The sequence below is a fragment of the Mesobacillus sp. QJM3NY_10 genome (genome assembly GCF_056173465.1).
The window spans coordinates 4012004-4068586 of the sequence record NZ_CM149675.1; the positions used below are offsets into that span (position 1 = coordinate 4012004).

Genomic DNA, 56583 nt, shown 5'->3' on the forward strand with positions numbered 1-56583 from the left:
GTATGATGGTATGCAGCTCATACTCGGTAATTTTCCCTGCCGGAACCGGAGTACCGTACCTCCACCCATGTGAGAATGCCAGATCACTATCGTAAGCATGAATGTAGGCATCTGTGATTAATTGATCCATCGGTGCTTCATTCAAGGTCATTCTGTGTAAAATCGACTCCGTCTTACCAACGATATTGCCCCGTTCCTTACCGTAGGGCTCTAATATATCAGAAATGATTCCCGCCATTTCCTCATCCTCAGGGAAGCTTTCGTCAATCGCCACTAGTTCGTATCGATAGTCCTCCATCCTTCCGCCTTCAAGGGTAATATCCAGTTTTCCAAGGAATGATGCACTTGAACCAGCCTGAACGACGAGCGTATCATTTACGGTGATCGGCTCTTCTACCCTGTCATGGCTGTGTCCCGACAAGACGATATCAATACCATCTACAAGGGTTGCCAGCTCCACATCAAGAGGGAGTCCCATATGACTTAATAACACAACAAGGTCTACCTGGCCCTTTAACTCTTCCACACAATCACGCGTCTCTTCCACGCCTCTTGAGAACGCAAGGCCTTTTGAGAAGCTTTCAGGCATGGTCTCATCGACATATGGATAGGTCAGTCCAATGACACCCACCTTAACGTCCTCAAGCTCCTTAATGATATAAGGCTCCATGAACGTATCCTTTGTTTCCTGGTCCTTCACGTTGCAAGCGACAGAAGGAAACGGCAATCCCTTTACTAGAGAAGACAATTGCTCTTTTCCGTAGGCGAAATCCCAGTTTCCAGGGACCCAGCCATCCAGACCCATTTTTTCCAATGCTGGTAAAATCGCTTCGCCTTTCGACGCCACTAAAGGGAGTGTCCCATGAAACAGGTCTCCTCCATCTAGGAATAAAACATTTTCTGCTTGTGATTTAAGATCTTTGATATATCTCGCAATCCTTGGAAAGCCTCCTGTATTACGTAGTTCAGGTTTGTTGTCTATCCAAAAAAGTTCAGTATGGAGTTCCAGGCTCCCATGCGTATCGTTTTGCTGTATAATCGTCAACTTTGTCATAGTATCCTCTCCTCCACTTCTTTAAAGCTATTTCCATAAACGTCCTGATTGGCATGAAGCTTATGGAAAAAGCCTTTTACCTTATATTCAAAAGGAGTACCTTCCATAAGGTACTCCTTTATGATTGGCCAGCTCCAGCGCCTAGCCCCTCGATCGTTTCGGTCCGCCCTTTGAAGTCAAAGAACGACTTCACTGGTCGGCCCTCCAACGAGTGTCGGGGCTGACCAAGGCGCTTCCGCTTTTCTTTTTATCTTACTGCACAACGGTTTGGTCCGATTTCCATTTCTCGCTGTTCTTCGATATCCGGGTCGATTTTACCCATATTCATCTGCCTGATTTCCTGGTAGGAATTAGGCTGCGGAGGAAGATTCTCGGTTACTGTCTTCCTGAACGTATCTTCACTGTCGATTTGCAAACCGTGGTTCTCGGCATACAGGACGCCAAGTTTTTCTGAAACGCTGCCGTCATCATTCATTTCATTGATTCCCATATAATGAGCTGGCAGAACAAGCAGTTCATCCGCAAGTTCTTTATATCGTTTGTATAAAGTGTTCCTCAAGTCTCCTACCCAGTCCTGAGCCAAGCCAGCCAGGTCAGGGCGTCCAATTGAGTCGATGAACAGAATGTCACCAGTCAATAAATATTGGTCATCAATGATGAAAGAAGTACTTCCGATTGTATGACCCGGAGAGTACACTGAACGGATTACGGCGTTTCCAACCTTGATTTCATCGCCATCTTGAAGAGGCTCATATTGGAATGTTACTTCATCAGCATCTTTAGGAGGGAGGTAATATTTAGCTCCCTCTTTTTCAGCTAGCTTTCTTCCACCAGAAATATGGTCAGCATGAAGGTGTGTATCGAGCAGGGCAACTAACTTGTAGTCCTTGCCTGACATGAACTCTTCATACTGTTCAATCATCCGGTTTGTATCGATAATTGCAGCCTCGCCATTTGATTCAACGAGGTAGGAAAGGCATCCTTTGCCGATACGGACAAACTGGTAAAGGGAACCGCCTTCTTTTAGGTCACCGATTTTCACAGGCTCTAAATGTTCACTCCAGGCTTTCATGCCACCTTCAATAGAGTAGACATTACTGTAGCCAGCCTCTTCGATTTGCTCAGCAACAAACTCGGACGATCCACCTTTTGCACATACGACATAAATCTCCTGATCTTTAGGCAAAACATCCTTTACTGGATCGACACCTTCAAGCAGGTCGAAATACGGTGTATTATGGACTTTCACATTGCGGCCTTCGATTTTCCAATCATCGAAGTCGTCAGTATTTCTTGTATCAAGGATAAACAGGTCTTCATGGTTGATGACTTTTCGCGCTAATTCTTTTGCTGAGATTGTCTTTACCATTTGACTCCTCCTGTTTTGCTTTGATTTCCTAGAATGTCAAAGTAATGTCAGCATCGCTTGCGAAGTGAAGGAATGAAGCGGCTCCACCTACATCGATTCCTTCAACAAACTGGTCTTTCTGAAGTGACATTACATCCATTGTCATCTGGCAAGCGATCATTTTCACGCCCATTTCAGCTGCCATTTCAACAAGCTGTTCTACAGGAGGAACGTTTTCTCTTGCGAAACCTTCCTGGAAGTGTTCACTTCCTGCAGGCATAGGAAGTTGCTTGTGAGCTTCCTTATGGATCAGGTTCAACCCTTCAAACGTGAAGAAAATTCCTACTTCTGCGTCTGTTGCTGCCGCCGCAGTCGCAATATTGAATACTTTGTATGCATCAAACATTCCGCCGTTAGAGGCGATGATAGCTACTTTCATTTTTTGGTTCCTCCTTATTTTTCAACTGTAGTTTCGGTAGGGCCTGTCCAGTCCTTCATTCCCGAAACGACATTAATTGTTTTTTTGAATCCCTTTTCAGACAGCTTCTTGGCTGCCATGTCACTTCTTGAGCCAGAGCGGCAAATGATATATACATCCTCTTCAGGATCCAGTTCATTGAAACGCTGCTCCAACTCCCCAAGTGGAATGGATTTTGCATTCGGAATGTGTCCAAAAGCGTATTCAGCTGATTCCCTGACATCCAGAATCGTTATTTTTTCATTTCCCTCAAGCTTCGCCACCACGTCTTCAAGTGAAGCTGTGTGTGGATGAGGTGACTCATTGTTTAGTTCTTCTTCACTAGCCTTACGAAGATAGTGTTTAAGCACATCCCCTTCAGTTATTGTACCGAGGTATTGATTGCCTGTACTTTCAGCCCATGCTTTTAGATCTGTCGTAGATCCTTTGTCAGTAGCCTGCACTTCGATGACTTGACCTGGCTCTAACTCATTCATGGTTTTCTTTGTTTTGACAATCGGCATTGGGCACGCAAGTCCTTTTGCGTCCAGTACTTTATCCGCAGAAATTGACATAGTAATCCCCCTTCCTACCATTATTATTTATGAATTCGCGGAATCCATACTGCAAAAATTCTCCCTAGTTTATATACCCTATACGGTAAAAACTATGCGTATATTGTAAAAAAAATAAAAAAAAACAGCAACCATTTTGCCTTGGCTGCTGTTTCCTGCTTATTCCTTGCTAAAATAGGTATTTGGATAAGACAGGTATGGATTGGTATACCCGCTCCTGCTCATCCATGGAATATAGCTCACCGGGTTCACACTGACTGTATACTTGAACATATTGTTCATCATGCTGTCCATCCCCATTAAGCTCATGTCCATCACCATATACATTGCTTTAATCGTATTGAATTGCGAAAGCTCGACTACATATACGATCCTGTCTGCCATAACTCCAATTTGGCCTTCTGTCCATAAAATCCTGTCCGCCATGAATCCGATTTGGTCTTCTGTATACAAAACTCCATTTAAGGCCTGTGTAAACGTCTCTGCACCCATTTGCCCCACATACACAATAGCATTGCTGTAAGCCATTGCGTTCACCTCCCATTAGTCAGGATATGTACCCCCGGGAGGATGGTGTCTGGCTAATTGTAAACGTCATTGCAAGTGCGAAAGAGGCTAAGAACCTCAGGAAACATAATGCTGTGGTAAATCCTATTCTATTCTTCCGTTCACCAGAAGCTGATTCCATGTCTTGCCTCCATCCTCGGATTCGAATAGATCGTTCAGGATGGTGATGAATGCAATCCTGCCTTCCTGCTCTGGGTCAGCGGCTATATAGGTTATCGGATTGTCATAATTAAGAATGGGGATTGGAAGCTCCTCCCCTGCATTTTCCTGCTCTAGTGAAAGTCTGACTAGCTTAATCTTTTCATGGATTACTGGTGTGATATACAAGGATTGCCTGGAATAGGCTGCAGCGGTTACCATTTGATAATCTCCAGCTCTCGTCATCGTTTTCCCAAAATCGCCCGATACAAAAACGCCTTCCCTTGTAGACATCGCCAAGGTTCCGCCGTTTTCAGGATGAACCGCGATCATACCAAAGGAATTTGCATCCAGTCCATTAAGTTCTACAGGCTCCCATGCTCCACCTCTATCTTTGGAGACATATACGCCCCGGTCTAGCTCGGAATTGGACTCTTCGTTAATCAAGTATAAGACGGTATCCCGATAGCTTGCAGAGAGGAAATGAAAATCGCTCTCTCCGTAAAAAGCTATTTTATCAAGTGTTTTTCCCTTGTCTGTACTTTTTACAAGGCCAAGCGGATTTTTCAGGTCTGAGCCCTCTGCTGGATGGCCACTTGCAAAAAAGCCATCTTCAACAGCCTGAAACCCCATGTAGTCATGGTTTTCATCCGTCGTTTCCAGCCATTCACCATTTTTGTATATCTTCAAACCATGGTGGGAAGCCACATATAATCCCTCATCATTTCCCGGGTAACCAATTCCATGTATATGTTCAATTTTTTGTGGCTCTGCCTTAATAATAAAATCAGTATCTGATTCCGCCTGAGGTTCCTTTTGCTCCTCATTTTCTGCTTTATTTCCATCAGAAGCAGAATTACCCTGTTCCTGATCTACTTGACCTGAACATCCGGTAAACACGAACATGACTGCTGTAAGGATAGTGATCAACACTAATCTAAATTTAAACATTTTCTACTTCCTCCGTTTTTTTCTCGTTGTAGTCAAATAATAGTAGCAAATCCCAGCCACCACCGCAAAAATTGCTGCAGCAAGCTGATATTCGGTTTCCCAGCCAAGAACAGTATGAACTGAATATGCCTCGATAAAGAGGGCAGGAATTTTGCCTATTGTACTTGAAATAGCAAAATTCCATGTCCCCATCGTGCTGTATGATGCGGCAAGGGTGACGAGTCCGGATGGGGCGAATGGAAAAAGCCTTAATACAAGGACTAGAAAGAACGCCTCCCTGCCCTCTGTCTCCTTTAGCCTTTCCAGGACTTTAATCGTTCTTGCTGAATCGATCTTGTCACTCAGTTTTTTAAGTCCTTTCCGATACAGAATAAAACTTATAACAGCCCCTAATGCTTCTCCGAGAATGGAGAGAAAGAGTCCCCAGGAAAATCCGAAGTAAACGATGTTAGCAGCTGTCACAAAAGCACTTGGAATAATTCCTGCTACGGCAATCAGTATGCTGACTGCAAGGCTAATGAAAACGGCAAGCCAAACCGGCTGGCTAGATAAAGTTTCTATTAATGACATTTTCAGCCTCCAGTTAAATTTCAAAACTTTGTCACTGCTTCTGCTTAGTTTTTGCAAATTGTCTCGGTAAGATTTATGTATACCTGAAAGGAGCTGACCAAGACATGAAAAAACTAACGTTAAGTTTTTTAGGCGCAGCATTGATATTTGGAGCAAGCACTGCTGCCTTTGCAGAAGAAGGGACAGAAGGTAAAGGTACTTTTAATTTTGGCCAGATGAAGCCGTTAATCGAAAAGATGCACCCAGGCTTGTCCGATGAAGAAGTCAAGCAAATGTACAATGACTGCCACGGTACAAACGGTGCCATGCCGAGCAAGAACTTTAATATGATGGATGGCAGCCATATGGATATCATCGACTGAAACCGGATATTCTCTATCACTAAATAAGGTTCTGGAAAAAGTCCAGAGCCTTTTTCCTATTTTAGCTTAAGATTTTGCAGAAAACATGAAAGAAAGAGAAATTGACATAAACTTTTTCCCATTAAAAAACAACCCGACAAAAACTGTCAAGGCTGCTTCAAGGAGTTCCTTAAACTATACTTCATTATAATCATGCTGGGACGGCAGGTCGGCTATAGTTGTGCCGCTTTGTGAGTGCTGGGACGGAAGATCGGCAATGATTGTACCGCTTTGCGAGTGCTGTGATGGCAAGTCAGCTATAGTTGTGCCGCTTTGTTGTGAGTGCTGTGACGGCAGATCGGCAATGATTGTACCGCTTTGCGAGTGCTGTGATGGCAAGTCAGCTATGGTTGTACCGCTTTGCGAGTGCTGTGATGGCAAGTCAGCTATGGTTGTACCGCTTTGCGAGTGCTGTGATGGCAGGTCAGCTATGGTTGTACCGCTTTGCGAGTGCTGTGATGGCAGGTCAGCTATGATTGTACCGCTTTGCGAGTGTTGTGATGGCAGGTCGGCCAGGTTCCTATCCGCAGAATTCAAACCGAAAACACCAGCAACAACAGCCGCAAATAGGGTTAACATCAATGTTCTCTTCATTTTAAACCTCCTCTGCCTAGATCGATCGTTCATAAAAACAAATCAGCAATATTTCAGTAATTTTTCCATTTCATTCGTTACTAAGCTGGCAAACTTCTCGTTTTTCTGAAGCTTGAAAATCATGATTGCTTTTTCCAGATATTCTTTGCCTTTGTTTTCTTTACCCAATTTAATATAATTCATGCCTGTTTGGTAATAAAGTTCTCCAAATAAGTACATATTTTCTTCATATATACAATTGTCGATTCCTTTGCTGCAATAGATAAGTGATTCTTCATATCTCTCCAGCTTCGACAAAGCTTGGGCAAGTCCATACAGAATCCTGAGCCAGCTGCTGGAATCTTGTACTTGTGGAAGCTCTGAAAGCTGGTTCAAGGCTTTCAGAAAAAGTTCAACTGCCTTATCCAGGTTTCCGCTATCCTTTTCAATTATTGCCATGCTGGTCAAAATCTCAATTTCCCGTTCAGTCATTTTTGCAGGTTCCTGATGGGTCATAGACAATGCCTCATTTAGCAGACCAACAGATTTCCCTCTATCTTCTTCAAGGTAATAGGTGCAAATCCCCTGGTGCCATACCAAGAATTGATTGAAGGATGTATGTTTGAAAAGAGGATTATCTTGCTCCTTTTGAACTATTTCATTAATAGCGGCATAATCCCGCTCTCTTTTATACTTTTTAATTAATTCCGTTACAGCGATTGCGTAATTATATGTATCTGTGGAAGCAATATCGAAAAAATGATTAAGCTCTACGTCGAGCTTTGAGGCCATTTTATATAATTGATCGATCGTTGGATATTTCTCTTCTTTTTCAAACTGAATGATATCCTCTTCCGAACAGATTCCTTCAGCCATTTGTGCCTCAGTTAATCCTTTAAAAGCTCGTGATGACTTAAGAATTTCTCCGAAGTTATATCCAACCAGGCTCATTCCTACACCCCATTTAATATGAATTAATTTTATATTATCACAATGTTATAAACTTTTAAAAATCCGAATAAAAAACCAGGCTCAAAAAATTGAATTTCCCAATCCTGGTGATGTTTATTTGAAATAAGTAAAGTAAGGAAGGATGAGAATGGAGATTGAGAGCAAACTGATCACCATTGCCCCTACCTTGTTCTTTTCCTTCCAGATTTTCACTGCGAAGGCGAAGGAATATACAGATACCAGTAACACGGCTCCCCAAATCAAAAAGATCATCTCAGTCCCTCACTTCTTGAAGGCTTGGCAGTTTTGTCTGCCGACCAAACTCACCGAACCGGATATCGACACTGACATTTATTTCTGCGTTAGGATAGGATTTCATCCAGTCGAAGTCCCGGAACTCCTTAAGGGTGGCAAAGTTCTTTCTTATCGGGATAGATAGATGAAACGTGTCCCCTTTAAACTCCTCCTGTGTATATCTGATATATTGGGTTAAATGCTCTTCCATCGATTTCGTCAGCGATTCCTTGAGTTCAGCGACTTTTTCTTCATTTTTAGAGAAATTAACCAATCCTGGGTCACTAAGGATTTCAATATACACGGGAACTCTAATATCGATAACCGGCCGACCTGATTGCTGCTTAAATTGGTAGGTGTTCTTTCTTATTTTGGTCAACCTTGCAGATATTCGATATCGTCCATCAAAAGGATCTTTGAATGTTGTCTTAAAGTCTTGCAACTCCCATGTATTGTCCAGCAAGCTTGATATCCTTGTCTCTTCCCCGGTAATTTTCCCGATCATCATTCCTTCTTTAAAAACAGCTGACCCAATGAACTGGGCATCATTCTCTTTTCCGCCAAAGTGATATTCACCGGCAATGAAATCATCATCTGATGTTACTTCGTAATCACTCTCTTCATTTTCAGTTGTTGCATAGATTCCCAGGAATAAATCCGAATCACTTTCCGTCACCTGAAAAAAATCATTCAAGTCAGTGTCTGGAATCATTCCGGTTTCCTTGCCCCGGTCAATCTTGACCTCAAAAAACTTATGAGGCCTTGTCTCAAGTGTAGGATTGTTGTTCGTAATAAACTTTTCTGCTGATTCTTTCGTTATGACCAGCTCTGTACTCCTCTTAATTTCTCTGTCTTTCGCGGCTGAGTACATCACCCTTATAAAATCAGGCTTTCTCGCGAGCTCCTCGGATACGATGATGACACTAAGCAGGTCATAGGAAATTTCTTTGGAAATGACGGTGTTCGCGGTATTTCGGGAGCTAATAAAATCATCTGCAACGAATGTAATGACTTCCTGCGGGGGCTCATTCGTGCCACCGCCCGATTGCTGGGAGCCTGCCTCTGGATTGGCGATTAAATAGGTCACCTTAATTTTCCCTTCCTTTTTATGCGTGTCCAGCCCCATGCCAATGACATAAGCCTTCTGGTCGAGCTCTGTCTTATCCCAGCAGCCGGCCATGAAGAGGACAATGCAAATCAATATCAAGACTTTAACTAGATTCCTGTACTGTCTCATTTTTAAAATCTCCCCGAATCCTGGCAATCAGCCACATAAGCGGCGGCAGGCATAAAAACGCCGGGCTAAGCAGCATCAACAGTTTTTGCCTCATGATATAAAGAAAAATCGATGGACTGTCAGGTGCCAAACCGACCAGTAAAATAATCATCGTTACTAACGGAATCAAATACTCAAATTCTCCAATTTTGAGGATTCCACCTAGAAGCACCGCACTCAAATACAAGTAAAATGAAAATCTTATAAAGGTAGCCACAAGCCAAAACGGGAAGAATAAAGTTTCCACGTTTGTCAGGAAGCCAATCTCGATATACCGGATTGTTTCATGGAATGGGTAATTGAGCATTTCTGCGGTTGTATAATCAAAAAGCATTACAAAGGAGATCATCGCCAGGCTTATTTCTAATATCACCATGAAAAGGCCTAAAATGGTCCCTTTTTTAAAATCCTTGTAGGACACTACCAGCGGAGCGATTAAGCCTATGAAAAGAAAGTCTGAAAAAATTGATACATGCTGGGCAGAGGATTTTAAGATTTCCATTTTCCCTTCACCCCAAATTGGAAAAATGAAACCAAAATGTCCTGAGTTAAAGCTGACAACTAATGCAATAAACAGAGTAATTTTTAAATATGGAATCAATATCCAGGCCACAGAGCCGATCTGCTCAATCCCTCTTTTCGCCCCATAAGCACAGACGAGCAATAGAACCATATAAATGACACTTGGCGGCGTTTTGGTGAAATACATCGTACCGATAATATCAACATAAGTTCCAGAGTCTACGGTCACAGAAGCTACGCCAGCCACCAGAAGTGCGATGGATAGGATATTGCCGAAAAACCGACCAAATAAGTGGATAATTACTTCATGTAAATTTTTATCAGGATGGGCTGAAAATACTTTGATCAGCAAGATGACCGGTATGAAGGCCATTGCACCCATAAGCAATACCGCAATCCATCCAGCATTCCTAGCATCCTCAAAAATGATCGAAGGTGTATCGTCACTAAGCTTGGTGCCAACTGTCAAGGCAATGATGGCAACATATTCTTTAATCCCGATTTTCCCCTTGTTTTGTTTCATCGCCTATGCCCCACCGTTCTTTTTTTGTGAATCGGCAGTTTTCAAAAAACCTGGCCGCAGTTTTTCATTTTTCACCAGTCTACGAAAAATAGTGTCCTTCGAAGATTTATAACTTGGAGACAGAGGTGCTAAATATGGTACACCAAATGACTTTAGTGACACCAAGTAAAAAATTCCGGCAGCAAAAAAGGCTGTCATCCCGTAAATGCCAACCATTGCTGCACAAAAAATAAAAGCAAAACGGATGAGCCGGACAGCAAAGTTCAGACTTAAATCACTTACGGCAAAGGAGCTTAGTCCGCCAAGGGCAACCACAATGATCACAATCGGACTGATGATATTCGCCTCAACAGCAGCCTGTCCAAGTATCAGTGCCCCTACGATTCCTATCGTAGGCCCGATTGGACTGGGCACACGAAGTCCTGCTTCGCGTATCAGCTCGAAAGCTGTCTCCATAATCAAAATTTCAATCACCGCCGGGAATGGAACTCTTTCCCGTGAAGAAGCAATCGCCAGCAACAAATCGGGCGGAATCATTTCAGCATGGAAGGTTGTAATCGCAATATAGATGGCCGAAGTAAAAATGGTAATGAATAAGGCGACCATCCTTAATGCTCTCGTGAAATTCCCATAATGGATTTTCAGATAATGATCTTCCGGACTGTGAAAAAAAGCCCAAAAGGTCGCTGGCAAAATAAGACTGTCAGGCGAATTATCCATTAATAGAGCAATATAGCCATCTTCAAGAAAAGAGGCCGCTCTGTCAGGCCGCTCCGTGGTCAATACGCTAGGGAAAAGAGAATAGTTTCGTTCCTCAATATATTCTTCAAGCAAAGATAAGTTTTGAATAGCATTGACTTCAAGACTCCCCAGTCGTTCCTTGATGTTATCCACCAGCTTTTCATTAGCAAGTCCACGTATATAAACGATAAACACATCATTATGTGATCGTTGTGAAACTTCGATTGCTTCAACAATTAAGTTCTCATTCTTGATTTTCTTCCTGAGCAGCGAGATGTTCGCTACCACTTTTTCATTGAATGCCTCTTTCGGTCCCTTGATTAAAACTTCAGTTTCCGGCTTCTCAATCGCTCTGCTTTGGAAATCCGGACAATCCAGGATATATGCTTTTGCATCTCCATCCAGCAGCAGCAGGGCATTTCCTTTATTTATATCCTTGACGGCATCCTTAAATATACCGACCTCATGGACCATCTGAATGGAAACAACATCTTTTACCTTTTTATTGGCTGATGTATTTTCTACCAACGGCTTAAGGATGTTTTCTTCTATACTCTTAACATCTGTAATGGTGCTGATGAATACAAGGGCAGCATTTTTATTGAAGCCTTCAAGATACATCTCCCGCAATTTTACATCCTTATTGTCGGGAATGCTGTACAGCGTCCTGATCGCCGACAGATTATCCTGAAGATTGCTGCTAAACTGCTGTTCCTTAAGGTCCGCCCGTTCGCCCAACACCTTTTCTCTCGTGGGAGGCCCCTCGTTTTGCTGTTTCTTGAACAGCCTGAGCATTTCCTTTAACATATTGAATCTTCTCCCTGCCAGAACCGGGTTTTATTTCCTTTTCTTAACCTTTACTAACCTGCTGTGTTTTATGAGTTTTTTTGCCATATAAAAAACTCAGGAAAATTCCTGAGTTCGTTAAATGTTCTTTTGTTTTCGTGCTGCCAGTATGTATACTGCACCTCCCCCTAACGCAAGGATGCTTATAGGAATGATGACTGGCTTGGCAATATCCTTAATGCCTGACCAATTCTCACCGAGGACGATACCGAGATAGAGGAAAAAAATCGTCCACGGAATCATTGCGGCGATGGTATAAAGGGTAAACTTGATGGCAGACATACCAGCAATCCCTGCAGGTATCGAAATCGCGTGCCTTACAACCGGAATGAACCTTGCAGAGAAAATGACACCAGACCCATATTGGTTGAACCATTTTTCGGATATTTCCAGATGGTGCTGGTTGATCAGCAGGTACTTCCCGTATTTCTCCAGCATCGGGCGGCCGCCAAAATAACCAAGCCAGTACAGGAACAGCTGCGCAATAGTCCCGCCGATGGTTCCGGCAACCACTGCCCCCGCAAAACCGATGCTCCCTTCAGAAATCATATATCCCCCATACCCAAGGACAACTTCACTCGGTATGACCTCCAGCATCAATCCAAGAGCAATCCCAAGATAGCCTAGGCTCGACAGCCAGTCCAGAGCATTCATCATGACATCATGCATTTTCTCCAACTCCCATTGAATTCCTTCCCCTCTTTATAAAATATATTGAACGATGTACAAGTTTATCTCTACTTTCTTTTAACAAGGCTCTTTTTGTAAACTTAACCGACATCTGGGTGTTTACAGATCGTGTCGCCTATCCGATCCGGCTACATCTTCGAGAGGAACCCCGGACCAAATCAGAATGGGGTCAGTGTATGTGTAGGAAATTTAACCATTAATGCGAAAACAAAAAAGAACCCGCCATTAAGACAGGTTCTATTCGCAGTAACGTCAGCCGCGCCAGCCGCCTCTGAACAGTACCCGCAAGCCGATAAAGATAATAACAATTGCGAAGATAAGGATTACAACAAGCCCGATTAATTGCAAGAATGGCAAGGCAACAAGTGCAGCAAGTGATGCCGGAGCAAATCTGAAAAGTACCCAACCTGCCAGAATAGCAGCCAAGAATACAAATAAATTAGTATTGCTAAATGACATTCATTATCCCTCCTTTACCTCCAACATATGTATGTACAGTATTTTTGGTACGGGCTGATGAACTATTCCTGAATTTTTTGTGTAAAAAAGAATATGCTCGACGAAAATAGAATTACATAAATCTGGCGGAATCTGTTTTTGATTAGAGAAACAGGGGAAAAGTAAATATTGTTTTCATACATATAGGAACATAAAGCGCACGCGCCTCGTTCGGCCCCGAGAAGCGCTGCCCGCCTATAACGCCACGTCCTGTGGCTGGCGGGTCTAGTACATCGTGTGCCACGGAGGGCCGACCGGTGAAGTCGTTCTTTGACTTCATTGGGCGGACCAAAGAGACTCGAGGGGCTAGGCGCTGGAGCTGGATTAAGATGACTAAATGTAATGATCCAGAACTAAATTGTTTTATAAATTCCTATTAAACGAGAGAAATAAGAGGAGGAGTATAATGACCAGTCATTTATATATGCGTTTTATCAAGCTGCCAATATTAGCAAGGATCCTGATGATTGCCTCTATGATGATTACCTTATTTGGCGTCGTCATTCATTTTGTTGAACCGAAAAGTTTCCCGACGATTTTTGATGGTGTCTGGTGGGCTATCATTACTGCATCAACAGTAGGGTTCGGAGATTACTATCCCGTATCTACATGGGGACGAATCACAGCCATACTTCTCCTGCTGATTGGTACAGGGTTTTTATCGTCCTATTTTATCCACCTTTCAGCAGCAACTGTTACCAAACAAAATGCATATGCTGAGGGAAAAGTAGGCTATCGGGGAAATCGGCATATTATCATCGTCGGTTGGAACGAGAGGTCTCGCTCAGTTATTCATTCACTCATAGAGGCCGATGAAGCCATCATATTAGTAGACGATACACTGGGGTCAAACCCCATTAGAGATGATAATGTCCATTTCATCAGAGGCCGTTCGAACAAGGATGAAACCTTATTAAATGCCGGCATCACTACAGCCAGGAAAGTGATTATAACTTCAGATCAGAATCTTGATGAACTGCAGGCCGATATGAATACGATTCTCACACTGCTTGCCATAAAAGGACTGAATCCGGATATCCGCTGCATCGCTGAAATTCAAACGAGCGAACAAATCAATAATGCGAGAAGAGCGGGAGCTGATGAGCTGATTCCTGCCAATGCTTTGACCAGTGCCGTTCTATTAAACAGCATCGCCTCTGCGGAAGTTGTGAATCCTTTATTGGATTTGCTGGGGGAATTGAATGGAAAGCGCCTGTCTTATATTGAACCGGAAGCTTCTCTTATTGATAAAAATTTTCAGGAGGCAAGCAGCTTTCTGCTGAAAGAGCGCAATATTATATTGATTGGACGCAAAAGAGGGGATGACATAATCGTCAACCCCAAAAATAATATCAAAATTAAGTACGATGATCAGTTGCTTGCGATTTCCAATGATCAATGAAGCAAAGCAGATTCTACTTCGCGGACAAGCGACTTTCCGACTTCGATGTATTTTTCCGGAAAGCTCGCATCCTTGTCCACGGGTTCCTGAAATTGATTGAATGAAGCACTGGCATTCCCGATCTCTGCATGGTCATCGATTCCTCGCTGATATTTATGCGAGAGAAGGAATGGGCGCTCTAATTTTACAGTGCAGCCTTTGGAATCAAGCTGGCCGTCAATTGCCTTAAATGGCAGACGTAAAAATTGATAACCCACTTCATCATCAATTTTATAATCAAAAGCACCATGGTCATAATCCCAGTTTCCCCCGATGGAATATCCTAAAGGTTTCAGCAGCTGCTCCAGTTTAAAAAGATCAAAATGTTTGCCCTCAAGCTCAGATTGTATCTCAATCAATGGTCGTTCCGCCTTTCCATTCATTTTCGCTTAGTTTTAACCAAAAGGGATAATTTAATGAGTGGCGAAAGCTAGACTTAGGACGGAATCTGATTTGAGGTTGGTGATGACAGACACTTTCCCAGCGTTTTGAGCTAATTCTGTCCATCATAGGCTGGATGACGGACACTTCCCCAGCGTTTTGGGCTATTTCTGTCTGTCACGAGCTGGATGACGGACATTTTTTCTAACGTCATTACGTTTATTGGCGATATTTTATTTTTATTCGCGGTTTTCACAACTTTATTGGCGATAATCAAATTTTATTCGCGGTTTTCACAACTTTATTGGCGATTATCAAATTTTATTGGCGAACTGGAAATTTCACGCGGTTTTTTCCAGTTTTCAAAAAATCAATTCACACAAAAGGAGCACCCGCTTGTATCGGGTGCTCCTTTTCACTATTATTTAAGTCGTTTTTCCAATTCTGCTTTCTTTTCTTCGAAGCCTGGTTTTCCAAGCAATGCGAACATGTTCACTTTGTACGCTTCAACGCCTGGCTGATCGAATGGATTTACGCCGAGCAGGTAGCCGCTCATTGCGCAGGCTTTTTCAAAGAAGTATACAAGATAGCCGAAGGTATACTCATCAAGCTGAGGGATTGTCAAAACAAGATTCGGTACGCCGCCATCAGTATGGGCAAGCATTGTTCCTTCGAACGCTTTGTTGTTGACGAAATCAACCGTCTTGCCAGCTAGATAGTTCAAGCCGTCAAGATCGCTTGCAGCTTCTTCAATTGTCATCTCATGGCGAGGGCTCTCGACCTTGATGATTGTTTCGAACAAGTCACGGCGGCCTTCCTGCACATATTGACCAAGTGAGTGAAGGTCAGTCGAGAAGTTTGCTGAAGAAGGATAGATTCCCTTCTGGTCTTTTCCTTCACTTTCGCCGAATAGCTGCTTCCACCATTCAGAGAAGTACTGAAGTGATGGTTCATAGTTGATCAGCATTTCAATTGTCTTGCCTTTGTTGTAAAGTGCGTTGCGGACAGCAGCGTACTGATACGCAGGGTTTTCTTCAAGCTCGGACTTGCCGAAATCCTCTCTAGCCTGTGCCGCGCCTTTCATCATAGCTTCGATATCTGAACCGCTGACAGCGATTGGCAGCAAACCTACAGCCGTCAATACAGAGTAGCGTCCGCCAACATCATCAGGAATCACGAATGATTCATAGCCTTCTTCGTCAGCAAGAGTTTTCAATGCACCACGTGCTTTATCCGTTGTTGCGTAAATACGTTTGCGGGCTTCTTCCACTCCATACTTCTCTTCTAGAAGCTTGCGGAAGATACGGAATGCGATTGCAGGCTCCGTAGTTGTTCCAGATTTTGAGATGACATTGATTGAGAAATCTTTTCCTTCTAAAAGATCCATAACATCTGTCATATAAGATGAGCTAATGTTGTTGCCGATAAAGATAATTTGCGGTGTCTTGCGCTTTTCTTTTGGAAGAGCATTATAGAAGCTGTGCTGTAAAAATTCAAGTGCAGCACGAGCTCCCAGATAAGAGCCGCCAATCCCCACAACAAGCAGGACATCAGAATCACTCTTAATCTTTTCCGCTGATTTCTGGATGCGTGCGAATTCTTCTTTATCATAGTCTACAGGCAAATCGATCCAGCCTAAAAAGTCGCTGCCTGCACCAGTCTTTTCATGTAATGAATGATGGGCTACTTTTACAAAATCCCTTAAGTATGTAACTTCGTGTTCACCAAAAAAGCTTAGCGCCTTTGAGTAATCAAAACGAACATGTGTCATGTCTGATCCTCCATTATTTTATATTCTCTATCACTTTATCGAAATGAATCCCAATAATCAAGAAACACTCTCAGATGTAAGCGTGCCCAATTGTGAAATTTTAAGTAAACTTTAAAAAAAGTTTTTCACATCACGATTGGGCACCCTTATTGTCCTTTTTTCCAAAATAAAAGAGTCCGATTGAAAGCCAGACCGCAAACAGGATTCCTGTTCCAATCAAAACCGGTACCGGGCCGAACTGTGCAATGAGCGGCATGGACGCAGCGGTGAACAGGCCGCCTCCAATAATTGGTTCAAACATGATCTGTTTATAGCCAAAACCATCTAATGCTGGCGTCTCTTTTTCCGGATCCACTATTTGCAGCAAAAGTAAACCGGTAGTGGTCATTCCCATGGATTGTCCATATTCAAGCACCGCTCTCTCAAACCAATAATCAGGCATAACTCTTTTTGCCAGCAAGAAAAATGCGGCAAGGTTCAGCGCGATGCCAGCCCCGGCAAGTATCAAGAAAGGCAGGATATTTTCACTGATCGCGGAAATTGAAAGAGTCGTTACCGATGCGACAATAAGGACATCCAGGGCAAAACCCTCAATCCTTGCGATAACTTTTTTATCAATAAGCTTGAAGGGGATGAAACGGTCATATAGTAGCTGGATTGCCACTCCTCCGAGCAAAGCCATAGGAAATAACGGAACATGCTTGATGATTTCGATATCGTAAGCCGGACCCCATGTTGTATTTTCAAGAAACAACAGACCCTTTAACAAAAGCATTCCTGCGCCGATTGCCACAAAAATGAAGAGGAAGTTGACTGTCAGTGATTCAATGGATTCCGACCTTGTTGATAATTTCCCAGCCGATTTTTCTTCATCCTTTGGGTAGAGACCTTTTTGTTCGCGGTCAGAGAGTTCGGAGGATTTCTTCGCTTCCTTCGCCATCCCTTTCCTGATGCCCCAATTGACAATGATAATACCAGTAATCACACCAGTCAGGATTCCGACTGTTGCCAGGCCAAGCGCGATGCTGGCCCCTTCGGAAAAATCGAGTGCATCAAAGGTTCCTCTCATCCCGGCAGCCGTACCTGGACCGCCTTCAAATCCGATTTCAATCAATGCTCCTGCCATAGGAGGCAGGTTGAAAACTGGCTTCAAAATGAAAATCGCCAAGAGGATTCCGACCACATACTGGCCCCATGATACAGTTTGGCCATAAGCCACTTGAGGACCGGCAATTTTCCAGATTTTTTTTATCCCAGGTATTTTTTTGCCTAAAAAAAGTGACGCAAAAATGATGGTAATCGCGACTTCAGGAATCAAAAGCATCACGTCGTACACTTTTTCAGGATATACGCCATTTTCCAGAAAGTCTGCTCCCGGAATGATCGACCCCAGTTTTCCCAATGCTTCCTTACTCATTAACAATCCAATTAGTCCTGCAATAAGGGAGGTAGGGATAAAATACTTTTGGAAAAAAGGAATCGTCATCCGTAGGAGCATTCCCGCAGCCAGCAAGACTGCAATAAAGACGAATGCAAGCAGAACATTGTTAAATTCCATTTTCTCCTCCTAGATTTAATCATTTCTCTTATCCCTTACCCTCTCATCGATGGCAAAAACACAGAATCTATTATGGTTTGATTTTCGCTTTGACAATCAGCCTGTGTGTTGCCGTATCAATAGGCGTGCATGTAATAAGGGTTAGTACCTTTTCATCCTGGCTGCCATTTAATACGAAAGTTTCATGTGGCTCCACCACTAAAGTTTCGTATACTTCATATTGGTAGGTGTTGCCTTTATCCCTTACAGTAACGGTATCACCTTTGCTTATTTCATCAAGCCTGTTAAACATACTTCCATAAGCTCGGTTCCGGTGGGCGGCAATGGCACTGTTCCCAGGCATTCCTGGAGCCGGTGTTCCTTCCAGCAGACCAGCTCCTTTATCCAAATTTGCATCCGACGCACCATTTAATATAGGCAGCTTCACGCCAATCTTGTCTATTTCAATTACACCGACCATGCCGGCGGACAGTTTCTGTTTTGTCTCCTTTTTATTTTCGCCCGGTAGCTTTTCAGCCTCTTGTTTTACAGCTGACGGAACTTCATCCACACTGCTCTCTGCATGTGTTTCGATACCGAATATTTCCTCAAGTTCCCTCAGACTCTCGGCAGCCACCTTATTCCCCTGACCGCTGTCCTCCCATGTTTCAATCATTTTCTCCTGATTGTAGGAAGTGTAATAATCTTTTGCAGCTGGATAAAAGAAGATCGATAGACCAGCAAGAATCATTAATAACGACAATACTTTTCTCATAATTTCACCTCGTATAAAAATAAAAGAGGGGAATCGCTTCCCCTCCAACTCGAGTTTAGTTCCTCAATGGATTCCTGAATCTTAGCATGACTCCTCCTGCTGCAATCAAGAAGCCAAGTACATAGAACATTGTCCTGCTACTTTCACCGGTTTGAGGAAGGACCTCGCCGTTCCATACCTGTTTATTTGTTGTGCCATCAGATGTATTTCCAGATCCTGAATTATTTCCTGGTGCTGTCGTATTAGTATCCTCGTCTGATTCCGCCTCTTCTGCTTTTTCCTCTACCATTTCACCTTCCATATCCCAGTTTAATTGTAGTGTCAGCACACTTTCGACAATTTCCAGGGACTCGATTTGCGAAAGCAGAATTAATTTGGTTTCACCGTTGCTGGTAATCTCAAGGCCGCGAATCAATTCAAGTTGTATTTCTTCCGTCAGAGTGAGGCTAAATAGTTCATTGATTCTTTCAAAATCAATTCTCTTGCCGCTCATCATTAGCAATGTTACTTTTTCAATTGGACGTGGAGTCTCGTCTATCAAGATTCTAATCATTGATAGTATGTTCATAGTTTCATCAGTATCCTCTGAATCACCCGGTTCAGATGGTTCTTCAATAGGAAGTTCACAATTATCCAGCCAATAATTAACCGAGCCTTCTGCTTCCACTCCTACTCTTACTTCACTGACTGGGATGACAAGCTCTTCACCTGTTGAAAAAACCAGTTTAAAAGCCGTAACATCATCTTTTATGAATTCACCATCATCAAAAGATTTATATAAAGGGGATGAACCCGGATTCGTCATTTCCTCCCACTGGCCATTAACCTGAACAAAGGCTGTTTCAACAGGATTGACACATTTGTCGATGTGCAGGTGAATCTGCGTACTTTTATTTTCATCTCCTGGTACGGTACCATCATCAGCTGGTGTCGACTCATTTTCGCTTCCTTCTGCATCTTTATCTTCTTCTGATACATTCTCTCCTTCTGAAGCATTATCTCCTTCTGGTACATCATTTTCTTCTGAATCATTAGTTTCTTCTTGAGTATTATTTTCACCTGAAGCATTATTTCCCTCTTCAGCATTGTCTTCCTGATTGTCACTATTTTCAGATGCTTCAGGTTGATTTGTTGTATCTTGTTCAGAGTTGCTATCCATTTGGTCAGCTGTTGTTTCAGTTTCTGAATCTTCCTCAGTGTTTGCTTCATTTTCCGTGGATGCCGCTTTTACAACACCATTAGACTTTTCTTTTTGATCCGTAGTCTTTGCAGCTACTTTGCTACTTTTTTGTTTAACAGTACTTTCTTGCTGGGAGTTTGTTTTTTGCTCGCTATTTTCCGCAGCAAACGCACCTGTAACCGGAAAAGTAATCATAAACAATAACATGAATGCAACTAAAATGGATATGCGCTTTTTAATTTTCAAAATTTCTACCCCTTTTCGAATAAAATTGTGCACAAATAATAAACTGAATATTCAGTTATTTAAAGAAAGTTCTCGCCTCCTTTTCCACGTATTCATTCTTTTTAATAGACAAAACAACAGCCAGAATATCTCTAATTTCATGGCAGCTAGGTCAATCTTAGCTGGAAAACTGCAGCCTTAGACCCCTCGCTTTGCGTCCCTGTCTTTCAACAGGTTTGCCCTGATCATGATTGGTGTTAATATGATTTCTTATGTAAATAATTCCTACTGCTCCATTGTCTTACATTTAGAGACTTACCACAGTTACCCAGCTACTTAAACATTTAGTCCTAGAAAAAAATATTGGTAAATTTTTCTTCATATTCTTTATTTACCCGAAAAGGATGATGAAATCAGTGCTTAGGGCTCTATTTTCAAAGGAAATTCATGAGAGGTTTTGCCCATGTAAAGACAAAGGACCCAGGGAATACCCTGAGTCCTTAAGCTCTTTATAACGACTTACGATAGATTTCCAGTACGTCGTCTCGATTTAATTTTGCAAAGTTGCCAAACTCGCCATTGACCATCGCCTTATCTGTCATTACTTCCAGCTTGCTGTCATCAATGTCATAATCAGCAAGTCTTGATGGTGCACCAATGCTGTTCCAGAATTCACGCAGCTTTTCGATTCCTTCCAAACCTGCTTCTTCGTCTGTCTTGCCTTCTGGATTTACTCCGAAAACTCTGACAGCCATTTTCTTGAAGCGTTCTGGTTTCACCTTAAGGTTATGCTTCATCCAGTTCGGGAACAGGATGGCTAGCCCGCCTCCGTGTGGGATATCATACACTGCTGATACGGCGTGCTCGATATTATGAGTCGCCCAATCGCCGCGGTATCCCATGTTAAGGATCCCATTCAATGCCATCGTTCCCGAGTAAAGAATCGTTGCACGATACTCGTAGTTCTCCAGGTCCTCAAGCAGTTTTGGAGCTGTTTCCATCACTGTCAAAAGCAAGGATTCCGCCATGCGATCCTGGAATTCAGTGTTTTCCGTCAGATGGAAATAGTGCTCGAATACATGCGACATCATGTCAACAATGCCGTATATGGTTTGGTCCTTAGGAACTGTAAATGTATTTACAGGATCCAAAATTGAGAATTTAGGGAACGTCACTGGGCTGCCCCAGCCATATTTTTCGTTCGTTTCCCAATTGGTGATGACAGAACCGGCATTCATCTCAGAACCTGTAGCGGCCAATGTCAATACAGTCCCGAATGGAAGTGCTTCTGATGCAAAAGCCTTCTTAGTAACAAGATCCCATGCATCGCCATCGTATTTGGCTCCGGCTGCAATAGCTTTCGTGCAGTCAATTACACTGCCGCCGCCCACTGCAAGCAGGAATTCAATACCTTCTTCTTTGCATATTTTTACACCTTTATGAACAGTTGACAGCCGAGGGTTTGGTTCAACACCCGAAAGTTCGAATACCTCCGCGCCAATTTCATTGAGAGTGTTCATGACAGAATCATAAAGTCCATTTCGCTTAATGCTGCCGCCACCGTACACGAGCAGAACCTTCTTGCCATACTGAGGGACCTCATTCTTCAGTTCCTCAAGCTGACCTTTTCCAAAAATAAGCTTAGTTGGATTATAAAATGTAAAGTTATCCACTTTTATCACCTTCCTCAAGGCTAATTATGTTCCTTTTTAAAAAGCAATGCAAAAAATACACTTCTTAATGTTCTCCAATGTGCTCCAAAATGTTTCATCTTTTTACTTACGGATAAAGATTTAATATGTTCAGGATGAATAATTCATCATCTGCTGAATCACTCTATAAAAGAACAAATTTATTTTAAGGAGGAAACACCCATGAGCGGTATTCAACGTGCAGCACTTGTTCTTACCATTATCGGGGCCATCAACTGGGGATTAGTAGGATTCTTCCAATTCGATCTTGTTGCAGCAATTTTCGGCGGACAGGATTCAGCATTGGCTCGAATCATTTATGGCCTGGTTGGTCTTGCTGGTTTAATAAACATCGGTCTTCTTTTCGCACCAAGCGAGAGAGAGGAAAGAGCGGCAGAGCCACGAGCTACTCGATAATTCGAAAAGCGCAAGCGCATTGGTCAGCTCCGCCGATCTTTACATGAAAAAACCCGCCATATCGAGGCGGGTTTTCTCATTTTTATGATAATACTTTCTTGATTCGTTCAATTGCCCAGTCCAGCTCTTCCTGGCTAATGACAAGAGGCGGTGCGAAGCGGATGACGGTATCATGAGTCTCCTTACAAAGCAGACCTTCTTCTTTCAAATCTTCACAATACTTACGTGCAGGTTCCGTTAACTCAACACCAATGAACAAACCGCGGCCGCGGATATCCTTGATGATGGAGTTATCAATTTCACGGAGCTTGCTAATGAAGTATTCTCCAAGTTCAAGGGAGCGGTCTGCAAGCTTCTCGTCGATTAATACATCCAGGGATGCGTTCGAAACTGCACATGCCATCGGATTACCACCGAAAGTTGAACCGTGTGAACCTGGATTGAATACACCCAATACATCATTGTCAGCTACAACACAGGAAATCGGGAATACTCCGCCGCCAAGTGCTTTTCCAAGGATGTACATGTCGGGCTCGATATCCTCCCATTCGCATGCGAACATTTTTCCAGACCTTGCGAGACCAGCCTGGATTTCATCAGCGATGAACAGGACATTGTTTTCTTTACATACATCGTAGGCAGCTTTCATGAATCCTTCTGGTGGAATAACGATTCCCGCCTCACCCTGAATCGGTTCAATCAGGAAGGCTGCAGTGTTAGGAGTGATCGCTTCCTTCAGCGCATCAAGGTCACCGTAAGGGATCAGTTTGATTCCTGGCAGCATCGGACCAAAGCCGCGTTTGTATTCTTCTTCAGATGATAAAGAGACTGCCGTCATTGTGCGGCCATGGAAGTTGCCGATACAAGCGATGATTTCAGCCTGGTTGTCCGCAACACCTTTGACATCATATGCCCAGCGGCGAGCAGCTTTAATAGCCGTTTCAACCGCTTCCGCTCCAGTGTTCATCGGCAAAGCCATTTCTTTATTCGTCATCTTGCAAATCTTTTCATACCATGGTCCAAGCTGGTCATTGTGGAATGCTCTTGAAGTAAGAGTCACACGGTCAGCCTGGTCTTTAAGCGCCTGGATGATCTTCGGATGGCGGTGCCCCTGGTTGACAGCTGAATACGCACTCAGCATGTCCATATATCTGTTGCCTTCAGGATCCTCTACCCAAACTCCCTCTGCCTTCGAAATAACAATTGCCAGCGGATGATAGTTATTCGCACCATACTTTTGAGTCTGCTCGATCAAAGAACTAGTTTTTGTTGCCATAAACCTTCCTCCGTTCCAATGAAAAAATTGGTTAGACAATCATATTGTAACCTGTAAGCTCTTTCATTTTAACCCCCTAAAAAAGATTGAGGGCAGTTTTCCGCGGAACTTGTCTTCAACAGCTATATGTTCTGACAGCTTTTCACGGTTTTCTTCGGAACTTGTCCGAAGTTGGCTCATGTTATGACAGCTTTTCATGGCTTTCCCGGAAACCTGTCCGAAGTTGGCTCTTGTTCGGACAGCTTTTCATGACTTTCCCGGAAACCTGTCCGAAGTTGGCTTAAGTTCTGACAGCTTTTTATGACTTTCCCGGAAACCTGTCCGAAGTTGGCTTAAGTTCTGACAGCTTTTTATGACTTTCCCGGAAACCTGTCCGAAGTTGGCTTAAGTTCTGACAGCTTTTTATGACTTTCCCGGAAACCTGTCCGAAGTTGGCTCTTGTTCGGACAGCTTTTCATGGCTTCCTCTGAAACCTGTCAAAAGTTGGCTCATGTTCTGACAACTTTTCATGATTTTCCCTCAAACTTGTCCGAAGTTGGCTCATGTTATGACAGCTTTTCATGACTTTCCCTCAAACCTGTCCGAAGTTGGCTCATGTTATGACAGCTTTTCATGACTTCCTCTGAAACCTGTCCGAAGTTGGCTTAAGTTCTGACAGCTTTTTATGACTTTCCCGGAAACCTGTCCGAAGTTGGCTTAAGTTCTGACAGCTTTTTATGACTTTCCCGGAAACCTGTCCGAAGTTGGCTTAAGTTCTGACAGCTTTTTATGACTTTCCCGGAAACCTGTCCGAAGTTGGCTCAAGTTCTGCATTTCCAGGCAATAAAAAAACCGGACGAAAGTGTCCGGTTTTTGCATTAAAACTTATTTCTTAGCCATATCTGACTGGTTGATCCACTCTTGAAGCTTATCCTTCAAAGTGTTGAAGCCTTGAGCAGAGTCATCCTGGTGCTGAACTACAGCAGCTGGACGCTTGGCGCCGCGTGGCTTCTTTGCGCGTTGTGGTTGTTCTGGTGCTTCTTCAGTAGCACGGATTGATAAACCAATTTTTCCAGCAGCTTCATCAATTGACAAAACTTTCACTTTCACTTCATCGCCAACTGTAAGGTGCTCGTTAACATCCTTAACATAACCGTGTGTGATTTCTGAAATGTGCACAAGACCTTGTGTATTTTCATCTAACGCTACAAAAGCGCCATATGGCTGGATTCCTGTAACTTTTCCTGTTAAAACGCTGCCTACTTGAATATTTTCTGACATGGAAACACTCCTAAATATTGTTTTATTTTATCCCATTAATACGCAATTAAAAATTATATCATATTCTGTAGCATTTATCAAAAGGAATAAGATAATTCTCAAAGAGTGTTTCCATCAGAGCTTATTGTAATGGCAAATACTGGACTTTCCAGAAGCCGTCCTCCTGGACCATCTGAAAGACTGGAGCATCCGAGCGATCATTGAAATGAAGCTGGATTCCAATCACTTTTTCCGGATCATCATCCGGATGGTAAAGTGTGGCATATTCATATCCTTTCAAAAGGACACCGCCCAGATCCATATTGGCCATCTCATGTTCTTTTATATATTGTTCCATTGTTGGCTTCCCGTCATTCTGGCTATACAAAGCATACTTCGTTTCGTAATCCTTTAGGCTGTCAGCATAGAAGTACAGCTGCATGATTTCGAAGGGACCATAATCCTTTAGGATGTTATAATCCTTTTGGACCTTAAATCCCTTGTAGGCTGCCAGAAGGTCATCCGACAACAAGTGAATACTCTGGATAAACCTCTCTTCCTGGTACCCTCGCTGAGCTGGAATCTGCAGGTATTCAGGGAAAAGTTCAACCCTTAACTCAGGTGGTTTTTTAAAACCGGATTTCTCCAATTTATCATAGTGAGTTTTCAATGCCTTCGCTGTATCAGTATCTGGATACTGGTTGATTACGTATTGATACCCCTTTTTAACTTCATTCTTTAAAAGATTATTCTCATCAAATAAAGGGTTTGAAGATGAGCCCCGTACAAACAATGAATATAAAGATTCGGCATCGTTGACTATCGTTTGGTGGATCGTGCTATCCTTCACGTCTTCGCTTTCCTTCTCCAGCTTGACTAATAGCTCCCCTAGCTTCTCGTAGGACGTAACAATCCCATTTCGATCCTGGATGGTATTGCTTCTTAAAACCAAGTATTTAATAAAATCCTCGTTTCCGTGTGGCTTCAAGCGCTCAGCGACTCTCAGGAAATCAATGCAAGGAAGAATCTTCCCTTCCTCTTCCCTGAAAGCATAACCATTATCAACAGCTCCTGCCGCCAGCTTTTTCAATCTTTCAGATGGCAAGCCTTTCCCGCCCCCATTTAGCTTTTCAACTACTTCTGAAGCCATTTCCTTTTTCATGGCCTGATCTAAATCCCATTCATATAACACCATGGATTGGATATAAGCTCCCAAATAGGATTCGAGCTGTAAAGATAACAACTCTTCTCTTCGCCCAACTTCTTTGTTGGCATCGCCTTTTGAAATGTCAGCGATGAGTTCTGCAGGCAGAGTAAATCCCTCATCGATTGTTTCCCTTAGTTCCCTGACAACTTCTTTGAATTCAGTTCGATCTGTGTTTTCAAGATTTTGAAGAATTTCCGCTTCAGTTGCCTTCAGTTCATCCATGCTATGAAACAGCCAATTTTCATACCCTGCACCAAGCCCTAATTTTTCTTTCGTCTCCTTCTGCCTCTCTGAATAATATTTTCGCAGTTCTTCAAACTCCGCCTTCACGTCAGCTTTATTCAGTTCGACTGCTGCATTTTCTCCTGATGCCTGCTGCTGTTCTGTTTTCTCGCCGGAAGGTGCATGATCGCCGATATACTGCATCATCAAAATCCCTGCGATCATCCCTACTCCAATAAAGCTCGCGGCATAAGGCAAGTGAATCCATTTATTCGCGCTTTTCTTCTTTTGATCCCTTTTTATCGCCGCAAGGATCGCTGAACGATTCTCTTCTTCCGGCATGTCGTCGTATGCTTTTTTAAGGCTTTCCAGACGCTTTTCCATTAACTGATCATCCATGGTTTTCACCCTCCTTCTTTTCGGCTAGAGTGAGCAATTTCTTCAAATGTTCCTTCCCTCTTGACATCCGTGTCTTTACATTTGCCAGCGATGCTCCTGAAATTTCAGAGATTTCTTCATAGCTTTTATCGTGAAAGTAAAAGAGCACGATCGGTACCCGATACTTCTCATCAAGTTTTTGGATACACTCATGCAGTGTCCTGTCTTCTTCAAACTGAAGGATTCTATCTTCTGCTGTCTTCCCGTTGTATGTGCGTTCCTTGCCAATCTTCAACACCTTTTTAATCTGCCTTTGCTTATTGCGAGCAAAATCCCTCGTGACATTCAAAGTGATTTTATAGAGCCAGGTTGTGAATTTGGCATGTGAAAATTGGTCGAGGAAGCGATATACCCTGACGAACACTTCCTGGGTAATATCATCTATATCGTCAAATTTGTTCCCAAGCTGGAAAGCAAAGCGCTTGACGGTTGGAGTATGGATATCGATCAACTCCGCAAAAGCCTGCATATTACCGTTCCGGGCTCGGAACACTAATTCATCATCATTCATTTTGGATCCCCCAAACTGATACCTTATCTTTTTTCTTCTTTAACTGAGACGACTGCTGCGGCCGCTGGCGATTCCGTCTTTTTAAGCGAATATCACTTTATCTATAAAACGGCGCTTTTTGTTTTTTGTTTCAAAAAAATTACAAATCACTTAATAATTGTTTAAAGCCTGAAAATACTATGCTTTTTCCTGAAAAAATAGTAACATGAAAAGGTATTTTTTTATTTTGTCAGAAAATATAAATATTCAGACTTTTTAAAAGGAGTTTTCTTATGAACAAGCAAGAACAATGGACTTCAAAGCTCGGATTTATCCTCGCAGCTGCTGGATCTGCCATTGGGCTCGGGGCAATTTGGAAATTCCCCTATATGGCAGGTACAAATGGAGGCGGCATTTTTCTTATCTTCTTCTTACTGATGACCATTTTTATAGGCGCACCTATATTGCTGGCTGAATTCATCATTGGCCGCAACACCCAAAAGGACGCTGTAATGTCTTATAAGCACCTTGCTCCGAAAAGCGCATGGCCTTTGCTTGGATATGGCGGCGTGATTGCTTCTTTCCTGATTCTGTCTTTCTACAGTGCTGTTGGCGGCTGGATCCTTTCCTACCTTGCGCGGAGTTTCACCGGATCTCTTTCAGGATTGACCCAGGCGGAGTACGGTGCAACGTTTGAAAGCATCATATCCAATCCTGTTGAGGCCGTTGCAGTTCAGCTTTTATTCCTGATTCTGACCATTTGGGTCGTACAGGGCGGCATCCAGCAGGGCATTGAAAAGGCGAGCAAATACATGATGCCTGCTCTGTTCATCCTATTTATCATCCTGGTCATCAGGTCTTTGACACTGGATGGAGCGATGGCCGGGGTCGAATTTTTTCTGAAGCCTGACTGGTCAGCAGTTACAGGTCAAACCATTTTGATGGCGCTGGGGCAGTCCTTTTTTGCACTAAGTGTCGGACTGTCAGTAATGGTGACTTATGCTTCTTATTTGTCCAAGGGGGAGAGCCTGGCAAAATCAGCGTTTTCAGTAGTAGGGTTGAATATTCTTATTTCGCTGCTCGCCGGCCTTGTCATTTTCCCGGCCGTATTCGCGCTTGGTTTTGAGCCGGAAGCAGGACCTGGACTTGTTTTCGTTGTATTGCCGGCTGTTTTTAATGAACTGGCATTTGGCGGGGTATTCCTGACGATTTTCTTGGTTTTACTGCTTTTCGCTACATTGACTTCCGCGTTTTCGATTCTTGAGATCATCGTTGCAGTTCTATCTAAAGGAGACAAAAATAAGCGGAAAAAGTTTTCCTGGATTGCAGGTTTGCTTGTTTTTGCCGCGGGAATTCCGAATGCCTTATCCTTTGGTGTTTTGTCAGAGGTGAAATTCTTCGGAAAAACTTTCTTTGATCTCGCTGACTTCCTGACAAGCAATATCGCCCTGCCGCTTGGTGCCTTTTTCATCGCCATTTTCGCCGGCTATGTGCTTCCGCGAAAAATGGTCAGACGTGAAATGGAGGAAGGCACTGGAAGTAATCCGTTGTTATTCAACATTTGGTACTTTTCCATCCGCTACATCGTACCAATAGGTATTGGCATTGTTTTTTTACAATCGATTGGTATAATCTAAAGTTAAGAAAACGTTCAAATTATTGCCGATATTTTCAAAAATTTAATGATAAACTTATAGTAAGAGATATTTTATTTTTGGAGGTGATGAGCGTTGACTGCAATTGGACAGAATATCAAGATGTGCCGTGAACGAGTCGGAATTTCCCAGGAGGAGCTCGCTTTAAAGATCAGGGTAGGTACTCGGACAATCCAAAGATACGAAAGCGGAGAGCAAACACCTAAATCGCAGACGATTCTAAAGATTTCCACTGCCCTTGACGTCCCTGCATCCGAGCTGATGGGAGACATCTATTACGCTGCACCGCCAGAACCCGACCAAAAAACAACCAGCTTGTAACCTGAATAATCATCATACACCGTAGCAGGCAGACTTTCTGCCTGTTTTATTTTTCCGTTACAAATTTCCAAAAATGAATGTATACTATTCTGCCAATCTGGCTATCCTAGTCCCATAAGGCTTTCTAGTATTCCCCCCTTTTTTAATGGGCACCAGTATTGGTGTCCATATTTTTTTGTATTTTTTGTGTGAAGTTGGAATTTGCGGGGAAAATAAATGGCATACCTTGCCTAATTTGCTAATAATGTCAGGAGTGAAGGCCGATGGAATTCGCCAGGAATAAAACCGTAAGAGGAATCGATCTTTACTATGAGCACCACCAGAACCCAGAGTCGAAGGAAACACTGGTTTTGCTTCATGGATTTCTTTCCTCAACTTTCAGCTTCAGGCATTTGGTCCCCCTGCTAAAAGAGGATTATAACGTCATTTCCGTGGACCTTCCCCCTTTTGGGAAAAGCGGCAAGATTTCCAGCTTTAAATATTCCTATCAAAACCTTGCCGCAACGGTTGTTGAATTGATGAAATCCCTTGGCATCCGCGAATTTAATGTCGTTGGCCATTCGATGGGCGGGCAAATTGCCATGAACATTCTGTTGCATCATCCGGAATATGCGAAAAAGGGAATTCTGCTTTGCAGTTCAGGGTATTTGAAAAAGGCAAAGCTGCCGCTCGTACTTTCAAGCTACATCCCGTATTTCCACCTCTATGTAAAGTTCCACCTGGCACGCTCAGGAGTAAAGCAGAACTTGCAGAACGTCGTCTATGACCATTCAATGATCAATGATGAAATGCTGTATGGCTATCTCTCCCCATTTTTAGAAGATGATATTTTCAAAGCCTTGACGATGATGATCCGCCACCGAGAGGGCGATCTTTCAGCTGAGGAACTGCGAAAAATACAAGCGCCATGCCTGCTGATCTGGGGTGAACATGATAAAGTTGTCCCGGTCCGTATCGGGAGAAAGTTGAATAAGGATTTGAAGAATTCCGAGCTGGTCATTTTAAAGGAAACTGGCCACCTTGTCCCCGAGGAACGCCCTGAAGATGTCCATCAGCTGATCAACCGGTTCATGGCAGCAGAGGAAACAGCAGAAGCAACAGCAAACGGCAGCCTTTGATGGCTGCCGTTTCTGCTAGTGCGTTGTGTACAATTTTATAAGGAACAGACATCTTCGTTCTTGATGGACAGCAAGATGTTCGCTATCGAATGACACTCTTGATATGGCAAAACTTGTTCAAACGAAAATTCAAAAACAGACTGAATCCTGCGGGCGATTTTATCTGCTTCATCGTAATCGTGGACAGCCTGGAGAATATCAGCGATTTCCGGGTCGAATTCTCCTTCTCCAACTTTGAAAGGGTCCCATTTATTTAAGACATCGATCAATTTATAACTGAGTTCTTTAGATTCCAAATTCAATCACCTGATTATTTTTTAAAAATATCTTATCATATTGTTAGTGAGAGTTAAATTTTTCAGGAAAAGGGCGGTGCGTACATATGGAAAGAATAGATTTTGACAAAGTAGTTGACCGGAACAATTCGCATTCAGTGAAGTGGGATGCAATCGATAAGGTTTTTGGCAAAGACGATGTCCTGCCAATGTGGGTCGCGGATATGGACTTCCATCCTCCCCAGGCAGTTACCGATGCGCTGAAGGACCGGATCGAACACGGGGTTTTTGGATATACCTTTGTCCCGATGTCAGTGACAGAAGCCATCCAGGACTGGATGAAAAAGCGCCATGACTGCGAGTTCAAGAAATCATCTATTGTTTTTAGTGAAGGTGTCGTCCCTTCGATCAGCACCGCAATTCGGGCATTTACGGAAAAAGGCGATAAGGTGCTTGTTCATTCTCCTGTGTACCCACCATTTTTCAACATGGTCAATAATAATGACCGAACTCTGGTAACATCTAATCTCCTATACGATAACGGGAGATTCGAACTCGACTTTGCTGACTTTGAAGCAAAGCTGAAAGAAGGAGTGAAGATGTTCATCCTTTGTAACCCGCATAACCCGGGTGGCAGGGTATGGACGAGAGAAGAGTTGGAAAAAATCGGCGACCTGTGCGTGAAGCATGACTGCCTAATCGTTTCTGATGAGATTCACTCCGACTTAGTGTTTAAACCTAATGTCCATATCCCAATCGCATCAATCAAAGACGAGTTCAGGGAAATCACGACGACTTTCGTTGCGCCAAGCAAAACATTCAACCTTGCTGGCCTGCAGGCATCCGCCGCATTGATTCCCAACAAAGAGTTGAAGGCGAAATTCAAGGAAATCCATGATCAGCAAGGCTTCTTCACCTTGAATGCCTTCGCGATTGCCGGAATGGAGGCAGCCTATCGCGGCGGCGAGGAGTGGCTTGACCAGTTATTAGCTTATCTGGATGAGAATATGAAAATAGCTACAGACTTTATGGCAGAACACCTGCCTGCACTCAAGCCGATGAAAGCAGATGCCACTTATCTTTTGTGGATTGATTGCCGCGAGCTTGGATTGAGTGACGAGGAAATAAAGGATACGCTGCTCAACAAAGGCAAGCTTGGGCTTGAACCAGGAACGAAGTACGGTGAAGGCGGAGAAGGTTTTGTACGGATGAATCTCGCCTGCCCGCGCGAAACCTTGAATGAAGGTCTGGAAAGATTGAAGCTGGCATTCAGTTAGACTATTAAAAGCAAAAACGGAGCCGTCCCATTCGGGCAGGCTCCATTTTTATGCGCTCACTTCCAGCGCTTCGTAATATGGCTCTAAGGAATATCCGATGATCGTGTCCATGAATGGATGCAGCTTTTCCGGAATCAGAATGCGTGCGTAATCCCAGGCATTCATCTCAATCTGGAGAGCAACCTTCTTTTTTAACACGTCATTGCCGGTTTCCTCCATCTGCTGGATTAGCTCCGCAAGTTCGCGGTCCTCGGCATGGCCAATTTCATGTGCAAAGACGACTGCAAGATAATCTTCAAATTGATCTAATGACGAAAAGAGCTGCAGGCATTGCGCCTTGATCTCTTCAATATATAAAGTAATCGTATGAGTTCCAAAATTATATTTCCCGCCCGCAAACCGGTCTCCAGGGAAAAAATCCTCAAGTTCAACCTGGACACTGCTGCCAGATTGGACAAGAATGGTTTCGACTATATTCTCTATCTGTAAGTTCTTCAATTTATACCCCTACTCTTGGATTTAGAATATAAATTGTATTATAACGCTTTTGTAAAATAATGAAAACATGACTTTTACCCCGATTTTTAATGATCTAAACCTTTTTTGGAACATAATAAAAGTTTGATTACGCGAAAAGAAAGAATAATCCCCTGAATCGGTGCTTGATTCCCCGAAAAGGAGGACAATCCCGCGAATCGGTGCTTGATTCCGCGAAAAGGGAGGATAATCCCGCGAATCGGTGCCTGATTCCGCGAAAAGGGAGGATAATCCCGCGAATCGGTGCCTGATTCCGCGAAAAGGGAGGATAATCCCGCGAATCGGTGCTTGATTCCGCGAAAAGGGAGGATAATCCCGCGAAACTTTTGCTTAATTCCGCGAAAAACAAACGGAATTCCGCGAAATTCCATCATAATTCCGCGAACTGGAAATTCCGCGTGTTTTTTTCCAGTTCCCAATGAAGCAAAAAGAAAGAACAGCCAGTAAATCAGCTGTTCTCCTTCGTATCATTCATTTGTTTCATAATTGACTGCTCGTGTTCCTTTGCTTTCTGCGCTTCCCTTTTGGAAACTTTGATGATGTATCTCATCGTCAGGATTGCCCCAATCAGGAAAACGAGTGAAGTGATCGCAGCCGGTATATATTCAGTCTTGTCTTCTGGAAAATATAAAAACAATGAGATGACAAACCACTTACTCATTCTCATCTTCCTTTCTTAAGCTCTCCAAACATTATATCAAGCTTTAAGAATCCGTCCAACATGATGCTATGTTCTATTTCAATACATTGATTTTTTCGATGACGACATCCTTCTCTGGCTTATCCTGTGCGACTGTTGGCGTAGCGGCAATCTTGTCAACGACATCCATTCCCTCTACAACCTGGCCGAAGACGGTATGTCCGCCATCAAGATGTGGTGTTCCGCCATTTTCATACATCTTCAGCACTTCTTCGGGGTAGCCTGCCTGCTTCATCTTCTCTGGCAAACTAGCATCAAGCTCTTTATTCTGGACGATAAAGAACTGGCTTCCGTTCGTGTTCGGGCCGGAATTAGCCATCGACAGTGCTCCGCGAATGTTGAAGAGCTCCCGTGAAAATTCGTCTTCAAACGGACCGCCGTAAATACTTTCGCCACCCATCCCAGTTCCTTCTGGATCGCCGCCTTGAATCATGAACCCTTCAATAACGCGGTGGAAGATGACTCCTTCATAGTAGCCCTCTTCGCTGTGCTTAATAAAATTCTCTACTGCCTTTGGAGCCTGCTCAGGGAAAAGCTTGATTTTAACAGTTCCCATCGAAGTGACCATTTCCACAAGCCTTTCATTATCCTGGACTTCGGCAGTCGCTTGAGGGTAATCAAGATCTTCCTCGGCCTGGCCAGCTTGTCCAGTATTAGTCGTTTCTTCCTTCTGCTTGTCTGCTTCCTGCTTTTCACCAGCTGTACCGCAGCCCGCAAGTACAACCATCATTGCAAATAAAATCGCGAATATTTTTTTAGTCATTGTATGTATCCCTCCTATAAGACACTTTAAACGATTACAAAATGTTTTGCATCTGTCTTTTTTGCTATAATATAAGAAATTAACATGAACCCGAAAGGAGCTTCAACATGGCTGAATTGAACATAGGCGATAAAGTAACCGCCATTTATAAGACCGGCAAATACATAGGCGAAATCACGGAACGCAGGCCACAGCACTATCTTGTCCGAGTATTGGCTGTCGCCAAACACCCGATGCAGGGCGACCTCCATAATCCAAAGGATGCAGCGGTGGGCTTTTTCCATGAAAGAAAAGCACTGTCTTTCCGCGAACAGGCAAACATCCCTGAAAAAATGGTCAAGCCATTCGATGGTGATATCCCAGAATACCTTGAGTCTTTAAAAGAAGCTACCAGCAAGCTTCGTGCCGAACTAAAAGGCGACGATTCCGCCTGGGCACAGCAAAGCCTGAGAAATTTGGAGTCTCTGGAGAAAGATTATTTTAAATAAGATACGCAAAAAGCCAGATTGTTTTTTCCAATCTGGCTTTTCTATGCGAATTTATTGAGCAGTTTGGAAAAATCGACCATGTCCCCGATTGTTGCAGGTTCTGGTTTTTGAAGATATTGTTTGTCTTTCTCCACGAGCTTGTAAATATGGTATGTCGTCAAAGCATCATCCAGGGCGCGGTGATGTTTTCCTGTCCCTTCCCTCCCATATTCCTGAACAGCCTTCCATAGACCCGTCTGATTCTGGTCGCCGAAGAAACGCTTATACTCCATTGATAGATCGATTTGCTTCCCTGGCAGCGGAAAAGCTACTGAAGCCTGCTGGCAATTTTGCTGTAATACCTTCATGTCCATATTGCCCCAGGTGACAATCTGGCAATTCTTGCTTCCACCCATTGAGATAAGCTTATCTACCAAAGCCTTGAACGTGATTCCTGAATTCACCTGCTCCTGAGAGATGCTCAGGAATGAACGGCAGCGTTCGGTCAAAATTGGAAAAGCCATCGGCCGTACATAAGAAGAAAATTGTTCAACCACCTTGCCGTTCTCAACAAGAACAGCGCCAGCTTCAATGATTTCCGGGTAAAAGCCCCTTCTCCTGCTGTTGCGATCAGGCATCGTAAATTCAAAATCAATAAATAATGTTGTCCTTTCTTTTTCGCTCATGCTTCCCCAACTTTCTGAAAAGCCAGTAGTTGTATGTAACCAGTATATGCTTTTCGGTCGATTATTTTTTCTATTATATCACGTTTCTTGGTAAAATTTTAAATTTTCTGCAATTTAAACTTAGCATTTTTTTGAACCGAAGGGGTACCGGAAAAAGAAGTGAAAAATAGCTCGTTCGTTCCGATAATATGTTGAGTAATAAAAATCACTTTCACGCAGAAAGGAATTACCGTGAGGATTATAACAGGCTATCTTTTGATTTTACTATTGATCCCAGCGTTTATTGCAGTTGTCATTTTAACTTATACCGAAGCGGGCAATGCGGTGAGCTTCAGTGATACTCTTGATGAAAAGATCAATCTTTCAGAGACGAAACTTTCTCAAACCAGTTTAATCCTTGCCAGTAACGGTCAGGTCATCACGGAGATTTATCGACCGATGAACAGGAGCTATGTTGCGGGGCATGAAATCCCTGATTTTATAAAAGAGGTCTTCATTGTTTCTGAGGATCGTAATTTTGAAAAGCATCCTGGCTTTGACCTGCCGGCAATCGGCCGCGCTCTGGCAATCAATATTCACTCAGACGATATTGAACAAGGGGCGAGCACTATTACCCAGCAGCTGGCTAGAAACCAGTATTTGAACCATCACAAATCTTATAATCGTAAGCTGAGCGAAATTTTATATGCTTACCAGCTGGAGAAGTCTTTTTCAAAGGCAGAAATTCTCGAGCAGTATATGAATGCGATTTATTTCCACAATAATGCTTATGGGATCAAGGCTGCGGCGGATCTTTATTTTAAAAAAACGCCTGCAAGATTATCTGAGGCAGAACAGGCTTTCCTCGCTGCCATTCCTAATAATCCGTCCTATTATGACCCAATCAAGCATTTTGAACGGACAAAGAAGCGCCAGGAAAGGCTGATCGATCAGCTTGCACAACATGGAAAAATCAAATCTGAAGCTACTGAAAAGTTAAAAAAGGAACCAATCACCCTGAAAGTCGATTCCCGGAAAAATTCAAATCCAGATTATTCTTCCTATGCATTACATGAACTGAGAGAACTGATTTCCGAACAGGAAAATGTCGATAATACTGATGACTTAACCGCTAGAATCGAGGAGTTGCTTCGTTCAGGGGTGACCATCCATACAAATCTTGATATTGAACTGCAAAAACGGACAGTCCAGGCAGTCGCAGCTCATCTGCCAGAAGCAAAGGTCCAGGGAGCTGCCACAGTGATCAACCATGAAACTGGCCAGCTTGTAGCTATTTCAGGAGGAAAGGGTTATCAGAGCGGAGACTTCCATCGCGCATACCAGGCTTTTCGCCAGCCTGGCTCATCAATCAAGCCATTGCTTGTCTATGCCCCATACTTTGAAAGGTTTGATGCAAACCAGGATTCTCAAATTAACGCAGGCCCTCTTTGCATCAAAGGATATTGTCCGAAAAACTACGGAGGTTCCACTTATGGGAAGGTTACACTTGAAAGGGCGTTCATTAATTCCTACAACACATCTGCCGTGAGAGTTTTACAGCAGGTTGGCGTGGACGAAGCGTTCGGTGACCTTAAAGCATTTGATTTTGGAAAAGTCACAGAACAAGACCATGTGCTGGCATCAGCAGTCGGCGGGTTCACAACTGGAATGAGCCCGCTAGAAATGACATCAGCTTATACGGTTTTCAGCAATAAAGGTCTTTTCCTAAAGCCAAGGGCAATCTCGAAGGTAACAGGTTTTAACGGAGAGGTACTTTATAAATGGAATGACGAACCTGTCCAGGTTTGGAATCCTAGCACCGCCGAAAAAGTCCGAAGCCTCATGCAGAAGACCGTAACTTCAGGAACTGCACGAAAAGTGGCGGGTGCCGGCCCTGGTGCTGGCGGGAAGACCGGAACGACAAATGATTTTAAAGATTTTTGGTTTATAGGCTTCAACGGGCCGCTGACTGCAGGTGTGTGGGTCGGCAAAGACCAGCCAGAGAGCATGGAAAATATCAATCATCAGTCGCCCCATCTTTTGATTTGGCGTGACATTATGAAAAAATAAACCGGGCAGAAATTCCGCCCGGCTCCACTTAAATCATTATTTTTGTCCGTCACCACCATTATGACGGACATTTTTTCTTTTTTCTCGCCTATTTCTGTCCGTCATCACCACTATGACGGACACTTTTTCCTTCTTCTCGTCTATTTCTGTCCGTCATCACCATTATGACGGACATTTTTTCCTTCTTCTCGCCTAATTCTGTCCGTCATCACCGCTATGACGGACACTTTTTCCTTCTTCTCGTCTATTTCTGTCCGTCATCACCATTATGACGGACACATTTTCTTTCTTCTCGCCTATTTCTGTCCGTCATCACCACTATGACGGACACTTTTTCCTTCTTCTCGTCTATTTCTGTCCGTCATCACCACTATGACGGACACTTTTTCTTTCTTCTCGCCTATTTCTGTCCGTCATCACCACTATGACGGACACTTTTTCCTTCTTCTCGTCTATTTCTGTCCGTCATCACCACTATGACGGACACATTTTCTTTCTTCTCGCCTATTTCTGTCCGTCATCACCATTATGACGGACACTTTTTCTTTCTTCTCGCCTATTTCTGTCCGTCATCGTTCACATTTAAATCGGCAAGCTGGCGAGTAAGCTGTTATACACTTTTACCGCAAGATAAATGATGCCAAGGACAAGCGTACTCCAGAGAATGACCTGGAAGAACACGATTCCGATCAAACCAGCCATGGTGAGCTTGGGGCTGATTTTATAGACAAAATAAATGAAATATACCATTGTTGCAACAGCGAAAATAGCCATTATACCGATAAAGCTGTAGAAGCTAAGCAAGGATACTACGCTGCCCACAAAATAAATCGTTGCTCCATGGCGAATCAGATACAGGCTCTCCCCTTCATGATCCTTCGAGAAAAACAAGAGGCTGACCTCGTTTATAGTATCGGCAATCAGTTTCATTGCCGCAAACACCATGAAATACACCACCATCAGTAGAGCCAGCAGTGATAATTTAATCCCGGTATCAGAAAAGAACTCAAGCATTCCATCGTATATCCCGGCATTTTTCAAAATGGAGATCAACTCCATTTCCGTGCGCACGGATAAGGCCAAACTGAACAAAATAATCGACAGCAGCGGGAAGTAGCTTGTTAAATATGGGTTTCTCATATGACACTTCACTCAATTCTTTCAAATTCTACTATGTATTATGAAAGAAATTGTGGAGACCAGCAAGAAAAAGAAAAAAAGCCCCTTTGCAGGAACTTTAATTTTTTTGAAACCTTTATGAGGCTCGTCCGTATAAAAAGATTGGTGTTATTGTGGCACGATCCGGACGTATTCTCTTGAACCGAATGGTACATATTTGGCAGTTTCAACCTCGTCCAACTCTGACTGCTGGACTTTCAGCACTCCAGGTCCTTGCTTTGACAACGCTTTGTCATCCCTGTTATCAAGAAACATGAACCCCGAAAATAAACTAAGGAATATCCCAATGCATACTGTCAGCTTTCGGGCCATGGCTTATCCCCCCTATTCACTTTTAGTATGCAAAAAAGACGACATCTTTATTCAAGGTTTGACAAAACCTTGATTCATCAAGGTCGATGACATGCATCTGCAACTTTTTTACGATATAATTTTCACATCAGTGAGTTGGGGGCATGAACTTAGTTAAATTGGCAAAAAATATAATGTTAAGCCATGAATTTGGAATTAAATAAGGAGGTATTATCACTTGTCTTTACTTCATCTTGCAGTTTTATCACCGCTTTTACTCGCGATCTTAATTCCATTTTTACATAAGTATTTCAAGAACATTCATACAGGCTGGTTCCTTTTGCCACTGCCTGCCGTGCTGTTTGCTTATTTCTTACAATTCATCAGCACGACCAGCCATGGCGGTACCGTTATGGAAACTGTTGCTTGGATTTCTTCTCTTGGAATTAATTTCACGCTAAAAGTTGATGGCCTTGGGCTATTATTCGCCCTGCTGATCACGGGAATCGGCGCATTGGTTGTGCTGTATTCGATTTATTATTTAAATCCGGACAAGGAAAAGCTGAATACTTTTTATGTCTACCTGCTTTTGTTCATGGGCGCGATGCTCGGAGTCGTTTTATCCGACAACCTGATTGTTCTCTATACCTTCTGGGAGTTGACCAGCTTTTCTTCTTTCTTGCTGATTGGATATTGGAACCATCGCGAGCGTTCCCGCTATGGTGCCCAAAAGTCAATGCTGATCACTGTTTTCGGGGGATTATCCATGCTCGGTGGGATCCTGATGCTCTATATTATCACAGGGACCTTCAGCATTACGGAAACAATCCAAATGTCAAATGAAGTCGTCAACCATCCTTTATTCACTGCGACATTGATTTTGTTCTTGCTCGGGGCTTTTACAAAATCTGCTCAGTTCCCATTCCACATCTGGCTTCCTGACGCGATGGAAGCACCTACGCCAGTCAGTGCGTACCTGCACTCGGCGACGATGGTTAAAGCGGGAATCTATCTTGTTGCCCGTATGACACCAGTGTTCGCACATTCAGGTACATGGGTCTGGCTCGTGGCCGGAGTTGGGGTACTCACGCTATTCTGGGGTTCTTTCTCAGCTGTAAAACAAACGGATTTAAAAGCGATCCTCGCTTTTTCAACTGTCAGTCAGCTGGGGATGATCATGTCACTTCTTGGAGCAGGTGCTGCAGCCCTTCATTATGGCACGATTGAAGATGGCTATTATATTGTTGCGGTCACTGCCGCGGTCTTCCATTTGATCAACCATGCCACATTCAAGGGAAGTTTGTTCATGGTGACAGGGATTATTGACCATGAAACGGGGACAAGGGATATACGCAAGCTTGGCGGTTTGATGAATTTCATGCCAATTACATTCACACTAGCGATCATCGGAACATTTTCGATGGCCGGAATTCCGCCATTCAACGGATTCCTGAGCAAAGAAATGTTCTTTACAGGCATGCTGCGCGTAGCAGAAATGGATATTTTCAATATGGACACATGGGGCATATTGTTCCCTATCATTGCCTGGTCAGCAAGTGTTTTCACATTCCTTTACAGCATGATGTATGTATTCAAGACCTTCACAGGCAAGTACCAGCCTGAGAAATTGGAAAAGAAACCGCATGAGGCACCGATCGGTATGCTGATTTCACCGGTTATTCTAGCGTCACTTGTCATCATTTTCGGTATCTTTCCGAATGTACTGTCACATAACATCATTTCGCCTGCCATGGGGTCGATACTTCCATCATTGCTCGAAAACGGTGAAGGATTCGATGTCCATATCTCTCATTGGCACGGGCCAACAGCTGAATTGTTCATGACAATCGGTGTTATTGCATTCGGGTTACTGCTCTACAAGTTCATGCCTAAATGGGCAGGGATTTATAGCAAGCTCCCTGAGCGAATGTCCTTCAACCGATTCTATGACCGCGGTCTGGAACTCATTGAGCTAACGTCAAAGAATATTACGAAGTCCTACATGACCGGTTTCATCCGGACGTATCTCGTTTATATCTTTTCATTCTTTATTTTGGCTCTTGCTTCGACACTCATTTTCAAAAACGCATTCAAACTGGATTTGAGCGATGTTGCACCTATCCGCTTTTTTGAAGTTGTGCTCGTGTTGATCATGGCCGTATCTGCGATTACCATCTTGTTTGCCAAATCAAGGCTGACTTCCATCATCCTGCTTGGCGCTGTTGGCTATACCGTAGCACTGTTTTTCGTCCTTTTCAGGGCACCTGACCTGGCACTGACACAGCTGGTCATTGAAACTGTATCTGTTGCATTGTTCCTTTTGGCGTTTTATCACCTGCCGCAGATTAGGAGAAATGAGGAGAGAATCCGCTTCAGGGCTACAAACGCGCTAATCTCGATTGCCGTAGGGGCAATTGTGACGATGATTGCCTTATCTGCCCATAGTAACAAAACGTTTGGCTCCATTTCGGAGTATTATGTTGAAAATACTTATAAAAAAGCTGGCGGCGAAAATATGGTCAACGTTATCCTCGTTGATTTCCGCGGCTTCGATACAATGTTTGAAATTGCCGTTCTTGGCATCGCTGCCCTTGGTATTTTTGCGATGATTAAGCTTCGGCTGACAAGGGGGAGAGAATTGGATGAAAACAAATGATGTCATCCTCCAGACTGTTACAAAGTTCGTCCTTTTCGTCATCATCCTGTTTTCGATCCACCTGTTTTTCGCAGGCCACTATTATCCGGGCGGTGGATTCATCGGCGGATTGATGACCTCTGGAGCGATTGTATTGCTTTTACTAGCATTCGATATTAAGACAGTCAAAATGATTTTGCCGTTTGATTATATTAAAGTTGTCGCTGTCGGTCTGCTCATTGCGATCGGAACAGGTGCCGGTGCGTTATTTTTCAATATGCCGTTCCTGACACATGCGTATACTTATGCTTATTTGCCGCTCCTCGGCAAGACATCTTTGCATACAGCGGTATTGTTTGATACAGGGGTCTTCCTTGTCGTCATTGGTGTGACAATGACCATTATTCAAACGATTGGAGAGAGCGAATAATGGAAATCTTAATGGCTTTTCTAATTGGAATTTTATTTATGACAGCCACTTACCTCATGCTTTCAAAAAGCTTGCTCAGGATTATTATCGGGACAGGGCTGTTAAGTCACGGTGCCCACCTACTCCTGCTGACAATGGGAGGCTTAAAAAGAGGTGCAGCCCCGCTCCTTGGAGAACATGCCCCATCCTATGCCGATCCGCTGCCACAGGCACTGATCCTGACAGCGATTGTCATCAGCTTTGGTGTTACGGCATTCTTCCTGGTTGTGGCCTACCGCGCCTACCAGGAGCTTGGAACCGATAATATGGATCGCTTGAGAGGAAAGGAAGGACATGAATAATCTAATTATATTACCCATCTTGATTCCTCTGATTACAGGGGTTGTACTTATTTTTTTCACTAAAAACATCATGGCCCAGCGATGGATTTCTGCGATAAGCGCACTGCTCACGATTATTGCTTCCTTCATGCTGGCAAACCATGTTTATCGGAATGGCATCCAGACGATGGATCTCAGTAACTGGGAAGCACCATACGGCATAACGCTTGTATCGGACATGCTTTCCGCCTTGCTTGTATTGACGACAAGTATCATCGCCTTTGCGGCGTTGTTTTACTCCTTCAAATCAATAGGAGAAGCTCGTGAAAGATTTTTCTATTATCCAGTCGTCAACTTCTTGATTGTCGGGGTTAACGGAGCCTTTACGACGGGCGACATTTTCAACTTGTTTGTATTTTTCGAAGTGATGCTGATGTCCTCATATGTATTGATTGTATTGGGCGGGACGAAAATCCAGCTCCGCGAATCGATTAAATACATACTCGTGAATGTTATTTCATCCGCCTTGTTTGTTATCGCCGTTGCCTATTTGTATTCAGTGGTAGGGACCCTGAATATGGCGCATATCTCGGTGAGACTCAGCGAAATTGGGAATGCCGGGATTATTACGGTGATTGCCGTATTGTTCTTGATTGTATTCGGTCTGAAAGGCGCAATTTTCCCGCTTTATTTCTGGCTGCCAGGATCGTATTACGCACCGCCAGCACCAGTAATGGCGCTGTTCGGAGCACTGCTAACCAAAGTTGGCGTATACTCAATCACCAGGACATATACATTGTTCTTTTACCATGATATCGGCTATACGCATCAATTGCTGCAAACCCTCGCTATCATGACGATTATTGCTGGGGTCATCGGAGCACTGGCTTATACTGATGTCAAAAAAATCATTATCTATAACATCATCGTTGCGGTCGGTGTCATCTTATTCGGGGTATCAGTCCTGACACCAGAATCTCTCACTGGCTCAGTATTTTATTTGATGCATGACATGAACATCAAAGCGGCACTGTTCCTGTTGGTCGGGATTATCGTTATGATCACCGGAACGAGCGACCTTGAGAAAATAAGCGGTCTGATCAACAGATACCCTGCACTTGGCTGGACGTTCTTCATTGCTACAGCCGCACTTGCCGGCATTCCGCCGCTTAGCGGTTTCGCAGGCAAACTGATGATTGTGCGCTCTGGATTTGAAACGGAAAACTATATTGGTGCTTTCGTTGTACTAATGTCGAGCTTGCTTGTCCTGTTTTCAGTCATGAGGATTTTTATCAGAGGCTTCTGGGGAACTCCAAGGGCCTATAAGAATGAGGAAAGAGCACCTGTAAAATGGCTGCTCATTGCACCTGCAATTCTGACTGTATTCGCTGTGCTATACGGCTTCGGAACTGAGGCTATTTATCCGGTTATTTCAACAGCCGCCGAAACGCTTGCCAATCCGGAAATCTACATCAATGCTGTTTTGAAGGAGTGATGAGCTATGGCTTTTCAAATCTTGCTGAATTTTATACTGGCCTTTGTCTGGATGTTTCTTAAGACATCCTACTCCCCGGCCTCTTTTTTCGTCGGGTATTTCTTCGGCCTGCTCATCATTTATATTTTCAGGCGTTTCTTCACTTCCCGCTTCTATTTACTGAGGGTAGTGGCCGTGCTGAACTTGATTTATATTTTTACTTTGGAACTGATTCTTTCGAATGTAGCAGTTTTAAAGGCAGTCCTTAGGCCAAAGCTTAATATCAAGCCGGGCATTTTCGCATTCCCGACAGAATTGAAAGAAGAATGGGAGATTACGATGCTCGCAAACCTGATTACTTTGACCCCTGGTACACTTGTCGTCGATGTTTCTTCTGACAACAAAATATTGTATGTGCATGCAATGGACATCACTGATGCGGATGAAGCAATCCAGAGTATCAAAAATACGTTTGAAAAAGCGATTATGGAGGTGAGCCGATAATGTTTGAAGCGGTTTTATGGATATCAGTTACCTTCATATCACTTGCGATGATCGGACTGATTTACCGAGTAATCAAGGGGCCTACCGTAGCAGATCGGGTAGTTGCCCTTGACGCCATCGGCATCAGCCTTGTTTCTGTGATTGCTTTAGTATCAATTGTTCTGGAAACTAGTGCTTTTCTTGATATCATCCTGCTGATTGGTATCCTGACATTCATCGGAACAGTTGCCTTTTCAAAATTCCTTGAGAAGGGAGTAATCATGGAATATGACAGAAATGGAAATCGTTAAATTTTTTGCGGGATTGTTCATTCTGCTCGGAGCATTTCTTAGCCTTGTAACTGCCTTTGGACTGATCAGGCTTCCAGATGTTTATACAAGGAACCATGCAGCATCAAAAAGTGCAACAATGGGGGTCATGCTTGTCTTGCTTGGCACCTTCCTATATTTTTGGTTGATTGAACATCATTTCAATTCCCGTTTATTACTGGGAGTTTTGTTCATCTTCCTCACTTCTCCAGTTGCAGGGCATTTGATTGCGAGGGCAGCCTATAACAGCGGGGTTAAGCTTTCGGACCGTACTGTCCAGGATGACCTTGCAAAAGCACGGAAAAAGATGAAAGCTGAAGGACATCTGAAATAAAGATGATGAACAGCCATCAGGTATATCCACCTGATGGCTTTTTTTGTCCATGAAAAATTCAATTTTTATCCATACCAACCCAAGGGTCAGTCAAGTATAGTTTAGGTAAGAAGAGTTATGATTCCTGTTTTGCGGAATGGAGGTTAAGGATATGGACGATGCAAGAATTTCAATCGTTGGCGGCGGAATTAGCGGATTATGCACAGCGATTGCCCTGCAGAGAAAAGGAATTCATGCGAATGTCTATGAAAAAGAAAAAAAACTACATGAACCGGATACCGGAATCATCTTAAGTGGCAACGCCATAAGAGCCTTCTACATTATGGGATTAGGACCACAATTGCGCGCAAATGGATTGGATTCTGATGGCTGTCTGCTTAAATCCGATTCTGGAAAAATCATTGCCGAATTCGACTACCATTCGCCATCTCATATCCCGAATTACCTGTTCATCCACCGTTCTGAACTCCAAAGAATTTTGACAGATGCACTCCTCCCTGGTTCTCTCCATTTAGATAAGCATATGATCGATTTTAAACATGACAATTCAATATCATTATTTTTCAAAGATGGTACCAGTGTAGAATCAGATTATCTTATAAGCTGCGACGGTGCAGCTTCACAAATCCGCACAAAGCTGTTTCCAAACAGCGGTTTGACATATTCGGGTTTCTCCTGCTGGAGAGGCATCATTGAAGACCCGCCAATCAAGGTGAATGCTTACACTGAAACCTGGGGAGCGAGGGGACGATTCGGGATCGCTCCGTTAATAGATAATCAGGTGTTTTGGTATGCATTAAAAAAATCCTCTGAAGAAAACAGCGACAAGAGCGATTGGTCTCCTATCGATTTATTGTTCAACTTTTTCTACTACCATGAACCAATCCAGGAAATACTGGAAAGTACCTCACCACACCATATCATTTACGACAACCTATATGAATTGAAACCCTTAACCCCGCTCCAATATGGTAAGATCCTGCTACTCGGTGATTCAGCACACGCTTCAATGCCCAATATAGGCCAGGGAGCATCACAGGCAGCTGAGGATGCCGTTTACCTGGCTAAATGGATCAGCAGCGAAGAAACAATTGTTAAGGCATTTTCCAAGTATGAAACACACAGACAGGATCGTATGAAAATAGTGAAAGATGAAATGAAAATATACGGGTTGGCATCGCGGATCGATTTCCCCGTACTTTGCTCACTTCGTAACAAGCTTCTTCAGATGACACCTGCTTCATACCATAATGCTAAGCTGAGGAAGGTAGTAGAGATTGAAGAGGATATGGATGCGTTGTAAATGTAATTGTCATTGAGCTTTGGATGATTGACAGCTTTTCGTCCTAATAGCCTTAACCTATCATAATAACGCCCAAAGCTGTCAAAATAACGTATTTTTCTTGACAGCTTTTCGCCTTCCCATATCAAACCTGTCACAATAACGACTCTTTCTTGACAGCTTTTCCCCTTCCCACGTCAAACCTGTCAAAATAACGGCTCTTTCTTGACAGCTTTTCGCCTTCTCACGTCAAACCTGTCATAATAACGGCTCTTTCTTGACAGCTTTTCCCCTTTCCACCCCAAACCTGTCACAATAACGACTCTTTCTTGACAGCTTTTCGCCTTCCCATATCAAACCTGTCACAATAACGGCTCTTTCTTGACAGCTTTTCGCCTTCCCACTTCAAACCTGTCATAATAACGGCTCTTTCTTGACAGCTTTTCGCCTTCCCACTTCAAACCTGTCACAATAACGACTCTTTCTTGACAGCTTTTCGCCTTCCCATATCAAACCTGTCACAATAACGACTCTTTCTTGACAGCTTTTCGCCTTCCCACTTCAAACCTGTCACAATAACGTATTTTTCTTGACAGCTTTTCGCCTTCCCATATTAAACCTGTCACAATAACGACTCTTTCTTGACAGCTTTTCCCCTTTTCACCCCAAAGCTGTCATAATAACGAATCTTTTTTGACAGCTTTTCGCCTTTCCAACCCAAAGCTGTCAAAATAACGAATCTTTCTTGACAGCTTTTCGCCTTCCCACATCAAACCTGTCAAAATAACGGCTCTTTCTTGACAGCTTTTCGCCTTCTCACCTCAACCCTGTCATAATAACGGCTCTTTCTTGACAGCTTTTGCTCCTATCCATGCAAACCTGTCACAATAATAAGCCGTTATCACTGATTAAAGAACCTTCTTTTCCAAGCCCACCCAAAACAAAACCAGCCAATTTGGCTGGTTCATTTCCTCCGTTTTATAACAGCGATCGTACATCTTGAAATGCAGACAAGCTTTTCTTCTTCATCGGTGATTTTTATATCCCAAACCATGGTTGTTTTTCCCTGGTGGAGGACAGTGCCGACAGCGGTAACCAGTCCGTCCTTTTTTGCCCTTATATGGTTGGCGTTGATTTCAAGGCCGACCACCACTTCGTTTTCCTTGTCAACTAGTTCGAATGCTCCAACGCTGGCGACTGTTTCTGCCAGGGCTACAGAGGCACCCCCATGCAGCAGGCCAAATGGCTGCCTTGTACGGTCATCGACAGGCATTGTAGCCACAACCTTTCCTTTTTCCAGTTCTGTTATTTCTATTCCCAGTGAGCCAAGCAGTGTGTTGTTAAGTTCCAAACTTATTACCTCCTTATATTTGGCAAACAAATTATGGTGAAATCAAGGAAAACTATTATTGTCCTTAGCAAAAGGACCCATCATTCAAATGAGGTGATCCATATGAACCGAATTCGTGAAGGCATGATTCCTGCGGTGTTAGGAACAGCTGTTACAGCAGCTGGTTACGCTATGAAACAAAATCGCAAAATCGATAAAATGGTTTCAAATACTTTATTCGGTTTCGGATTGGCCCATATTGTCCTTGGGGCCATCGATTTAGTCGAACACCGGAATGAATTTTAGCCAGACTGTCAACCCTAGCATTTCACAGTAATAGAGTATTTCTGAAGGAAGGGCTATTTTTGCTGCCCTTCCTGAAGAATTACTTCTTCAGAAACAGCCGCAGCCCTTATTTTTCTCCGACGGTACACGAATATGATGCTGATCAACGCGAAAGCGAGTACGACCAACCAAAATTCTTTATTGTACTTCATGACTACGTCCATTTTATCTCCAAATAGATAGCCTAGCACAAAAATGATTGAGACCCATACAAATGCACCACTATAGGCAAAAAGAGCAAAGGTTTTAAACGGGAGTCTACTGAAGCCGTAAAGCAATGGCACCAAGTATCGGACTCCAGGAGCAAAACAGCTCAACGACAATGAAAATGCATGGTACTTCTCCATCAGCTTCATTGCAGATTCAATCGAATTTGCAAAACGCTTCTTTTTCTCTAACATCCGAAGCAGTCTTGTCCCTATCACCCTCCCCAGCAGGTAGCTGGAGCTAAAGGCCGCAGAGATACCCATGTATGTAACCAAAAATGCAAGAATGGGGTTCAAGGCTCCCTTGGACGAAGCGAGTCCCACAGTCATCAGAATAACCTCATTGGGAACAGGAATGACGAAAACACCGAACCATAACCATAAAAATAAACCCAAATAGCCATTATCTTCAATAATATTAATGACCATCTCCAGATCCATGGTTCTCCCCCCTTCATCCGCCTTGGTCCGATTCTATTTCACAATAGAAGTTAATATGTATAACAATTCTCCCTTCTGCCTTATTTACCCTCTTTTTTTCGTTATTGAACTGCTTTTGGCTTTTCCCACCCTCATACTTAGGGATTTATGTTCATACATTGAAAAAGGTCTAAAACTTACCCGTAAGGAAGGGGTAGCTACTTATGCATTGTTTATTTTTTCATAATAATAGGATGGCTGATTGGATCGGAACTCACCCAGATCGTCCGTATTCAGAAGTGAATGCAACACTATTCAGAACCTCAGCTGATAAAGCAATTTCCCTAATGGAGGACGCTAACCTTGTGATGTCTAAAATAACTTCATCCGATTCTTTTTCCAGTGAATTAATGGCCGCCGCCCAACAATCCGACCAAAAGGAAGTAGAAAGAATGATTGAATCAACCGGGATTAAGAAGAAACCAAAGATCACGTATAACCCCGATGGAATCACAATGAACTTCGTGGATTATGCAGGTGACAAAGAATGCTGCCATATCATCACGCAGCTGAGATGGGTATAAGAAAAGCCGCTGTTCACTGAACAGCGGCCATGTCATTTGTTTTTCATTTAATAATAAAACGGATATCCATATCCGTATCCATAGCCGTAAGGCGGGAAACCGCCGTAACCGTAGCCATATGGACGTGGATATAATAGTGCGCTGCCTAAAAGGCCTCCGAGTACTCCTCCAACAAACGGACCTCCAAAGCCAAAACCAAATGGGCGTCTGCCACCGTAGAATGGTCTTCTATACATCAAGCTACCTCCCTCATATCTTTGCCTACATTACTTCATATGCAAACAGGGAGGGTGTTGAGTGGGCGTTTGTCCACTACACTAGAAAAAAAGCCTAGTCCCAGGTCATCCGCTGTTCCTTCCAAGGGTCTCCATACATATGGTAGCCATTTTCTTCCCAGAAACCAGGCCTGTTTTCAGAGGAGAATTCAATCCCTCTTACCCACTTCGCACTCTTCCAAAAATATAGATGCGGAATGACAGCTCTCAATGGATATCCATGTTCCGGGGTAAGCTCCTCCCCGTTATGGGAATGGGCTAGCAGACTTGTCTTCTTAAGAAAATCCTCAATGTGCAGATTTGTCGTCCAATTTTCCTCGGCATGGAGAATGACATACTTAGCTGTTTCCTTCGGACTGGCGAGCCGGGCTAATTCCTGAGTGGCTATGCCCTCCCAGACATTGTCCAGTTTTGACCATCCCGTCACACAGTGTATGTCATTGCCGGAGGTTGTTTGCGGCAGAGCCATTAAATCTTTATATCGTAATACCACTTCGTTTTCTACAAGACCAAAAATCTTCAAGGTCCAATCATCGAGATTCTTATAATATGGCACATTGCCATAATGCAGGACAGGAAAAGAGGTCGTGACATTTTGGTTCGGCGGGACTCTGTCCGATGGGCCCTTTTTACGCGCTTTTCCGAAATACATGATTGATCACCCCTTTTTATTATCCTACCGAAATTCTATTTTAAAATAAACAAAGCCGCCCTGCCAAAAGAGCAAGACGGTTCTGTTTTCCAACTTATAAAACCATCGCGGCGATCCAGCCGAAAATGATCAACGGAATATTATAGTGAACGAATGTCGGAACAACCGTGTCCCAGATGTGGTTGTGCTGCGTATCAGCATTCAAACCGGCTGTCGGTCCAAGTGTGCTGTCAGATGCAGGTGAACCCGCGTCACCAAGTGCAGCGGCCGTTCCCACAATCGCAATCGTCGCCATCGGGCTAAACCCGAGTTGAAGGCTCAGCGGTACAAATATTGTAGCGATGATTGGAATCGTCGAGAATGAAGAACCGATTCCCATTGTGACCAAGAGTCCTACAACAAGCATTGCCAACGCACCAAGCGCTTTATTATTGCCAATTGCATCAGCTGCCTGCGCTACAAGCGTTTCAACGTCTCCAGTTTCTTTAAGAACGTCAGCGAAACCGAAAGCAGCTAGCATGACGAATCCAATGAATGCCATCATCTTCATGCCTTCTGTTAAAAGATTATCAGCTTCACGCCACTTGATCGCTCCGCTCACGTACACGACCAGGATCCCTGCCAATGCACCGATAATCATTGAACCGAAATAAAGCTGGGCAGCAAGCGCTGCAACAATTGCTACGATTGAGAATATGATACCCACTTTGGAGTACTCACTTTTCTCGACCTGAACCACTTGATAATCCTCGTAGGTTCTAGGCTTTCTGTAAGATACGAAAATCGCGATCAACAAGCCAACAACAAGGCCTGCAACAGGCAGAAGCATCGCTGTCGGGATATCCCCCATATCGATTTCCATTCCGCTGTCAGCCATGTTCGTAGCCAGGATATCGTGGAAAATTCCGCCGAATCCAACTGGAAGCAAAATATAAGGCGCCGTAAGACCGAATGTCAATACGGATGCAATTAAGCGACGGTCAATATTCAGTTCGTTGAAGACAATCAACAATGGCGGAATCAAAATCGGAATAAACGCGATGTGGATCGGAATCAAATTTTGCGAGAAAATCGCCATCATTAAAATCAAAATGACAATAATCGCTTTAGAATACGTCTTAGCTTTAGACTCTCCGTTCTTGCCAATCATTCCAATCATCCAGTCAACCATCAGATTGGGCAAGCCAGTCTTGGAAATGGCAACAGCGAATCCTCCAAGCAGCGCGTAACTAAGCGCGACCTCGGCACTGCCTCCAAGTCCTCCTGTGAAAACCTCGATCGTCTTCTCTATACTCAAGCCGCCAGTCAGCCCGCCAATCAGCGCTCCAGCAATCAATGCCAATACAACATTGACGCGAAGAAGGCTCAGGATCAGCATCGCCAGGACAGCAATAACAACTGCATTCATGATAAGTGCTCCTCTCGGTGATTTTAATATTTTTGTTTCTCTTATTTTACTTTAGTATGGTAAATTGGTAGAGAATTAAAATGACAAGTATTAAATTATCATAGATTTGTTTTTTGTGTCAATGGGTTTGTTAATAGTTTTTGGAATGAAGTCGGGATATATGTTGTGATGGTGGAAAAATCCCAATTGTAACTAGAGGCAGTTGGGGATGGTAATCCAGGAAAACGAAACTATAGCTTCGGACAAATTCCCCTTGAAACGATTGTGATTTGTCCGAACCAAGCACATCTTCGGACAAATTCCCCTTGAACCGACTGGGAATTGTCTGAACACGAGGCATCTTCGGACAAATTCCCCTTGAAACGATTGTGATTTGTCTGAACCTAGTCCACCTTCGGACAAATTTCCCTTGAACCGATCGTGATTTGTCCGAACCTAGGGCATCTTCGGACAAATTCCCCTTGAACCGACCGAGAATTGTCTGAACACGAGGCACCTTCAGACAAATTCCCCTTGAACCGACTGGGAATTGTCCGAACCAAGCACACCTTCGGACAAATTTCCCTTGAACCGACTGGGAATTGTCTGAACACGAGGCACCTTCGGACAAATTCCCCTTGAAACGATTGTGATTTGTCCGAACCTAATCCACCTTCGGACAAATTTCCCTTGAACCGACTGGGAATTGTCTGAACACGAGGCAGCTTCGGACAAATTCCCCTTGAAACGATTGTGATTTGTCCGAACCAAGCACATCTTCGGACAAATTTCCCTTGAACCGACTGGGAATTGTCTGAACACGAGGCACCTTCAGACAAATTCCCCTTGAAACGATTGTGATTTGTCCGAACCTAGTCCACCTTCGGACAAATTTCCCTTGAACCGACCGGGAATTGTCTGAACACGAGGCATCTTCGGACAAATTTCCCTTAAAACGATTGTGATTTGTCCGAACCAAGCACATCTTCGGACAAATTCCCCTAGAATCGATTGTGATTTGTCCGAACCTAGGGCATCTTCGGACAAATTCCCCTTGAACCGACCGAGAATTGTCTGAACACGAGGCACCTTCAGACAAATTCCCCTTGAACCGACTGGGAATTGTCCGAACCAAGCACACCTTCGGACAAATTTCCCTTGAACCGACTGGGAATTGTCTGAACACGAGGCACCTTCGGACAAATTCCCCTTGAAACGATTGTGATTTGTCCGAACCTAGTCCACCTTCGGACAAATTTCCCTTGAACCGACTGGGATTTGTCTGAACAGGAGGCAGCTTCGGACAAATTCCCCAAGAACCTACCGGGAATTGTCTGAACACGAGGCATCTTCGGACAAAATGCTCTTGTACCTAGTATGATTTGTCCGAACATAGCCCATCTTCAACTTAATGCATTACCTGAAAACATAAAAACCCCAAAGTCGCTCTGACTTTGGGGTAACTAAGCTTAATTTATTCTTTATCTCCTGTTTCAAATCTTTCGACCAGCAATGCCAATGTACGGGCCATGACGCCGGTTGCGCCTGATGGGCCAAGGTCGTATTCTTTGCTTGTTGTCGCTGTTCCGGCGATGTCGAGGTGCACCCATGGAGTGCCTTCTGCAAATTCGCCGACAAACGCTCCGCCCATGATCGCATGGCCTTCTGCGCCTGGGGAATTATTCAGGTCTGCGATTTTGCTGCCACGGACACGTTCAATGTCGCGCTCGAACAATGGCAGGCGCCAGATTGGCTCTCCCGATTCATATGAAGCCTCCAGCACTTGTTCAAAGAACTCTTCGTTGTTCGTCAATGCTCCGGATGTATGCAGACCTAAAGCAGTAATGACACCGCCTGTCAGGGTTGCGATATCTACTAGATAGTTCGCACCATGATGCTTTGCGTAAGTCATTGCGTCAGCAAGCACGAGTCGTCCTTCTGCATCTGTGTTCAATACTTCAATCGTTTTGCCGCTCATTGACGTGATGACGTCATCTGGTTTGAAGGCTGTGCCCGAGATCATATTGTCTGTTGAAGGGATAACCGCTACGACGTTTTGCTCAGGCTTCAGCTCACCGATGATTTCCATTGCACCAAGAACCGCTGCCGCACCGCCCATATCGGACTTCATGCCGACGATACCAGTCTTTGTTTTGATTGAGTATCCGCCTGTATCAAACGTGATGCCCTTGCCGACAAGGCCAATTACATCCTTCCACTCTTCCTTGCCCTGATACTTCAGGACGATCATTTTTGGCGGCTGTGAAGATCCCTGATTGACCGCAAGAAGCGCACCCATGCCAAGCTTTTCCATCTCTTCTTTTTCTAAAATTTCTGCTTCAAATTCATATTTCTCTGCCAGCTTCATCGCATATTCAGCCATGTCTGTAGCTGTCAAAAGGTTTCCTGGAGTATTCACGAGCGTACGAGCCGAATTCGTTCCCTTACCGAAAACAAAGCCAACTTCAACTGCTGCTTCCACTTCTCCCTCTTCGTCTGCGCTGTATACAGTCAGGGTTTCGATTCGCTTTTCAGGCTCGTTTGATTTTTGCTTGTAGCCTTCGAACTCATATGTAGCCATCGGTAACGCTTCACCTAATGCATGCGCCGCATCATTAAGCTCAACCTTTTCGCTTGTAAAAGTATCTAAAAGCACGGCTGCTTCCGTCCACTTCTCATTCTTCGCCGTCTTAAACAAGCGGCCGAATGCATCCCTTAATGTTTCGAAATTATATTCCTTTTCATGGCCAAGGCCGACAAAATAAACCTTTTTCGCGCCAATTTTACCGAAAGTATGTATCTTGGAAACCGCTTTTTTCTTAGTTGAGATATCCCCGCTTTTAACAAGTTCCGTCAGCTGTCCATCAAAAAGTCCATCGGCTTCTCCCAAGAAGCCTTCAAGACCCGACGGCTTGTTGAACAAGCCAATCACCAGGCACTCATGGTTGTTTGAAAAATTAAATTGATCATTCACTTTAAACAAATCATTCACCCCTACAAATTTATAACTTCATTATATCGAAACTCTTAAAATATTTCGACTTCCTAACATTGCAGGCAATTTCTTTCTTCATCACATTGTAAAATAATCGCCTCTGTCAATCTTCAAGATACAAATATAACACCGGAAGCTCGGGCAGCATCGAAACTTCCTCAAATGGAACACGGTCCAGTTCCGCAGGGAATATCATCAGACAGTCTTCGATGAATGGATAAATTTTCTCTAAATCAAGTCCCCAGTGGACTGGGCGGTATGATTGCAAATAGTCATTTGCCGCCTGCATCATCAGCCGGGCGCCCTTCACATTTCCATAGCTGTAGTGATAAATGGCAACACTCATTTGCAGCAGGCCTTTTAAAAACAGATTCCCTTTATCGGTCATCCACATATCTTCAAGCAAGTCATGGCAGGTATAATAATCCCCTTCGTTGAATTTAATAAAGAACTCGTAATACTCAACAGGGTAGTCCGTCACTTCCCTCACCTCATTCCTGAAGTATTAGCACTATTTTATCAAACCTTATAAATCAGATGTAATGTTATAATTAAACTTGGGTATTACTTAAAAAGGTACTTTTATATACATAGGGGGAACAGCCATGGAATTATTAACGAATTTCCCATTATGGGCTTCGCTTGCTGCGATATTTTTCGCGCAGTTCGTAAAGGTCCCAATTCAATATATTGCGACGAGGAAAATCGATTGGTCGCTTTTGACAAGCACAGGCGGAATGCCAAGTTCCCACTCGGCAGCCGTCACAGCATTGGCTACCGGTGTGGCTCTCGAAACCGGTGCGGATTCAGCCGTTTTCGCAGTCGCCGCTGTTTTTGCGATTATCACGATGTTTGATGCATCAGGTGTCCGCAGGCAGGCAGGCGAGCAGGCCATCGTTTTGAACCAGCTTGTAGCTGATTTCGGCCGATTCGCACAGGAGGCGAAGGGCTGGCAGGATAAGCCTGAAAAGGAAAAGCAAAAAGAATTGAAAGAATTGCTCGGCCACAAACCGATCGAAGTGTTCTTTGGAGGTTTGACTGGTGTAATCTTAACCCTACTGCTGCACTATATATTTTAAAAGCAGGTGAATCAAATGAGAGTCATTTCTTTATGTCCCAGCAATACTGAAATCATGGAATACTTAGGACTGACTGATCTCCTTGTTGGAGTCGATGATTTTTCAGACTGGCCAGAATCGGTAAAATCATTGCTCAAGCTCGGTCCAGATTTATCGATAAACCTAGACCTCGTCGAGGAATTGAAGCCAGACCTCGTCCTTGCTTCTTTAAGCGTTCCGGGGATGGAAAAGAATATTGAGGGTTTGGCAGCACGCAACATTCCACATATCGTATTGAATCCGCAATCGTTGGCGGATATTGAAAATGATTTGATGATAACGGCCAACGCCTTGAACATGCCGGATCGCGGCCAGCAAGCATCTGCCCAGTTCAGGAGCAGGCTTGAGAACATCAAGCAAAAAAGCGCCAATTCCGCTTGGAGCCCAAAGCTTTACTGGGAATGGTGGCCAAAGCCTGTTTTTACCCCTGGCAGCATTAACTGGCTGACAGAGGTGTCCGAGGCTGCGGGTGGTGAGAACGTTTTTAAAGACGTTGAGCTCGCAAGCGTGCAAACGGACTGGAATGATGTGAAATCACGAAATCCGGATTATATATGCGTCGTCTGGGTCGGTGTCAGGAAGCAAAAGGTGAAGAAGGAATTGATCACAAACAGGCCTGGCTGGGAGGAACTTGATGCTGTCAAAAACGACCGGATCCTGATCCTGGAAGAAGAACTATACTGCCGTCCGTCACCACGGCTTTTGGATGGACTGGAAAAATTGCATCGTCTCCTCATTGACTGAACTAAAAAGGCACTTTCCATTCAAGGAAGGTGCCTAAACTTTTATGATTTTTTACCGCTTATATACTGCTGGCGGAAAACCTGCATTGATTCGTTCTCATTAAGGGCTTTTAAATCGGCTTCTGACAGCTTGCCATTGCCCATCTCAATTACATACACATCCAGTGTCTTTTTGCCCCATTGCTCGTATACATCATTTACCGTATCATAATACAAATCCACTTTATTCCCTTTGATTGCGCCACCTTTATCGGCAACAACACCGAATCCATATCCCGGGATGAACAGGATTGTCCCAATCGGAAATACGTTTAAATCAGCCGCGACAGTTGAATATAAGTCACGTTTAACTTTTACACCAGAATAAGTGATTCCATACCCTGGATGCCCAGGATTTTTGCCAGTCGATTCAACACCGGCTGTATACCCTGTTGCTATGATCTTCTTTGTCGGGTATTGTGACCAGTTTAGTGATTCCTCAAGAGTGGGCTGCTTTCCGGCAACCTTTTCACTTGAAGAAATTTTAGTCGTGAAGTCAGATACTTTTTTCAAAAACTTAAAAGCGAGTCCTATCGATTTCTTTTTATGATCAGTACTTGCGTTATCCTCTTGTTGAGTTCCTGCGCTATCAAATACATATGTAGATACAGTAGAAGCT

61 protein-coding genes and 1 riboswitch (2 of these 62 only partly in view) are annotated in these 56583 nt (G+C 43.6%); of the genes, 21 read left to right on the forward strand and 40 right to left on the reverse strand.

The annotated features are described in order from the left end of the window. From AC0VX7_RS20280 to AC0VX7_RS20310, 7 genes are all read right to left on the reverse strand, one after another. A protein-coding gene (locus AC0VX7_RS20280) for a bifunctional metallophosphatase/5'-nucleotidase (protein WP_475425636.1) crosses the window boundary here: on the reverse strand, positions 1-1054 show its 5' portion. 377 nt of this gene lie to the left of the window's left edge; the window shows 1054 of its 1431 coding nt (coding positions 1-1054); its start codon is at positions 1052-1054; its stop codon lies off the left edge, out of view. Between the two features lie 247 nt (positions 1055-1301). Beyond that, positions 1302-2423, reverse strand: a complete 1122-nt coding sequence (locus AC0VX7_RS20285; protein ID WP_475425637.1) for an MBL fold metallo-hydrolase — start codon at positions 2421-2423, stop codon at positions 1302-1304. 28 nt (positions 2424-2451) lie between these two features. After that, the gene (locus AC0VX7_RS20290; protein ID WP_475425638.1) at positions 2452-2841 is read right to left on the reverse strand and encodes a DsrE/DsrF/DrsH-like family protein; all 390 of its coding nucleotides are present in this window, start codon (positions 2839-2841) and stop codon (positions 2452-2454) included. Between the two features lie 14 nt (positions 2842-2855). Further along, positions 2856-3434, reverse strand: coding sequence for a sulfurtransferase TusA family protein (locus AC0VX7_RS20295; RefSeq protein WP_475425639.1), 579 nt, complete (start codon positions 3432-3434; stop codon positions 2856-2858). Between the two features lie 159 nt (positions 3435-3593). After that, positions 3594-3962 carry a hypothetical protein gene (locus AC0VX7_RS20300; protein WP_475425640.1) on the reverse strand — a complete coding sequence of 123 codons (369 nt, stop codon included), beginning with the start codon at positions 3960-3962 and terminating at the stop codon, positions 3594-3596. 123 nt (positions 3963-4085) lie between these two features. Next, positions 4086-5090: a F510_1955 family glycosylhydrolase gene (locus AC0VX7_RS20305; RefSeq protein WP_475425641.1), complete on the reverse strand. Its 1005-nt coding sequence runs from the start codon at positions 5088-5090 to the stop codon at positions 4086-4088. Positions 5091-5093: 3 nt separating this feature from the next. Then, positions 5094-5660 (reverse strand): TVP38/TMEM64 family protein, encoded by a 567-nt coding sequence (locus AC0VX7_RS20310; RefSeq protein ID WP_475425642.1) that lies wholly within the window; start codon positions 5658-5660, stop codon positions 5094-5096. A 104-nt stretch (positions 5661-5764) separates the two neighbouring features. Between AC0VX7_RS20310 and AC0VX7_RS20315 the strand changes: the two genes are divergently transcribed. Then, a complete protein-coding gene (locus tag AC0VX7_RS20315; protein ID WP_475425643.1) occupies positions 5765-6022 on the forward strand; it encodes a hypothetical protein in 258 nt (85 codons plus the stop codon). Between the two features lie 174 nt (positions 6023-6196). Here the strand turns inward: AC0VX7_RS20315 and AC0VX7_RS20320 are convergent, their stop codons facing one another. From AC0VX7_RS20320 to AC0VX7_RS20355, 8 genes are all read right to left on the reverse strand, one after another. Continuing rightward, positions 6197-6655, reverse strand: a complete 459-nt coding sequence (locus AC0VX7_RS20320; protein WP_475425644.1) for a hypothetical protein — start codon at positions 6653-6655, stop codon at positions 6197-6199. 42 nt (positions 6656-6697) lie between these two features. Then, on the reverse strand, positions 6698-7585 hold the full coding sequence (locus tag AC0VX7_RS20325) for a helix-turn-helix domain-containing protein (protein ID WP_475425645.1): 888 nt from the start codon (positions 7583-7585) through the stop codon (positions 6698-6700). Positions 7586-7699: 114 nt separating this feature from the next. Further along, entirely contained in the window at positions 7700-7858 is a 159-nt protein-coding gene (locus tag AC0VX7_RS20330) for a hypothetical protein (RefSeq protein ID WP_475425646.1), read from the reverse strand. A 1-nt stretch (position 7859) separates the two neighbouring features. After that, on the reverse strand, positions 7860-9116 hold the full coding sequence (locus AC0VX7_RS20335) for a Ger(x)C family spore germination protein (RefSeq protein ID WP_475425647.1): 1257 nt from the start codon (positions 9114-9116) through the stop codon (positions 7860-7862). After that, a complete protein-coding gene (locus AC0VX7_RS20340; protein WP_475425648.1) occupies positions 9091-10200 on the reverse strand; it encodes a GerAB/ArcD/ProY family transporter in 1110 nt (369 codons plus the stop codon). Before AC0VX7_RS20340 ends, AC0VX7_RS20335 begins: the two co-directional genes overlap by 26 nt. A 3-nt stretch (positions 10201-10203) precedes the next feature. Continuing rightward, positions 10204-11748: a spore germination protein gene (locus AC0VX7_RS20345; protein WP_475425649.1), complete on the reverse strand. Its 1545-nt coding sequence runs from the start codon at positions 11746-11748 to the stop codon at positions 10204-10206. Between the two features lie 117 nt (positions 11749-11865). Next, positions 11866-12456: an undecaprenyl phosphate transporter UptA gene (uptA, locus tag AC0VX7_RS20350; protein ID WP_475425650.1), complete on the reverse strand. Its 591-nt coding sequence runs from the start codon at positions 12454-12456 to the stop codon at positions 11866-11868. A 273-nt stretch (positions 12457-12729) separates the two neighbouring features. Next, positions 12730-12936, reverse strand: a complete 207-nt coding sequence (locus AC0VX7_RS20355) for a hypothetical protein (RefSeq protein WP_475425651.1) — start codon at positions 12934-12936, stop codon at positions 12730-12732. A gap of 445 nt (positions 12937-13381) precedes the next feature. Between AC0VX7_RS20355 and AC0VX7_RS20360 the strand changes: the two genes are divergently transcribed. Continuing rightward, on the forward strand, positions 13382-14377 hold the full coding sequence (locus AC0VX7_RS20360) for a potassium channel family protein (protein WP_475425652.1): 996 nt from the start codon (positions 13382-13384) through the stop codon (positions 14375-14377). Here AC0VX7_RS20360 and AC0VX7_RS20365 read toward each other — a convergent pair. From AC0VX7_RS20365 to AC0VX7_RS20390, 6 genes are all read right to left on the reverse strand, one after another. Continuing rightward, positions 14371-14775 (reverse strand): YugN-like family protein, encoded by a 405-nt coding sequence (locus AC0VX7_RS20365; RefSeq protein WP_475425653.1) that lies wholly within the window; start codon positions 14773-14775, stop codon positions 14371-14373. The genes AC0VX7_RS20360 and AC0VX7_RS20365 overlap by 7 nt on opposite strands. Before the next feature lie 443 nt (positions 14776-15218). Next, positions 15219-16568: a glucose-6-phosphate isomerase gene (locus AC0VX7_RS20370; protein ID WP_475425654.1), complete on the reverse strand. Its 1350-nt coding sequence runs from the start codon at positions 16566-16568 to the stop codon at positions 15219-15221. Between the two features lie 130 nt (positions 16569-16698). Continuing rightward, positions 16699-18126 (reverse strand): sodium/glutamate symporter, encoded by a 1428-nt coding sequence (locus AC0VX7_RS20375; protein ID WP_475425655.1) that lies wholly within the window; start codon positions 18124-18126, stop codon positions 16699-16701. A gap of 70 nt (positions 18127-18196) precedes the next feature. Continuing rightward, entirely contained in the window at positions 18197-18880 is a 684-nt protein-coding gene (locus tag AC0VX7_RS20380; RefSeq protein WP_475425656.1) for a class D sortase, read from the reverse strand. A 55-nt stretch (positions 18881-18935) separates the two neighbouring features. Next, on the reverse strand, positions 18936-20306 hold the full coding sequence (locus AC0VX7_RS20385; RefSeq protein WP_475425657.1) for an LPXTG cell wall anchor domain-containing protein: 1371 nt from the start codon (positions 20304-20306) through the stop codon (positions 18936-18938). Positions 20307-20444: 138 nt separating this feature from the next. Then, positions 20445-20536: riboswitch (cyclic di-GMP riboswitch) on the reverse strand. 258 nt (positions 20537-20794) lie between these two features. Next, positions 20795-21958 (reverse strand): iron-containing alcohol dehydrogenase, encoded by a 1164-nt coding sequence (locus tag AC0VX7_RS20390; protein WP_215033628.1) that lies wholly within the window; start codon positions 21956-21958, stop codon positions 20795-20797. 201 nt (positions 21959-22159) lie between these two features. On the opposite strand from AC0VX7_RS20390, the gene AC0VX7_RS20395 reads away from it, so the two are divergent. After that, on the forward strand, positions 22160-22393 hold the full coding sequence (locus AC0VX7_RS20395) for a DUF378 domain-containing protein (protein ID WP_023626663.1): 234 nt from the start codon (positions 22160-22162) through the stop codon (positions 22391-22393). 82 nt (positions 22394-22475) lie between these two features. Here the strand turns inward: AC0VX7_RS20395 and AC0VX7_RS20400 are convergent, their stop codons facing one another. The 4 genes from AC0VX7_RS20400 to AC0VX7_RS20415 form a co-directional block, all read right to left on the reverse strand. Then, the gene (locus tag AC0VX7_RS20400; RefSeq protein ID WP_475425658.1) at positions 22476-23669 is read right to left on the reverse strand and encodes an ornithine--oxo-acid transaminase; all 1194 of its coding nucleotides are present in this window, start codon (positions 23667-23669) and stop codon (positions 22476-22478) included. 864 nt (positions 23670-24533) lie between these two features. Next, positions 24534-24929, reverse strand: a complete 396-nt coding sequence (yugI, locus tag AC0VX7_RS20405; protein WP_041967157.1) for a S1 domain-containing post-transcriptional regulator GSP13 — start codon at positions 24927-24929, stop codon at positions 24534-24536. A 121-nt stretch (positions 24930-25050) separates the two neighbouring features. Further along, a complete protein-coding gene (locus AC0VX7_RS20410; protein WP_475425659.1) occupies positions 25051-26736 on the reverse strand; it encodes a hypothetical protein in 1686 nt (561 codons plus the stop codon). After that, positions 26729-27286, reverse strand: a complete 558-nt coding sequence (locus tag AC0VX7_RS20415; protein ID WP_475425660.1) for an RNA polymerase sigma factor — start codon at positions 27284-27286, stop codon at positions 26729-26731. The genes AC0VX7_RS20410 and AC0VX7_RS20415 overlap by 8 nt, the downstream gene beginning before the upstream one ends. A 272-nt stretch (positions 27287-27558) precedes the next feature. On the opposite strand from AC0VX7_RS20415, the gene AC0VX7_RS20420 reads away from it, so the two are divergent. From AC0VX7_RS20420 to AC0VX7_RS20430, 3 genes are all read left to right on the forward strand, one after another. After that, positions 27559-28902, forward strand: a complete 1344-nt coding sequence (locus AC0VX7_RS20420) for a sodium-dependent transporter (RefSeq protein WP_475425661.1) — start codon at positions 27559-27561, stop codon at positions 28900-28902. Positions 28903-28995: 93 nt separating this feature from the next. Then, entirely contained in the window at positions 28996-29241 is a 246-nt protein-coding gene (locus AC0VX7_RS20425) for a helix-turn-helix domain-containing protein (RefSeq protein ID WP_475425662.1), read from the forward strand. A 263-nt stretch (positions 29242-29504) separates the two neighbouring features. After that, the gene (locus tag AC0VX7_RS20430; RefSeq protein ID WP_475425663.1) at positions 29505-30359 is read left to right on the forward strand and encodes an alpha/beta fold hydrolase; all 855 of its coding nucleotides are present in this window, start codon (positions 29505-29507) and stop codon (positions 30357-30359) included. A 35-nt stretch (positions 30360-30394) separates the two neighbouring features. Here the strand turns inward: AC0VX7_RS20430 and AC0VX7_RS20435 are convergent, their stop codons facing one another. Then, the gene (locus AC0VX7_RS20435; RefSeq protein ID WP_475425664.1) at positions 30395-30655 is read right to left on the reverse strand and encodes a DUF1871 family protein; all 261 of its coding nucleotides are present in this window, start codon (positions 30653-30655) and stop codon (positions 30395-30397) included. An 86-nt stretch (positions 30656-30741) separates the two neighbouring features. Between AC0VX7_RS20435 and AC0VX7_RS20440 the strand changes: the two genes are divergently transcribed. Beyond that, positions 30742-31911, forward strand: coding sequence for a MalY/PatB family protein (locus AC0VX7_RS20440; protein ID WP_475425665.1), 1170 nt, complete (start codon positions 30742-30744; stop codon positions 31909-31911). Positions 31912-31959: 48 nt separating this feature from the next. Here AC0VX7_RS20440 and AC0VX7_RS20445 read toward each other — a convergent pair whose 3' ends face one another. The 3 genes from AC0VX7_RS20445 to AC0VX7_RS20455 all read right to left on the reverse strand — a co-directional run bounded on the left by AC0VX7_RS20445 (position 31960) and on the right by AC0VX7_RS20455 (position 33911). After that, on the reverse strand, positions 31960-32409 hold the full coding sequence (locus AC0VX7_RS20445; protein WP_475425666.1) for a hypothetical protein: 450 nt from the start codon (positions 32407-32409) through the stop codon (positions 31960-31962). Positions 32410-32896: 487 nt separating this feature from the next. After that, a complete protein-coding gene (locus tag AC0VX7_RS20450) occupies positions 32897-33109 on the reverse strand; it encodes a hypothetical protein (protein ID WP_475425667.1) in 213 nt (70 codons plus the stop codon). Between the two features lie 73 nt (positions 33110-33182). Then, positions 33183-33911 (reverse strand): peptidylprolyl isomerase, encoded by a 729-nt coding sequence (locus AC0VX7_RS20455; RefSeq protein WP_475425668.1) that lies wholly within the window; start codon positions 33909-33911, stop codon positions 33183-33185. A gap of 107 nt (positions 33912-34018) precedes the next feature. Here AC0VX7_RS20455 and kapB point away from each other — a divergent pair, with 107 nt between their 5' ends. Continuing rightward, entirely contained in the window at positions 34019-34399 is a 381-nt protein-coding gene (kapB, locus tag AC0VX7_RS20460) for a kinase-associated lipoprotein KapB (protein WP_475425669.1), read from the forward strand. Between the two features lie 41 nt (positions 34400-34440). Here kapB and kapD read toward each other — a convergent pair whose 3' ends face one another. Next, entirely contained in the window at positions 34441-35064 is a 624-nt protein-coding gene (gene kapD / locus AC0VX7_RS20465; RefSeq protein WP_475425670.1) for a 3'-5' exonuclease KapD, read from the reverse strand. Positions 35065-35295: 231 nt separating this feature from the next. Between kapD and AC0VX7_RS20470 the strand changes: the two genes are divergently transcribed. Beyond that, positions 35296-37113, forward strand: coding sequence for a transglycosylase domain-containing protein (locus tag AC0VX7_RS20470; protein WP_475425671.1), 1818 nt, complete (start codon positions 35296-35298; stop codon positions 37111-37113). 582 nt (positions 37114-37695) lie between these two features. Here the strand turns inward: AC0VX7_RS20470 and AC0VX7_RS20475 are convergent. Together AC0VX7_RS20475 and AC0VX7_RS20480 are read right to left on the reverse strand one after the other, a co-directional pair. Continuing rightward, positions 37696-38253, reverse strand: a complete 558-nt coding sequence (locus AC0VX7_RS20475; RefSeq protein WP_475425672.1) for a YufK family protein — start codon at positions 38251-38253, stop codon at positions 37696-37698. A gap of 147 nt (positions 38254-38400) precedes the next feature. Further along, positions 38401-38604, reverse strand: a complete 204-nt coding sequence (locus tag AC0VX7_RS20480; protein ID WP_215033597.1) for a hypothetical protein — start codon at positions 38602-38604, stop codon at positions 38401-38403. Between the two features lie 217 nt (positions 38605-38821). Between AC0VX7_RS20480 and AC0VX7_RS20485 the strand changes: the two genes are divergently transcribed. The 8 genes from AC0VX7_RS20485 to AC0VX7_RS20520 all read left to right on the forward strand — a co-directional run bounded on the left by AC0VX7_RS20485 (position 38822) and on the right by AC0VX7_RS20520 (position 45891). After that, positions 38822-41239 carry a Na+/H+ antiporter subunit A gene (locus AC0VX7_RS20485; RefSeq protein WP_475425673.1) on the forward strand — a complete coding sequence of 806 codons (2418 nt, stop codon included), beginning with the start codon at positions 38822-38824 and terminating at the stop codon, positions 41237-41239. Further along, on the forward strand, positions 41226-41648 hold the full coding sequence (locus AC0VX7_RS20490) for a Na(+)/H(+) antiporter subunit B (RefSeq protein WP_023626644.1): 423 nt from the start codon (positions 41226-41228) through the stop codon (positions 41646-41648). The genes AC0VX7_RS20485 and AC0VX7_RS20490 overlap by 14 nt, the downstream gene beginning before the upstream one ends. Beyond that, positions 41648-41989 carry a Na(+)/H(+) antiporter subunit C gene (locus AC0VX7_RS20495; protein ID WP_102264175.1) on the forward strand — a complete coding sequence of 114 codons (342 nt, stop codon included), beginning with the start codon at positions 41648-41650 and terminating at the stop codon, positions 41987-41989. Before AC0VX7_RS20490 ends, AC0VX7_RS20495 begins: the two co-directional genes overlap by 1 nt. Beyond that, positions 41982-43463 (forward strand): Na+/H+ antiporter subunit D, encoded by a 1482-nt coding sequence (locus AC0VX7_RS20500; protein ID WP_475425674.1) that lies wholly within the window; start codon positions 41982-41984, stop codon positions 43461-43463. The genes AC0VX7_RS20495 and AC0VX7_RS20500 overlap by 8 nt, the downstream gene beginning before the upstream one ends. Positions 43464-43469: 6 nt before the next feature. Beyond that, on the forward strand, positions 43470-43946 hold the full coding sequence (locus AC0VX7_RS20505) for a Na+/H+ antiporter subunit E (RefSeq protein WP_475425675.1): 477 nt from the start codon (positions 43470-43472) through the stop codon (positions 43944-43946). A gap of 47 nt (positions 43947-43993) precedes the next feature. After that, the gene (locus AC0VX7_RS20510) at positions 43994-44236 is read left to right on the forward strand and encodes a Na(+)/H(+) antiporter subunit F1 (protein ID WP_475428213.1); all 243 of its coding nucleotides are present in this window, start codon (positions 43994-43996) and stop codon (positions 44234-44236) included. After that, the gene (mnhG, locus tag AC0VX7_RS20515; RefSeq protein ID WP_475425676.1) at positions 44214-44588 is read left to right on the forward strand and encodes a monovalent cation/H(+) antiporter subunit G; all 375 of its coding nucleotides are present in this window, start codon (positions 44214-44216) and stop codon (positions 44586-44588) included. The genes AC0VX7_RS20510 and mnhG overlap by 23 nt, the downstream gene beginning before the upstream one ends. 151 nt (positions 44589-44739) lie before the next feature. Then, positions 44740-45891, forward strand: coding sequence for an FAD-dependent monooxygenase (locus AC0VX7_RS20520; RefSeq protein WP_475425677.1), 1152 nt, complete (start codon positions 44740-44742; stop codon positions 45889-45891). 943 nt (positions 45892-46834) lie between these two features. Here the strand turns inward: AC0VX7_RS20520 and AC0VX7_RS20525 are convergent. Then, positions 46835-47221, reverse strand: a complete 387-nt coding sequence (locus AC0VX7_RS20525) for a PaaI family thioesterase (protein WP_475425678.1) — start codon at positions 47219-47221, stop codon at positions 46835-46837. A 102-nt stretch (positions 47222-47323) separates the two neighbouring features. Between AC0VX7_RS20525 and AC0VX7_RS20530 the strand changes: the two genes are divergently transcribed. Next, positions 47324-47506, forward strand: a complete 183-nt coding sequence (locus AC0VX7_RS20530; RefSeq protein WP_041966157.1) for a hypothetical protein — start codon at positions 47324-47326, stop codon at positions 47504-47506. Between the two features lie 53 nt (positions 47507-47559). Here the strand turns inward: AC0VX7_RS20530 and AC0VX7_RS20535 are convergent, their stop codons facing one another. After that, complete coding sequence (locus AC0VX7_RS20535) at positions 47560-48192, reverse strand: DedA family protein (RefSeq protein ID WP_475425679.1); 633 nt, start codon at positions 48190-48192, stop codon at positions 47560-47562. Positions 48193-48395: 203 nt separating this feature from the next. On the opposite strand from AC0VX7_RS20535, the gene AC0VX7_RS20540 reads away from it, so the two are divergent. Further along, on the forward strand, positions 48396-48755 hold the full coding sequence (locus AC0VX7_RS20540; RefSeq protein ID WP_475425680.1) for a YuzC family spore coat inner layer protein: 360 nt from the start codon (positions 48396-48398) through the stop codon (positions 48753-48755). 47 nt (positions 48756-48802) lie between these two features. Here AC0VX7_RS20540 and AC0VX7_RS20545 read toward each other — a convergent pair whose 3' ends face one another. The 5 genes from AC0VX7_RS20545 to AC0VX7_RS20565 all read right to left on the reverse strand — a co-directional run bounded on the left by AC0VX7_RS20545 (position 48803) and on the right by AC0VX7_RS20565 (position 54545). Next, positions 48803-48991: a hypothetical protein gene (locus AC0VX7_RS20545; RefSeq protein WP_041966154.1), complete on the reverse strand. Its 189-nt coding sequence runs from the start codon at positions 48989-48991 to the stop codon at positions 48803-48805. A 94-nt stretch (positions 48992-49085) separates the two neighbouring features. Then, positions 49086-49682 carry a sulfite oxidase-like oxidoreductase gene (locus tag AC0VX7_RS20550; RefSeq protein WP_475425681.1) on the reverse strand — a complete coding sequence of 199 codons (597 nt, stop codon included), beginning with the start codon at positions 49680-49682 and terminating at the stop codon, positions 49086-49088. Between the two features lie 94 nt (positions 49683-49776). Further along, positions 49777-51090 (reverse strand): Na+/H+ antiporter family protein, encoded by a 1314-nt coding sequence (locus tag AC0VX7_RS20555; RefSeq protein WP_475425682.1) that lies wholly within the window; start codon positions 51088-51090, stop codon positions 49777-49779. A 1453-nt stretch (positions 51091-52543) separates the two neighbouring features. Next, entirely contained in the window at positions 52544-54052 is a 1509-nt protein-coding gene (locus AC0VX7_RS20560; protein WP_475425683.1) for a leucyl aminopeptidase, read from the reverse strand. 115 nt (positions 54053-54167) lie between these two features. After that, a complete protein-coding gene (locus tag AC0VX7_RS20565; RefSeq protein ID WP_475425684.1) occupies positions 54168-54545 on the reverse strand; it encodes a DUF309 domain-containing protein in 378 nt (125 codons plus the stop codon). A gap of 124 nt (positions 54546-54669) precedes the next feature. Here AC0VX7_RS20565 and AC0VX7_RS20570 point away from each other — a divergent pair, with 124 nt between their 5' ends. Together AC0VX7_RS20570 and AC0VX7_RS20575 are read left to right on the forward strand one after the other, a co-directional pair. Beyond that, a complete protein-coding gene (locus AC0VX7_RS20570; protein ID WP_475425685.1) occupies positions 54670-55143 on the forward strand; it encodes a divergent PAP2 family protein in 474 nt (157 codons plus the stop codon). Between the two features lie 15 nt (positions 55144-55158). Next, positions 55159-55926 (forward strand): cobalamin-binding protein, encoded by a 768-nt coding sequence (locus AC0VX7_RS20575; protein ID WP_475425686.1) that lies wholly within the window; start codon positions 55159-55161, stop codon positions 55924-55926. 41 nt (positions 55927-55967) lie between these two features. On the opposite strand, the gene AC0VX7_RS20580 is transcribed toward AC0VX7_RS20575, so the two are convergent. Next, positions 55968-56583 carry the 3' portion of a 3D domain-containing protein gene (locus tag AC0VX7_RS20580; protein WP_475425687.1) on the reverse strand. Its footprint extends 95 nt past the window's final position, so 616 of the gene's 711 nt are visible here — the last part of the coding sequence; its start codon lies beyond the right edge, outside the window — the gene reads right to left on this strand; its stop codon occupies positions 55968-55970.

What these genes read in the sequence shown, in the direction of transcription:
- AC0VX7_RS20285 (WP_475425637.1), bottom strand. Translation starts at nt 2,423, where the DNA reads ATGGTAAAGACAATCTCAGCAAAAGAATTAGCGCGAAAAGTCATCAAC.
- AC0VX7_RS20290 (WP_475425638.1), bottom strand. Translation starts at nt 2,841, where the DNA reads ATGAAAGTAGCTATCATCGCCTCTAACGGCGGAATGTTTGATGCATAC.
- AC0VX7_RS20295 (WP_475425639.1), bottom strand. Translation starts at nt 3,434, where the DNA reads ATGTCAATTTCTGCGGATAAAGTACTGGACGCAAAAGGACTTGCGTGC.
- AC0VX7_RS20300 (WP_475425640.1), bottom strand. Translation starts at nt 3,962, where the DNA reads ATGGCTTACAGCAATGCTATTGTGTATGTGGGGCAAATGGGTGCAGAG.
- AC0VX7_RS20305 (WP_475425641.1), bottom strand. Translation starts at nt 5,090, where the DNA reads ATGTTTAAATTTAGATTAGTGTTGATCACTATCCTTACAGCAGTCATG.
- AC0VX7_RS20310 (WP_475425642.1), bottom strand. Translation starts at nt 5,660, where the DNA reads ATGTCATTAATAGAAACTTTATCTAGCCAGCCGGTTTGGCTTGCCGTT.
- AC0VX7_RS20315 (WP_475425643.1), top strand. Translation starts at nt 5,765, where the DNA reads ATGAAAAAACTAACGTTAAGTTTTTTAGGCGCAGCATTGATATTTGGA.
- AC0VX7_RS20320 (WP_475425644.1), bottom strand. Translation starts at nt 6,655, where the DNA reads ATGAAGAGAACATTGATGTTAACCCTATTTGCGGCTGTTGTTGCTGGT.
- AC0VX7_RS20325 (WP_475425645.1), bottom strand. Translation starts at nt 7,585, where the DNA reads ATGAGCCTGGTTGGATATAACTTCGGAGAAATTCTTAAGTCATCACGA.
- AC0VX7_RS20330 (WP_475425646.1), bottom strand. Translation starts at nt 7,858, where the DNA reads ATGATCTTTTTGATTTGGGGAGCCGTGTTACTGGTATCTGTATATTCC.
- AC0VX7_RS20335 (WP_475425647.1), bottom strand. Translation starts at nt 9,116, where the DNA reads ATGAGACAGTACAGGAATCTAGTTAAAGTCTTGATATTGATTTGCATT.
- AC0VX7_RS20340 (WP_475425648.1), bottom strand. Translation starts at nt 10,200, where the DNA reads ATGAAACAAAACAAGGGGAAAATCGGGATTAAAGAATATGTTGCCATC.
- AC0VX7_RS20345 (WP_475425649.1), bottom strand. Translation starts at nt 11,748, where the DNA reads ATGTTAAAGGAAATGCTCAGGCTGTTCAAGAAACAGCAAAACGAGGGG.
- uptA (WP_475425650.1), bottom strand. Translation starts at nt 12,456, where the DNA reads ATGCATGATGTCATGATGAATGCTCTGGACTGGCTGTCGAGCCTAGGC.
- AC0VX7_RS20355 (WP_475425651.1), bottom strand. Translation starts at nt 12,936, where the DNA reads ATGTCATTTAGCAATACTAATTTATTTGTATTCTTGGCTGCTATTCTG.
- AC0VX7_RS20360 (WP_475425652.1), top strand. Translation starts at nt 13,382, where the DNA reads ATGACCAGTCATTTATATATGCGTTTTATCAAGCTGCCAATATTAGCA.
- AC0VX7_RS20370 (WP_475425654.1), bottom strand. Translation starts at nt 16,568, where the DNA reads ATGACACATGTTCGTTTTGATTACTCAAAGGCGCTAAGCTTTTTTGGT.
- AC0VX7_RS20375 (WP_475425655.1), bottom strand. Translation starts at nt 18,126, where the DNA reads ATGGAATTTAACAATGTTCTGCTTGCATTCGTCTTTATTGCAGTCTTG.
- AC0VX7_RS20380 (WP_475425656.1), bottom strand. Translation starts at nt 18,880, where the DNA reads ATGAGAAAAGTATTGTCGTTATTAATGATTCTTGCTGGTCTATCGATC.
- AC0VX7_RS20395 (WP_023626663.1), top strand. Translation starts at nt 22,160, where the DNA reads ATGAGCGGTATTCAACGTGCAGCACTTGTTCTTACCATTATCGGGGCC.
- AC0VX7_RS20400 (WP_475425658.1), bottom strand. Translation starts at nt 23,669, where the DNA reads ATGGCAACAAAAACTAGTTCTTTGATCGAGCAGACTCAAAAGTATGGT.
- yugI (WP_041967157.1), bottom strand. Translation starts at nt 24,929, where the DNA reads ATGTCAGAAAATATTCAAGTAGGCAGCGTTTTAACAGGAAAAGTTACA.
- AC0VX7_RS20410 (WP_475425659.1), bottom strand. Translation starts at nt 26,736, where the DNA reads ATGGATGATCAGTTAATGGAAAAGCGTCTGGAAAGCCTTAAAAAAGCA.
- AC0VX7_RS20415 (WP_475425660.1), bottom strand. Translation starts at nt 27,286, where the DNA reads ATGAATGATGATGAATTAGTGTTCCGAGCCCGGAACGGTAATATGCAG.
- AC0VX7_RS20420 (WP_475425661.1), top strand. Translation starts at nt 27,559, where the DNA reads ATGAACAAGCAAGAACAATGGACTTCAAAGCTCGGATTTATCCTCGCA.
- AC0VX7_RS20430 (WP_475425663.1), top strand. Translation starts at nt 29,505, where the DNA reads ATGGAATTCGCCAGGAATAAAACCGTAAGAGGAATCGATCTTTACTAT.
- AC0VX7_RS20440 (WP_475425665.1), top strand. Translation starts at nt 30,742, where the DNA reads ATGGAAAGAATAGATTTTGACAAAGTAGTTGACCGGAACAATTCGCAT.
- AC0VX7_RS20450 (WP_475425667.1), bottom strand. Translation starts at nt 33,109, where the DNA reads ATGAGTAAGTGGTTTGTCATCTCATTGTTTTTATATTTTCCAGAAGAC.
- AC0VX7_RS20455 (WP_475425668.1), bottom strand. Translation starts at nt 33,911, where the DNA reads ATGACTAAAAAAATATTCGCGATTTTATTTGCAATGATGGTTGTACTT.
- kapB (WP_475425669.1), top strand. Translation starts at nt 34,019, where the DNA reads ATGGCTGAATTGAACATAGGCGATAAAGTAACCGCCATTTATAAGACC.
- kapD (WP_475425670.1), bottom strand. Translation starts at nt 35,064, where the DNA reads ATGAGCGAAAAAGAAAGGACAACATTATTTATTGATTTTGAATTTACG.
- AC0VX7_RS20475 (WP_475425672.1), bottom strand. Translation starts at nt 38,253, where the DNA reads ATGAGAAACCCATATTTAACAAGCTACTTCCCGCTGCTGTCGATTATT.
- AC0VX7_RS20480 (WP_215033597.1), bottom strand. Translation starts at nt 38,604, where the DNA reads ATGGCCCGAAAGCTGACAGTATGCATTGGGATATTCCTTAGTTTATTT.
- AC0VX7_RS20490 (WP_023626644.1), top strand. Translation starts at nt 41,226, where the DNA reads ATGAAAACAAATGATGTCATCCTCCAGACTGTTACAAAGTTCGTCCTT.
- AC0VX7_RS20495 (WP_102264175.1), top strand. Translation starts at nt 41,648, where the DNA reads ATGGAAATCTTAATGGCTTTTCTAATTGGAATTTTATTTATGACAGCC.
- AC0VX7_RS20500 (WP_475425674.1), top strand. Translation starts at nt 41,982, where the DNA reads ATGAATAATCTAATTATATTACCCATCTTGATTCCTCTGATTACAGGG.
- AC0VX7_RS20505 (WP_475425675.1), top strand. Translation starts at nt 43,470, where the DNA reads ATGGCTTTTCAAATCTTGCTGAATTTTATACTGGCCTTTGTCTGGATG.
- AC0VX7_RS20510 (WP_475428213.1), top strand. Translation starts at nt 43,994, where the DNA reads ATGATCGGACTGATTTACCGAGTAATCAAGGGGCCTACCGTAGCAGAT.
- mnhG (WP_475425676.1), top strand. Translation starts at nt 44,214, where the DNA reads ATGACAGAAATGGAAATCGTTAAATTTTTTGCGGGATTGTTCATTCTG.
- AC0VX7_RS20520 (WP_475425677.1), top strand. Translation starts at nt 44,740, where the DNA reads ATGGACGATGCAAGAATTTCAATCGTTGGCGGCGGAATTAGCGGATTA.
- AC0VX7_RS20530 (WP_041966157.1), top strand. Translation starts at nt 47,324, where the DNA reads ATGAACCGAATTCGTGAAGGCATGATTCCTGCGGTGTTAGGAACAGCT.
- AC0VX7_RS20535 (WP_475425679.1), bottom strand. Translation starts at nt 48,192, where the DNA reads ATGGATCTGGAGATGGTCATTAATATTATTGAAGATAATGGCTATTTG.
- AC0VX7_RS20540 (WP_475425680.1), top strand. Translation starts at nt 48,396, where the DNA reads ATGCATTGTTTATTTTTTCATAATAATAGGATGGCTGATTGGATCGGA.
- AC0VX7_RS20545 (WP_041966154.1), bottom strand. Translation starts at nt 48,991, where the DNA reads ATGTATAGAAGACCATTCTACGGTGGCAGACGCCCATTTGGTTTTGGC.
- AC0VX7_RS20550 (WP_475425681.1), bottom strand. Translation starts at nt 49,682, where the DNA reads ATGTATTTCGGAAAAGCGCGTAAAAAGGGCCCATCGGACAGAGTCCCG.
- AC0VX7_RS20555 (WP_475425682.1), bottom strand. Translation starts at nt 51,090, where the DNA reads ATGAATGCAGTTGTTATTGCTGTCCTGGCGATGCTGATCCTGAGCCTT.
- AC0VX7_RS20570 (WP_475425685.1), top strand. Translation starts at nt 54,670, where the DNA reads ATGGAATTATTAACGAATTTCCCATTATGGGCTTCGCTTGCTGCGATA.
- AC0VX7_RS20575 (WP_475425686.1), top strand. Translation starts at nt 55,159, where the DNA reads ATGAGAGTCATTTCTTTATGTCCCAGCAATACTGAAATCATGGAATAC.